Source organism: Pseudonocardia sp. Ae505_Ps2 (assembly GCF_001932425.1).
Lineage (GTDB): Bacteria > Actinomycetota > Actinomycetes > Mycobacteriales > Pseudonocardiaceae > Pseudonocardia.
Window position 1 is genome coordinate 3,744,154 of record NZ_MCIP01000001.1, and the last position, 55,899, is coordinate 3,800,052.

52 protein-coding genes are annotated in these 55,899 nt (G+C 75.4%); 27 read left to right on the top strand and 25 right to left on the bottom strand.

Features of this window, described 5'->3' with window-relative positions; genetic code table 11:
* A partial coding sequence (locus tag Ae505Ps2_RS33520; RefSeq protein ID WP_349289830.1) for a transposase family protein occupies positions 1–254 on the top strand: 254 nt, incomplete at its 5' end.
* 388 nt (positions 255–642) lie between these two features.
* On the opposite strand, the gene Ae505Ps2_RS17930 is transcribed toward Ae505Ps2_RS33520, so the two are convergent.
* The 5 genes from Ae505Ps2_RS17930 to Ae505Ps2_RS17950 all read right to left on the bottom strand — a co-directional run bounded on the left by Ae505Ps2_RS17930 (position 643) and on the right by Ae505Ps2_RS17950 (position 5,136).
* Positions 643–927 carry a muconolactone Delta-isomerase family protein gene (locus tag Ae505Ps2_RS17930; RefSeq protein ID WP_020628467.1) on the bottom strand — a complete coding sequence of 95 codons (285 nt, stop codon included), beginning with the start codon at positions 925–927 and terminating at the stop codon, positions 643–645.
* A complete protein-coding gene (gene catA, locus Ae505Ps2_RS17935; protein WP_075305603.1) occupies positions 927–1,766 on the bottom strand; it encodes a catechol 1,2-dioxygenase in 840 nt (279 codons plus the stop codon). Before catA ends, Ae505Ps2_RS17930 begins: the two co-directional genes overlap by 1 nt.
* A 50-nt stretch (positions 1,767–1,816) precedes the next feature.
* A complete protein-coding gene (locus tag Ae505Ps2_RS17940) occupies positions 1,817–2,920 on the bottom strand; it encodes an enolase C-terminal domain-like protein (protein ID WP_020628465.1) in 1,104 nt (367 codons plus the stop codon).
* Positions 2,917–3,837, bottom strand: a complete 921-nt coding sequence (locus Ae505Ps2_RS17945; protein ID WP_020628464.1) for a LysR substrate-binding domain-containing protein — start codon at positions 3,835–3,837, stop codon at positions 2,917–2,919. The genes Ae505Ps2_RS17940 and Ae505Ps2_RS17945 overlap by 4 nt, the downstream gene beginning before the upstream one ends.
* A gap of 108 nt (positions 3,838–3,945) precedes the next feature.
* On the bottom strand, positions 3,946–5,136 hold the full coding sequence (locus tag Ae505Ps2_RS17950) for an FAD-dependent monooxygenase (RefSeq protein WP_043282996.1): 1,191 nt from the start codon (positions 5,134–5,136) through the stop codon (positions 3,946–3,948).
* 167 nt (positions 5,137–5,303) lie between these two features.
* Between Ae505Ps2_RS17950 and Ae505Ps2_RS17955 the strand changes: the two genes are divergently transcribed.
* The gene (locus tag Ae505Ps2_RS17955; RefSeq protein WP_020628462.1) at positions 5,304–6,020 is read left to right on the top strand and encodes an alpha/beta hydrolase; all 717 of its coding nucleotides are present in this window, start codon (positions 5,304–5,306) and stop codon (positions 6,018–6,020) included.
* A 114-nt stretch (positions 6,021–6,134) separates the two neighbouring features.
* On the opposite strand, the gene Ae505Ps2_RS17960 is transcribed toward Ae505Ps2_RS17955, so the two are convergent.
* The gene (locus tag Ae505Ps2_RS17960; protein WP_075553799.1) at positions 6,135–8,648 is read right to left on the bottom strand and encodes a hypothetical protein; all 2,514 of its coding nucleotides are present in this window, start codon (positions 8,646–8,648) and stop codon (positions 6,135–6,137) included.
* A gap of 213 nt (positions 8,649–8,861) precedes the next feature.
* On the opposite strand from Ae505Ps2_RS17960, the gene Ae505Ps2_RS31280 reads away from it, so the two are divergent.
* The 4 genes from Ae505Ps2_RS31280 to Ae505Ps2_RS17990 all read left to right on the top strand — a co-directional run bounded on the left by Ae505Ps2_RS31280 (position 8,862) and on the right by Ae505Ps2_RS17990 (position 14,415).
* Positions 8,862–10,181 (top strand): MarR family transcriptional regulator, encoded by a 1,320-nt coding sequence (locus tag Ae505Ps2_RS31280; protein WP_139318671.1) that lies wholly within the window; start codon positions 8,862–8,864, stop codon positions 10,179–10,181.
* 174 nt (positions 10,182–10,355) lie between these two features.
* The gene (locus Ae505Ps2_RS17975; RefSeq protein WP_198932153.1) at positions 10,356–11,315 is read left to right on the top strand and encodes an MBL fold metallo-hydrolase; all 960 of its coding nucleotides are present in this window, start codon (positions 10,356–10,358) and stop codon (positions 11,313–11,315) included.
* A gap of 39 nt (positions 11,316–11,354) precedes the next feature.
* Entirely contained in the window at positions 11,355–13,241 is a 1,887-nt protein-coding gene (locus tag Ae505Ps2_RS17980) for an FAD-dependent monooxygenase (RefSeq protein WP_083696394.1), read from the top strand.
* On the top strand, positions 13,216–14,415 hold the full coding sequence (locus Ae505Ps2_RS17990) for a homogentisate 1,2-dioxygenase (RefSeq protein ID WP_075553800.1): 1,200 nt from the start codon (positions 13,216–13,218) through the stop codon (positions 14,413–14,415). Before Ae505Ps2_RS17980 ends, Ae505Ps2_RS17990 begins: the two co-directional genes overlap by 26 nt.
* 13 nt (positions 14,416–14,428) lie before the next feature.
* On the opposite strand, the gene Ae505Ps2_RS17995 is transcribed toward Ae505Ps2_RS17990, so the two are convergent.
* Both Ae505Ps2_RS17995 and Ae505Ps2_RS18000 read right to left on the bottom strand, forming a co-directional pair.
* On the bottom strand, positions 14,429–15,268 hold the full coding sequence (locus tag Ae505Ps2_RS17995; RefSeq protein ID WP_249265291.1) for an arsenic resistance protein: 840 nt from the start codon (positions 15,266–15,268) through the stop codon (positions 14,429–14,431).
* A 125-nt stretch (positions 15,269–15,393) separates the two neighbouring features.
* Entirely contained in the window at positions 15,394–16,359 is a 966-nt protein-coding gene (locus Ae505Ps2_RS18000) for a serine protease (protein WP_139319293.1), read from the bottom strand.
* 215 nt (positions 16,360–16,574) lie between these two features.
* Here Ae505Ps2_RS18000 and Ae505Ps2_RS18005 point away from each other — a divergent pair, with 215 nt between their 5' ends.
* From Ae505Ps2_RS18005 to Ae505Ps2_RS18020, 4 genes are all read left to right on the top strand, one after another.
* Entirely contained in the window at positions 16,575–18,245 is a 1,671-nt protein-coding gene (locus Ae505Ps2_RS18005) for an FAD-binding dehydrogenase (RefSeq protein ID WP_075311545.1), read from the top strand.
* Between the two features lie 87 nt (positions 18,246–18,332).
* Complete coding sequence (locus Ae505Ps2_RS18010; protein WP_020622507.1) at positions 18,333–19,280, top strand: PDR/VanB family oxidoreductase; 948 nt, start codon at positions 18,333–18,335, stop codon at positions 19,278–19,280.
* 46 nt (positions 19,281–19,326) lie between these two features.
* Entirely contained in the window at positions 19,327–20,532 is a 1,206-nt protein-coding gene (locus Ae505Ps2_RS18015) for a cytochrome P450 (protein WP_075305609.1), read from the top strand.
* A gap of 15 nt (positions 20,533–20,547) precedes the next feature.
* The gene (locus tag Ae505Ps2_RS18020) at positions 20,548–21,300 is read left to right on the top strand and encodes an IclR family transcriptional regulator (protein ID WP_075305610.1); all 753 of its coding nucleotides are present in this window, start codon (positions 20,548–20,550) and stop codon (positions 21,298–21,300) included.
* 6 nt (positions 21,301–21,306) lie between these two features.
* On the opposite strand, the gene Ae505Ps2_RS18025 is transcribed toward Ae505Ps2_RS18020, so the two are convergent.
* Both Ae505Ps2_RS18025 and Ae505Ps2_RS18030 read right to left on the bottom strand, forming a co-directional pair.
* Complete coding sequence (locus tag Ae505Ps2_RS18025; RefSeq protein ID WP_075305611.1) at positions 21,307–22,137, bottom strand: alpha/beta hydrolase; 831 nt, start codon at positions 22,135–22,137, stop codon at positions 21,307–21,309.
* Between the two features lie 72 nt (positions 22,138–22,209).
* Complete coding sequence (locus Ae505Ps2_RS18030; protein WP_075305612.1) at positions 22,210–23,436, bottom strand: helix-turn-helix domain-containing protein; 1,227 nt, start codon at positions 23,434–23,436, stop codon at positions 22,210–22,212.
* A gap of 114 nt (positions 23,437–23,550) precedes the next feature.
* On the opposite strand from Ae505Ps2_RS18030, the gene Ae505Ps2_RS18035 reads away from it, so the two are divergent.
* On the top strand, positions 23,551–24,330 hold the full coding sequence (locus Ae505Ps2_RS18035) for an SDR family NAD(P)-dependent oxidoreductase (RefSeq protein ID WP_075554264.1): 780 nt from the start codon (positions 23,551–23,553) through the stop codon (positions 24,328–24,330).
* Positions 24,331–24,339: 9 nt separating this feature from the next.
* Here the strand turns inward: Ae505Ps2_RS18035 and Ae505Ps2_RS18040 are convergent, their stop codons facing one another.
* Positions 24,340–24,972 (bottom strand): TetR/AcrR family transcriptional regulator, encoded by a 633-nt coding sequence (locus Ae505Ps2_RS18040; protein WP_084786326.1) that lies wholly within the window; start codon positions 24,970–24,972, stop codon positions 24,340–24,342.
* A gap of 154 nt (positions 24,973–25,126) precedes the next feature.
* Here Ae505Ps2_RS18040 and Ae505Ps2_RS18045 point away from each other — a divergent pair, with 154 nt between their 5' ends.
* Both Ae505Ps2_RS18045 and Ae505Ps2_RS18050 read left to right on the top strand, forming a co-directional pair.
* Complete coding sequence (locus Ae505Ps2_RS18045; RefSeq protein ID WP_020627269.1) at positions 25,127–25,921, top strand: glucose 1-dehydrogenase; 795 nt, start codon at positions 25,127–25,129, stop codon at positions 25,919–25,921.
* A 303-nt stretch (positions 25,922–26,224) separates the two neighbouring features.
* Positions 26,225–26,629 carry an STAS domain-containing protein gene (locus tag Ae505Ps2_RS18050; RefSeq protein ID WP_075553802.1) on the top strand — a complete coding sequence of 135 codons (405 nt, stop codon included), beginning with the start codon at positions 26,225–26,227 and terminating at the stop codon, positions 26,627–26,629.
* Between the two features lie 53 nt (positions 26,630–26,682).
* Here Ae505Ps2_RS18050 and Ae505Ps2_RS34285 read toward each other — a convergent pair whose 3' ends face one another.
* From Ae505Ps2_RS34285 to Ae505Ps2_RS18095, 8 genes are all read right to left on the bottom strand, one after another.
* Positions 26,683–27,321, bottom strand: a complete 639-nt coding sequence (locus tag Ae505Ps2_RS34285) for a C40 family peptidase (protein WP_075305615.1) — start codon at positions 27,319–27,321, stop codon at positions 26,683–26,685.
* Positions 27,322–27,468: 147 nt separating this feature from the next.
* Positions 27,469–28,248: a hypothetical protein gene (locus tag Ae505Ps2_RS18060; RefSeq protein ID WP_139318673.1), complete on the bottom strand. Its 780-nt coding sequence runs from the start codon at positions 28,246–28,248 to the stop codon at positions 27,469–27,471.
* A 124-nt stretch (positions 28,249–28,372) separates the two neighbouring features.
* Positions 28,373–29,875 (bottom strand): APC family permease, encoded by a 1,503-nt coding sequence (locus tag Ae505Ps2_RS18065; protein ID WP_233147490.1) that lies wholly within the window; start codon positions 29,873–29,875, stop codon positions 28,373–28,375.
* A gap of 213 nt (positions 29,876–30,088) precedes the next feature.
* The gene (locus Ae505Ps2_RS18070; protein WP_149662771.1) at positions 30,089–30,493 is read right to left on the bottom strand and encodes a hypothetical protein; all 405 of its coding nucleotides are present in this window, start codon (positions 30,491–30,493) and stop codon (positions 30,089–30,091) included.
* A 142-nt stretch (positions 30,494–30,635) separates the two neighbouring features.
* Entirely contained in the window at positions 30,636–33,524 is a 2,889-nt protein-coding gene (locus Ae505Ps2_RS18075) for an FAD-binding and (Fe-S)-binding domain-containing protein (protein WP_233147491.1), read from the bottom strand.
* 53 nt (positions 33,525–33,577) lie between these two features.
* Positions 33,578–34,384 carry an enoyl-CoA hydratase/isomerase family protein gene (locus tag Ae505Ps2_RS18080; protein ID WP_060712599.1) on the bottom strand — a complete coding sequence of 269 codons (807 nt, stop codon included), beginning with the start codon at positions 34,382–34,384 and terminating at the stop codon, positions 33,578–33,580.
* 125 nt (positions 34,385–34,509) lie between these two features.
* The gene (locus Ae505Ps2_RS18085) at positions 34,510–35,340 is read right to left on the bottom strand and encodes a tetratricopeptide repeat protein (RefSeq protein WP_075550109.1); all 831 of its coding nucleotides are present in this window, start codon (positions 35,338–35,340) and stop codon (positions 34,510–34,512) included.
* Between the two features lie 1,972 nt (positions 35,341–37,312).
* On the bottom strand, positions 37,313–37,795 hold the full coding sequence (locus tag Ae505Ps2_RS18095; RefSeq protein ID WP_075305618.1) for a DinB family protein: 483 nt from the start codon (positions 37,793–37,795) through the stop codon (positions 37,313–37,315).
* 87 nt (positions 37,796–37,882) lie between these two features.
* On the opposite strand from Ae505Ps2_RS18095, the gene Ae505Ps2_RS18100 reads away from it, so the two are divergent.
* Genes Ae505Ps2_RS18100 through Ae505Ps2_RS18110 form a run of 3 tightly spaced genes read left to right on the top strand, consistent with a single transcriptional unit; the run spans position 37,883 to position 41,315 of the window.
* Positions 37,883–39,337 carry a heparan-alpha-glucosaminide N-acetyltransferase domain-containing protein gene (locus tag Ae505Ps2_RS18100; protein WP_139320185.1) on the top strand — a complete coding sequence of 485 codons (1,455 nt, stop codon included), beginning with the start codon at positions 37,883–37,885 and terminating at the stop codon, positions 39,335–39,337.
* Complete coding sequence (locus Ae505Ps2_RS18105) at positions 39,334–40,641, top strand: sensor histidine kinase (protein ID WP_083696109.1); 1,308 nt, start codon at positions 39,334–39,336, stop codon at positions 40,639–40,641. The genes Ae505Ps2_RS18100 and Ae505Ps2_RS18105 overlap by 4 nt, the downstream gene beginning before the upstream one ends.
* On the top strand, positions 40,638–41,315 hold the full coding sequence (locus Ae505Ps2_RS18110) for a response regulator transcription factor (protein WP_233147492.1): 678 nt from the start codon (positions 40,638–40,640) through the stop codon (positions 41,313–41,315). Before Ae505Ps2_RS18105 ends, Ae505Ps2_RS18110 begins: the two co-directional genes overlap by 4 nt.
* Before the next feature lie 16 nt (positions 41,316–41,331).
* Here the strand turns inward: Ae505Ps2_RS18110 and Ae505Ps2_RS32070 are convergent, their stop codons facing one another.
* Positions 41,332–41,817 carry a cupin domain-containing protein gene (locus Ae505Ps2_RS32070; RefSeq protein ID WP_075305620.1) on the bottom strand — a complete coding sequence of 162 codons (486 nt, stop codon included), beginning with the start codon at positions 41,815–41,817 and terminating at the stop codon, positions 41,332–41,334.
* 157 nt (positions 41,818–41,974) lie between these two features.
* On the opposite strand from Ae505Ps2_RS32070, the gene Ae505Ps2_RS32075 reads away from it, so the two are divergent.
* From Ae505Ps2_RS32075 to Ae505Ps2_RS18130, 3 genes are all read left to right on the top strand, one after another.
* Positions 41,975–42,313 carry a hypothetical protein gene (locus tag Ae505Ps2_RS32075; RefSeq protein WP_158071477.1) on the top strand — a complete coding sequence of 113 codons (339 nt, stop codon included), beginning with the start codon at positions 41,975–41,977 and terminating at the stop codon, positions 42,311–42,313.
* Positions 42,314–42,395: 82 nt separating this feature from the next.
* A complete protein-coding gene (locus Ae505Ps2_RS18125) occupies positions 42,396–43,043 on the top strand; it encodes a thioredoxin domain-containing protein (RefSeq protein ID WP_020626884.1) in 648 nt (215 codons plus the stop codon).
* Positions 43,040–43,693 carry a vitamin K epoxide reductase family protein gene (locus Ae505Ps2_RS18130; protein ID WP_349289832.1) on the top strand — a complete coding sequence of 218 codons (654 nt, stop codon included), beginning with the start codon at positions 43,040–43,042 and terminating at the stop codon, positions 43,691–43,693. The genes Ae505Ps2_RS18125 and Ae505Ps2_RS18130 overlap by 4 nt, the downstream gene beginning before the upstream one ends.
* 100 nt (positions 43,694–43,793) lie before the next feature.
* Here the strand turns inward: Ae505Ps2_RS18130 and mgtA are convergent, their stop codons facing one another.
* Positions 43,794–46,532, bottom strand: coding sequence for a magnesium-translocating P-type ATPase (gene mgtA / locus Ae505Ps2_RS18135; protein WP_249265292.1), 2,739 nt, complete (start codon positions 46,530–46,532; stop codon positions 43,794–43,796).
* A gap of 86 nt (positions 46,533–46,618) precedes the next feature.
* Here mgtA and Ae505Ps2_RS18140 point away from each other — a divergent pair, with 86 nt between their 5' ends.
* The 3 genes from Ae505Ps2_RS18140 to Ae505Ps2_RS18150 all read left to right on the top strand — a co-directional run bounded on the left by Ae505Ps2_RS18140 (position 46,619) and on the right by Ae505Ps2_RS18150 (position 49,137).
* Positions 46,619–46,969, top strand: coding sequence for a metalloregulator ArsR/SmtB family transcription factor (locus Ae505Ps2_RS18140; protein ID WP_020627231.1), 351 nt, complete (start codon positions 46,619–46,621; stop codon positions 46,967–46,969).
* Between the two features lie 221 nt (positions 46,970–47,190).
* The gene (locus Ae505Ps2_RS18145) at positions 47,191–48,435 is read left to right on the top strand and encodes an LCP family protein (RefSeq protein ID WP_083702555.1); all 1,245 of its coding nucleotides are present in this window, start codon (positions 47,191–47,193) and stop codon (positions 48,433–48,435) included.
* An 81-nt stretch (positions 48,436–48,516) separates the two neighbouring features.
* Entirely contained in the window at positions 48,517–49,137 is a 621-nt protein-coding gene (locus Ae505Ps2_RS18150) for a DedA family protein (RefSeq protein ID WP_139318678.1), read from the top strand.
* An 18-nt stretch (positions 49,138–49,155) separates the two neighbouring features.
* On the opposite strand, the gene Ae505Ps2_RS18155 is transcribed toward Ae505Ps2_RS18150, so the two are convergent.
* Both Ae505Ps2_RS18155 and Ae505Ps2_RS18160 read right to left on the bottom strand, forming a co-directional pair.
* Positions 49,156–49,836, bottom strand: coding sequence for a DUF3153 domain-containing protein (locus tag Ae505Ps2_RS18155; RefSeq protein WP_043281087.1), 681 nt, complete (start codon positions 49,834–49,836; stop codon positions 49,156–49,158).
* Positions 49,837–49,873: 37 nt separating this feature from the next.
* Positions 49,874–50,485, bottom strand: a complete 612-nt coding sequence (locus Ae505Ps2_RS18160; protein WP_075311555.1) for a GNAT family N-acetyltransferase — start codon at positions 50,483–50,485, stop codon at positions 49,874–49,876.
* 326 nt (positions 50,486–50,811) lie between these two features.
* On the opposite strand from Ae505Ps2_RS18160, the gene Ae505Ps2_RS18165 reads away from it, so the two are divergent.
* Both Ae505Ps2_RS18165 and Ae505Ps2_RS33530 read left to right on the top strand, forming a co-directional pair.
* Entirely contained in the window at positions 50,812–51,132 is a 321-nt protein-coding gene (locus Ae505Ps2_RS18165; protein WP_051050348.1) for a hypothetical protein, read from the top strand.
* 444 nt (positions 51,133–51,576) lie between these two features.
* Complete coding sequence (locus Ae505Ps2_RS33530) at positions 51,577–52,056, top strand: SAV_6107 family HEPN domain-containing protein (RefSeq protein WP_233147494.1); 480 nt, start codon at positions 51,577–51,579, stop codon at positions 52,054–52,056.
* Between the two features lie 84 nt (positions 52,057–52,140).
* Here the strand turns inward: Ae505Ps2_RS33530 and Ae505Ps2_RS18175 are convergent, their stop codons facing one another.
* A complete protein-coding gene (locus Ae505Ps2_RS18175) occupies positions 52,141–52,971 on the bottom strand; it encodes a ParA family protein (RefSeq protein WP_020623749.1) in 831 nt (276 codons plus the stop codon).
* 127 nt (positions 52,972–53,098) lie between these two features.
* Between Ae505Ps2_RS18175 and Ae505Ps2_RS18180 the strand changes: the two genes are divergently transcribed.
* The 3 genes from Ae505Ps2_RS18180 to Ae505Ps2_RS18190 all read left to right on the top strand — a co-directional run bounded on the left by Ae505Ps2_RS18180 (position 53,099) and on the right by Ae505Ps2_RS18190 (position 55,151).
* Positions 53,099–53,857, top strand: coding sequence for a class I SAM-dependent methyltransferase (locus tag Ae505Ps2_RS18180; RefSeq protein ID WP_249265294.1), 759 nt, complete (start codon positions 53,099–53,101; stop codon positions 53,855–53,857).
* A gap of 312 nt (positions 53,858–54,169) precedes the next feature.
* On the top strand, positions 54,170–54,580 hold the full coding sequence (locus Ae505Ps2_RS18185) for a DUF3040 domain-containing protein (protein ID WP_020623751.1): 411 nt from the start codon (positions 54,170–54,172) through the stop codon (positions 54,578–54,580).
* A gap of 304 nt (positions 54,581–54,884) precedes the next feature.
* Positions 54,885–55,151 (top strand): hypothetical protein, encoded by a 267-nt coding sequence (locus tag Ae505Ps2_RS18190; protein WP_075305623.1) that lies wholly within the window; start codon positions 54,885–54,887, stop codon positions 55,149–55,151.
* Positions 55,152–55,261: 110 nt separating this feature from the next.
* On the opposite strand, the gene Ae505Ps2_RS18195 is transcribed toward Ae505Ps2_RS18190, so the two are convergent.
* A complete protein-coding gene (locus tag Ae505Ps2_RS18195; protein WP_075305624.1) occupies positions 55,262–55,864 on the bottom strand; it encodes a TetR/AcrR family transcriptional regulator in 603 nt (200 codons plus the stop codon).
* Positions 55,865–55,899 lie beyond the last annotated feature (35 nt).

Sequence of the window (55,899 nt, forward strand, 5' to 3'; positions counted from 1 at the left end):
ACCTCGGCTACGAAGGCGAAGCCGACCGGCTCACCGTGCCCATCAAACTCGCCCCCGGCCGCGGGCAGACGGTCAACCAGCGCACCGTCAACACCCTGCACTCAGCCCTTCGTGCTCTGGCCGAACGCGGAAACGCCCTGCTCAAGACCACCTTCGCCGCGTTGCGGCGAGTCACGCTATGTCCCTGGCGCACCGGCGCGATCACCGCAGCTGCGCTCGTACTACTCCACACCGAGTACGACCGCACGACATGATCAACCCGCTACTGAGAACACCTCACTAACCCGTGGAATGAACACCCCCGATCCGGGTGTGCCCTTTCCAGTTCGACGACGCACGGCGCGTCACGCATTCTTCGCCCGTTGTCCACCGGGCGAGAAGTCCGGTTGCTTTACGTGTTGGTTATCTGCTCTTGGAGGAGTTCCAGCCGGCCGGCGCCGTTGTCCGGCAGCAGTTCGGAGAGCCTCTCCTGCGGTTCGCCGGCCGTCGTCCGGTGAACGCGTCGTCCGGTGCGGCGGGCGTCGGACGACCGTTCGGCGCGACCGTGAAGAGCGTCTCCCGGTTCCGGTAAAGGAATGGTCAGGAATTGACCGGGAATGCGCGGGGGCGCCCGTCACCGGGCCCGGGCGCCCCCGCGGGGTCTCAGGCGTGGATGTCCGACGGGTGCGTGGCCAGCGGGGTCACCTGCATGGTCATGTAGGGGAACAGCGGCAGCCCCCAGAGGATCTCGTGGAGCTGCTCGTTGTCGCGCACCTCGAAGATCGACAGGTTGGCGTACTCGCCGACGCAGCGCCAGATGCTCACCCACTCACCCGAGCGCTGCCACTGCTGCGACCAGGCCTTCTCCCGTGCGAGCAGGTCGGCCTTCGCCTCGGCGTCCATGTCGGCGGGGAGGTCGACCTCCATCCGCACGGCGAAGCGGGCCATCAGGCGGGGTCCAGCGCGAAGTCGTAGGTGACCTCGTTGCCGGTGCCGTCGGCGGCCGGGCCGGGGCGCAGGATCAGCTCCGGCTTCACGGCCTGGGCGACGTCGTCGGCGACGTAGTCGCCGCCGTCGAAGTACAGCTGGGTGGTGACGAGCTGCTTGCCGGGCGCGGACACCTTGAGGTGCAGGTGCGCGGGGCGCCACGGGTGCCAGCCGGCCGCGGAGATGAACGCGCCGGTCGAGCCGTCGGTCGGGATCTGGTACGGCGCGGGCTGCATGGTGCGGAACGCGAAGTGCCCGTCGTCGCCGGTGTGGATGACCGCGCGCAGGTTCCACTCGGGGATGCCGGGGGCGAACTGGGAGTAGTAGCCCTCGTCGTCGGCGTGCCACAGGTCGACCGTCGCGCCGGCGATCGGGGCGCCGTCGAGGTCGGTGACGGTGCCCTGGAACAGCAGCGGGGTGCCCTTCTCGCCGGGCCGCATCGGCATCGCGGTCCCGGACTCGATGACCGGGGCACCCGGGACGTAGTAGGGGCCCTCGATGGTGCCGACGGCGCCGCGGCGGTCGGCGTTGGCGACCTCCTCCACGACGTGCTCGACGAACACGTCGAGGAACAGCGGCCACTCGCCGTCGGCGCCGACCTGGATCAGCCAGGCCTTGAGCGCGTCGTACTCGGCGTAGGTCACCTGGTGCTTGCGGATGACCTCGTGCAGGGCCTGCAGCGTGTCGGTGGCGATGGCGGACACCCGGGCCGGATCGGCGGCGGCGCCGGCGCGCTCCTTCTTCGCGAAGGTGGCGGTGGCGTTCGCGCCGGAGCCGGCGGCGGTGGCGGTCTCGGTCATGTCCTACTCCTGTGGTGGGGCGGGGTCGTTCGGTCTCGGCGTGCGGGTGGTCAGGTGTCGGTGCGGTAGTGGGCGAGCTTGTCGGGGTCGACGTCCACGCCGATCCCGGGCCCGCCGGGGACGCGCAGCTCGCCGCCGCTGATCCGCAGCGGCTCGGTGAGCAGGTCGTCGGTCATGTCGAGGAAGTTCGACAGCTCACCGGCGCGGGCGCTGGTCTGCCGGTGCGCCGCGCCGAAGACGACCGTGCAGGCCGTGCCGAGCTGCCCGTCGATCTGGTTGCCCATGACCACCTCGGTGCCGAGTCCCTCGCACAGGTGCAGCACCCGTTGCGAGCCGGTGAACCCGGTCCGCGCGGTCTTGATGCTGATCATGGTGGCGGCGCCGTCGAGCAGCTCGCGGGTCACCTCGCCGGGCCGGGTCGCGGACTCGTCGGCGACGGTCGGGACCGTGGTGCGAGCGGTGAGCCAGCGGCGTCCGAGCACCTGGTCGGCGGGCATGAGCTCCTCGGACAGGGTCAGGCCGAGGTCGGCCATCTCGTCCAGGGCCCGTGCGGCCTCGGACGCGGTCCAGCCGCGGTTGCCGTCGACGTAGAGCTCGACGTCGGGCCCCAGTGCCTCACGCAGCGCACGGCAGGCGCCGGTGTCGAGGGTGACGGGGCGGCGGCCGACCTTGACCTTGAAGGTGGTGACGCCGTGCTCGTCGCGCATCCGCAGGGCCTCGGCGACCATCACGTCGTCGGGGGCGAAGCCGACCATGTGCGAGACCCGCATCCGGTCGGTGTACCCGCCGAGCAGCTCGGAGACGCCGACACCGAGCCGGCGGCCGATGACGTCCCAGACGGCCATGTCGATCGCGGCCTTCGCGGTCGGGTTGCCGATCGTGCGGTCGAGGACGGCGTGGATCCGTTCCCGCTCGAAGACGCTCAGGCCCACGATCTCCGGGGCGAACACGGTGTCGACCACCGCGCGGATGGAGGCCTGGGTCTCTCCGTAGGTGTAGGGGCGGGGTGGGGCCTCGGCGACGCCGACGACGCCGTCCTCGGCGTGCACCCGGACCAGCACGTGGTCGGCGGTGTGCACCTCACCGGAGGCGAACCGCAGTGGTTTGCGGTAGGGCACGGCGAACGGGATCGCCTCGACGGCCACGATCTTCACTGCGGTCCTCCGGGGACGGTGGCAGGGCGGGGGTCCAGCTCGTGCGCGCGCTCGGCGAGCACGTCGAGCAGCCGGACGAGGGCGGGGGAGTCGTCGTCGGTGCGCCAGGCCAGGGCCAGGTCGACGCGCAGCTCGCGGTCCAGGTCGGCGTAGACGACGCCTTCGGTGCCCAGGGCGCGCACCGACTCGGGCAGCAGCGCGACCCCGGCACCGGCGGCGACGTGGGTGAGTAGGATCGGGGTGTCGCGGGCCTCGGTGCGGCGCCGCGGGAGGAAGCCGGAGTCCAGGCATCCCTGGGTGGCGACCGAGTCGACCACCGAGCCGGGGGCGCCGTAGGCGACGAAGTCGTCGCCCCGGAGCTCGGCCAGGGTGACCGTCCCCGCCCCGGCGAGCCGGTGGGTGGCGGGCAGCGCCGCGATCAGCCGCTCCTGGGCGATCGGGCGGACCGACATCTCCGGGCGCACCACCGGCGGACGCAGTACGGCCAGGTCGATGCGACGCTCGTCGAGCGCGTCCTCCTGGGCCGCGGTGAGCAGCCCGGGCAGGAACCGCAGCGAGACGCCCGGCATCCGGCGGGCGGCGACCCGGGCCAGCCGGGGCAGCAGCCGGTAGGCGGCGAGGTCGGTGGCACCGACCGTCACCACGCCCTCGGTGCCGGCGGCGACCTGCTCGACGCGGCGCCGCGCGTCCTCGACACCGGCCAGGATCCGCCGCGCGTCCTCCAGCAGCGACGCCCCCGCCGGCGTCAGGTCGACCCGGCGGGTGGTGCGCTCGAACAGGGTGGCGCCGACCTGGCTCTCGAGCTGGCGGATGGCCTGGGAGAGCGGGGACTGGGCCATGTGCAGCCGCTCGGCGGCGCGGCCGAAGTGCCGCGTCTCCGCGACCGCCACGAAGTAGCGGAGCTGCCGCAGATCCATGCCCGTCACCTCCCTCGGCCCGGCGCGTCGCCTCACGGTAGGCGTGCGACTCTGTAGACACAAAGACCGGACAGCGCCCGATTGAGAGCTTCGACAGCTGAATGATGGTCAGGCCGGGACGGGTCGGGTGTCGGCCCGCGCGTCGACGCCGTGGATCCAGGTGAGCCACGGGTCCAGCCCGGCCAGTCCCGCGTTGCGGGCGTCGGTCTCGGGGCCGTCGGGCAGGTGCAGCAGCCCGCTGGTGACCAGGGAGCTGCGCTGGATCGACCGGGTCCGTGCCCGGCGCAGCCGCTGGTAGCGGTCGAACGCCTCGGCGTGGTCGCCGTCGAGAGCGCCGGGGGCGGCGAGCAGGTCGGCGAGCACCGCGGCGTCCTCGATGGACTGGTTCGCGCCCTGGCCGTGGTGCGGCAGCATCGTGTGCACGGCGTCGCCGAGGAGGACGACGCGGCCGCGGGACCAGCGCGTCATCGGGGGCAGCGTGTAGAGCGGCCAGTGCGGGGACTGCGGCACCGCGGTCAGCATCTGCACCACGCCCGGCGCCCAGCCGGCGAAGGCCCGTTCCAGGGTCCCCGGGTCGGTCTCGGTCGGGCCGGCACCGCCGGTCCACGGCTCCGGTCCCTCCAGCACGGCGAAGAAGTTGATCTGCTCGGCGTGCGCGCCGATCGCGTAGTGCAGCACGTGCGCGTCCGGGCCCATCCAGAACTGGATCGCGCCGGGATCAGGCAGCAGCGGCGCGTCTGCGACGTCGACGATCCCGCGGAAGGCCGAGGTCCCGGTGTAGCGCGGTCGGGCATCGGGGTCGACGACCGACCGGACACGGGAGTGCACGCCGTCGGCGCCGACCACGACCGCGGCGCGCAGCTGCTCACCGGAGGCGAGGGTGACGGTGCCGTCCGGGTCGACCGCGGTGACCTCGCAGTCGAGGCGGACCATGCCCTCCGGGCAGGCACCGGCCAGGACACGCTGGAACTCCGCGCGGTGGATGCCCAGGTAGGGGGCGCCGAAGCGGCGCCGGTAGCTGCCGTCGATCCCGACCGGGAAGGCGGACACCCGCTCGTCGTCGCGCCAGCCGCGGTGGATGAGCTCGGTCGGTTGCGCCGCGACCTTCTCCAGCTCGCCCAGCAGACCCAGCTCGTCCAGCGGGCGCAGCCCGTTCGCCGACAGCGCCACGGCCGCACCGACCTCGCGCAGCTCGGCCGCGCGTTCGAGCACGGTGACCCGGACGCCGCGGGCGTGCAGCGAGAGGGCCAGCGACAGGCCCCCGATCCCGGCACCGACGATCACCACTGATTCGTCCATGACTGTGATCCTGACACGGATACCGGGCCCTGATTCCTCTACGGATCGTCTCAGTCGGGACCGCTTTCGGCACGACCCCCTCGGCCCCTTCACCGGGGGTCCGGGGTCGGCCACGATCACTCGCCGAGGGGACCCGACCCCGTTCCGAACTCGACGAGGAGTGATCGATGTCCGAGACGTTCGTGCTGGTGACCGGCGCGTGGCACGGCGGCTGGGCCTGGCGCCCGGTCGCCGAGCGACTGCGTGCGGCAGGACACCGCGTGCTGACCCCCACCCTCCCCGGGCTCGCCGACGGCGACGACCCCACTGCCCTGCACCTGTCCGACACCGTCGACGCCGTGGTGGACCTGATCGAGTCCGCCGACCTGTCCGACGTGACGCTGGTCGGGCACAGCTGGGGCGGCTACGTGATCACCGGTGCGGCGCACCGGGTCGCGTCGCGGCTGCGGAAGCTCGTCTACTGGAGCGCGTTCGTCCCGGCCGCGGGCCGCTCGCTCTACGACGAGGTCCCGCCGGCCTACCGGGAGCTGTTCGACGCCCAGGCCGCGGCGTCGGGCAACAACACCGTCGCGCTCCCGCTGCCGGTGTGGCAGGAGGCCTTCATGAACGACGCGGGTGAGGAGGCGCAGAAGCTGGTGCACGAGCTGCTCGTGCCGCACCCGATGCAGTACTTCACCGAGACCGTGGAACCGCTCGACCCGGCGGCCCTGGGGGTGCCGGTGTCCTACGTGCTGTCCACCGACGACGTCGCGCTTCCACCCGGCGAGTACGGCTGGGACCGCTTCGCGGCCCGGCTCGGCGTCACGCCGGTGAGCGCGCCCGGCAGCCACGAAGGCTGCTTCACCGCCGCCGAGGGGCTCGCCGAGGCACTGCTGAAGGCCTGACCCCCGCGGCGCCTCGCGCACGGCGCCCCACGCGGGCGCCCTACACGAGGCGTGCGCACGAACGGCCCCTCGTACGAGACGTTCGTACGAGGGGCCGTTCGCGTGCGGCCGGGGTCAGCCGGTCGGGGACTCCTGCGCGCCGTCACCGGGCGCGGGGTCCTGGCCGAGCTGGTTCGGCGGGAACCGCAGCGGCGGGAGCCCCTGCAGCGGGGCCTGCGGGACGTTGCCCACCTCCGGCGGGAGCGGGGTGCCCTGCAGCGGGTTGCCCACCGGCTCGAGCGGGTCGACCGGCGCGAACGTCGCGGGCTTCGCCAGCCCACCGGAGTCGTTGCCGTCGAAGGACTCGGTCCGGTCGCAGCCGTCGAGCATGACGGTCAACGGGCCGTCGGTGTGCACGTCGAGGCGGGCGTCGCAGCCCACCCCGGCGCGCTCCGGGTCGACGGTCACGGTGCCGACCCCGGCCGAGCGGATCTCCAGCACGTTCTCGGCGTCGGCGTCCACCGGCGCGTCGAGGTGGCGGAACTCCCGCAGGTACGGGTTGACCGGCGAGAAGGTCCCCTCGACCTGCCCGACCTCCTGACCGGCCGCCGGGACCGGCGCCTCAGCACGGCCCTGCCCCCGGGTGACCACGTCGATCGCGCCCAGCTCGTGCGGGTCGCGGCTCTGGATGCCCGACAGCCAGTAGGCGTGGTCCCCGACGAGGCCGGCCTCCGGGTCGTCCATGAGGGGGTTGCGCACGTAGGTGACGTGCGGCGGGTCGACCGCGCGGGGCTCGTCGCCCATCCAGCGGGCGGCCAGGTCCCACATGCCGTTCTTGCACATCACGAGGTGCTCGGCGGCGAGGCCGACGTGGCTGATGAACTCGTAGTCGTAGTCCCCGGCCTTGTAGAGGTCGGCCCGCTCGCGGGTGATGGGGTAGGGGATGAAGTCGTCGTTGACCCCGGCCCACTCCATCACCGGCTGGTTGCGCCGGCTGGGCAGCAGCTCGGAGATCTTCGACCCGGGCTCGTGCTTGGTGACGGTGTCGACGCCGGCCTCGGCCAGCTCGTCGGCCACCCCGTTGACGCCCGGCAGCGAGGGGGCCACGTTCAGCCCGTCGCAGATGAAGGCCTTGTTGAACACGTCGGGGAAGGTCAGCGACAGCTTGTTCGCGGTGTAGGCGCCGGAGGAGAAGCCGCCCATCGCGGTGCGCTCGCGGTCGAGGTCGTAGTGGCGACGGGCGTCGGCCAGCGCCTCGAAGACGATCGCGCCGCCCTCGCCGTAGCCCCAGTTGTCGGCGCCGCGGAAGTCGACGTCGATCACCATCGTGGGGTCGCCCGGCCGGTCGGCGAACTGCCGGTAGAGGTCACGGTCGCCGGCGACGTCGTCGCCGGGGCGCAGCGCGTAGCCCTGGGTCCAGAGCAGCGAGGCGTAGCCGTGCGACGGCGCGGGGGCCTCGGGGACGTAGACCGTGTAGCGCTGCATGCGGCCCGGCAGGTCGGGGACGCAGTCGTCGCGGCAGGGGTAGCCGAACGACGCGCTCGGCCGCTGGTCGCCGGAGCCCTCGCCGGAGCCGGTGGCGATGCCGCCCTGCTGCAGGCCGGTGCCCGGTGCGGGCCCACCCGGGTCCGACGGCAGCCGTCGGCCCTGTTCCTTCTCCGAGTGCGAGGCGAACACGCGGGTCACGTAGCCGGAGGTGGGGACGCCGGACTCGTCGTCGGCACCGGCGCGGAGCTTGCCGAAGTCGACGTCGGCGAAGAACTCCGACAGGTCGCCGTTCGCGATCGCGCGCTTCTGGTCGTTGTTGCGGTAGGGCGCCTCGAAGGGCTCGTGGAAGCGGAACGCCGCGTCGAAGAACGCCGACGGCGTCGGGTCGCCGAGGACCGCGCCGCCGGGGTGGGACTCGTCCGCGGTGACCTGCGGGACGAGGTAGGCGTCGGCGTCGCGGTCCCACAGCCCGGCCGCGGCGGCGAGGCGCTGCGTCCCGTCGGCGGGGTCCCACGCGGAGTGCGGCACCCGGATCTCGACCTGGCGTCGCTCGAGGTCGACGTGCACCTCGGGCGCGTCCGGCAGGGTCCGCCCGGTGGCCGCGTCGACGATGTCGCCCTCGTTGCCGTGCACCGTCACGAACAGCTGGGCCGGCATGACGGTGTTCGCGCCGTGCGGGGCCTCGCGCGGGGTGTCCGAGCCGCCGAGGGCGAGGGTCAGGCCGAGCAGCCCCGGGTCGGTCATCGTGTTCATCGTGACCCGGAACGCGGTCGCGTCGTCCTGCGGCTTCGCGCGGACCTCGAGGATGTCCGCGGCGTTGCGCCGGTAGGCGGCGTTCTCGGGGTAGGTGTAGTTGCGCAGCAGGGTGTCGTTGGGCCAGCGGTACTGGTTGCCGCCGCCCTCGTCGTCGTAGACGCAGCCCTGGTGCACGTACTCGCCGTGGCGGTAGGCGCTGGTCATGCAGATGCCGATCGGGTCGGCGGACCAGATGCCGGTGTTCTGCAGCTGGGGCGCGTCGACGGCGGGGGCGCGCAGCAGGTCGGGACCCGCCGTGTCCGCCCGCGCGTCCGGCGCCGCGAGCGCCGACCCGGCACCGACCGCCGCACCGGCGAGCAGGCCGGCGACGACGAGCGCGACGGCGGCTCGCTTCGTCTTCTTCATCGGGGAGCCTTCCACCGGTGCCGCCCGGTCGCGCCTCGCTGCGCAACGGGGTTCGAGCGGCCCCGTTGCCCACCTCAACTGATCCACTGCGACCCCGGTGACGTGCGACGACCACTTATCGTTAGCCCGAATGGACTAGGACCGTCGGGATCTGGATGCGCACCTATGTTTCTCCTCGTGTAGAAAAACGGTGAGCTACCACGAGGAGCGGCCGTGCCGAAGCGGGTGGACCACGAGCAGCGCCGGGGCGAGATCGCCGACGCCGCCTGGCGGCTGATCGCCGAGCACGGCCCGGACGCGGTCACGCTGCGGGACGTCAGCGCGGCGCTGGAGGTCGCGCACGGGGCCCCCGGGCACTACTTCGCCGGCCGCGCCGCGATCGTGGAGTACGCCTTCCGGCGGGCGCTCGACGGCCTCGACGCCCGGGTGGCGCAGCGCACGGCCGGGCTGGCCGGGCTCCCGGCACTGCGGGTGTTCTGCGACGAGGTCACCGCGCACACCGGGACGCCGTTCGCCCGGGTCGCGGCGTCCGGGGCAGGGCCGGCCGCGGTCCTCGCCGAGGTGACCGCGCGGTGGCGGGTCCGGCTGGCGGCCCGGATCGACGAGGCGCGGCGGGCGGGCGAGATCGTCGCCCCGGCGCCGGACGGGGTGCTCGTGGAGCAGCTGCTGGCGCTGCTCCACGGGGTGCAGGCGCTGGCCGCGCCGGGGCCCGGCGGACCGGGGTCGGCGCTCGGGCCGGACGGGGCGGCGGCGACGCCGGGGACCGGTGCAAGGGGGACGTCGCCGGGGTCGGGTGGCGCGGGATCGGCGGCGCGCGAGGTGGTCGCGGCGTTCCTCGCGGGGCTCGGCGACGGCCCGGCCCGGATCGGGACCGCCGGGCCGGGCGGGGGTCCGCCGGGAGCCGGGGTGCGGTCGTCGGACCGGTCGCCGGTCGCGCAGGACCGAGCCGACGGCGGCGGGAACAGCAGCGGGAACAGCAGCGGGAACGACAGCGGGAATGACAGCGGGAACGGCGGCGGGGACGGGTTCCTCGCCTTCACCGACGTCGCCCTCGCCCGCACCGGCGAGCGCCTCCCCGGCACCGACCGCGCGGCCATGGCGCTGGTGCTGAACCTGCACCGGCTCACGAGCTCCCTGGTCTACGACCTCGAGTCGACCGTCCACCGCCCCGCGGGATGGAGCTGGTCGGCGTTCCGGCTGCTGTTCACACTCTGGGTCGCGGGCGGGCAGGAGGCGGGCCGGGCGGCGGAGCTGTGCGGGATGAGCCGGGCCGCGGTGTCCAGCCTGGCCAACACCCTCGCCGCCGGGGAGCTCGTCCGGCGCACGCCCGCCGCCGGGGACCGGCGGACCGTGCACCTGTCCCTGACCGACGCCGGTGCCGAGCGGCTGGTCGCCGCGTTCGGGACCCACAACCGTCGCGAGTCGGAGTGGGCGGCGCTGCTCGGCGCCGTCGACCTCGCGACGCTCAACACCCTGCTGGTCCGCCTCTCCCGGGCCGCGCACCGGGCGGACTGGATCAACCGGCGGACCTGAACCGCTCGGCGCGCGCCGCCGGATCGGCCCTGGCGCCGGGCCCCGCGGCCCTCTACGGTTCCGGACAAGTGCTTCAACCTTTGATCGTCGGGCAGGTCCGGCCGGTCACAGGTCCCGATGAGGGGACGCCACGGTCGCCGCCGGTGTCTCCCGGCTGCCGAGAGGACACCTGCCGTGGCCAAGCCCTTCGCCTCCTCCGCCGACACCGCTGCCAAGGAGCAGACCCTCGATGTGCTCGCGGACGGCGTCTACGCCCTCACCGCCGAGGGCGACCCGAACATCGGCGCGATCGAGGGGGAGGACTTCCTCGTCTGCTTCGAGGCCCTCGCCACCCCGGTCGCCGCGCGGAGGTGGCTCGCGATGCTGCGCGAGCACACCGACAAGCCGGTCCGCCACCTCGTGCTGTCGCACTACCACGCGGTCCGGGTGCTGGGCGCGAGCGCGTTCGACGCGCAGACCGTCGTCGCGCACGAGGCGACTGCGGCCCTGATCGCCGAGCGTGGCATGGAGGACTGGGCCTCGGAGTTCGCGCGGATGCCGCGGCTCGCCGAGGCCGCCGACTCCGTGCCCGGACTGACCTGGCCGACGCTGACCTTCGCCGACCGGCTCACCATCGACCTGGGCGGGGACCGCGGCGAGCTGGTGCTGCAGTTCCACGGTCGCGGCCACACCGAGGGCGACATCACCGCCTGGCTGCCGCGGCACCGGATCCTGTTCGCCGGTGACCTCGTCGAGGCCCGGGCCGCGCTCTACACCGGGGACGCGTTCCACCGCGACTGGGCGGGCGAGACCCTCGACCGGCTCGCCGCGCTCGGCGCCGAGCAGCTCGTCGGCGGGCGCGGCGCGGTCAGCCGCGGGCGCGCCGAGGTCGACGCCGCGATCGCCCAGACCCGTGGGTTCCTGCAGGTCATGATCCGGGAGGTCGGCGCGGTGCAGGGGCGCGGCGGCACGCTGAAGGAGGCGTTCGAGGCCACCCACGCCGCACTCGTCGACGACTACGGGCACTGGCCGATCTTCGAGCACTGCCTCCCGTTCGACGTCTCCCGGCTGTGGGACGAGCTGTCCGGTGTGGAGCGTCCGGTGATCTGGACCGCGGAGCGCGACCAGGAGGTCTGGGCGAGGTTGCAGGGCTGAGGAGCCGGAGAGGGGAGAGCAGCCGTGTCGAGGTCCGTCGTGTCGAGGTCCGCCGCGCCGACCTGGCCGTCGTCGCCGGTCCTGGTGCTCGGTGCCGGGCCGGTCGGGCAGACCGCCGCGCTGCTGCTGGCCCGCCACGGCGTCCCGACGGTCGTGCTGGACCGCCGCCCGGAGCGGGACCGGGTCGGATCGAAGGCGATCTGCCAGCAGCGCGACGTCCTCGACGTGTGGGAGTCCGTCGGCGCCGGCCGCCGGATCGCCGACGAGGGCGTCACCTGGACCACCGCGCGCACCTTCCACCGCGACACCGAGCTGTTCGCCCACACCGTCGCCGAGCCGGGGCGGCCCGCCTTCCCACCCTTCGTGAACCTCTCCCAGGCCCGCACCGAGGAGATCCTCGACGAGCGGATCGCCGACGAGACACTGGTGGACCTGCGCTGGGGACACGACGTCGTCGGTGTCGAGCAGACCGCCGACGGCGTCACGGTCACCGTCGACGACGGTGGCCGGGTCGCGGGGAGCTTCCTGGTCGTCTGTGCCGGCGCCCGCGGTGATGCGCTGCGGGAGCTGCTCGGGGTCACCTTCGAGGGCACCAGCTTCGACGACCGCTTCCTGATCTGCGACGTCCGCGCCGACCTCCCGGGGTGGGCGGCCGAGCGCCGCTTCCACTTCGACCCGGCCGCGAACCCTGGCCGCCAGGTGCTGGTCCACCCCTGCCCGGACTCGACGTACCGGATCGACTGGCAGGTCCCGGCCGGGTACGACCTCGACGCCGAGACCGCGTCCGGCGCGCTGGACGCCCGGATCCGGGCGGTCATCGGGGACGTCGACCACGAGGTGGTCTGGTCCTCGGTCTACCGGTTCCACTCGCGGGTGGTGGACCGGATGCGGTGCGGCCGGGTCCTGCTGGCGGGCGACGCCGCGCACCTGGTGTCCCCGTTCGGTGCCCGCGGCCTGAACTCCGGCGTCGCCGACGCGGAGAACGCCGCCTGGAAGATCGCCTGGGTCGGTCACGGCTGGGCACCGGAGGAGCTCCTGGAGAGCTACCACGCCGAGCGTCACGCGGCGGCACGGGAGAACGTGGCCGTGACCACCGCGACGATGGACTTCCTGGTCCCGCGCAGCGCCGAGCAGGTGCGTGCCCGCTCCGAGGTCCTCGCCGCGGCGGCGACCGACCCCGGGGCCAGGGCGCGGGTCGACTCCGGCCGGCTGTCCGAGCCGTTCTGGTACGTCGACTCCCCGCTGACCACCGCCGACGCCCGTCGTCCCTTCGCCGGGCGCCCCGCCCGCGGCGAGGTCCCGCCCGCGGGGCCCGGCGTGCTCGTCCCCGATGTCCCGGTCCGCACCCCGGCCGGCCCGGGACGGCTGCGCGCGCTCGCCCGCGACGGGTTCCTGCTGCTCACCGGGCCGCTGGCCGACGCGGACGCGGTCACCGCGGCGGCGTCCGCGGCGCCCGGCCCGGTCCGCGTGCTCGCCCTCGCGGAGCTGGACGGCGACCCCGACACCGACACCGACCCCGCCGTCACCGGGGGAGCCGCCGGTGCCGGAGCGGGAGCCGGCCCTGGATCCGCTGCCGACCCGGCCGGAGCGGGAGCCGGTGCCCCCGCGGGGGACGGAGCCGGCCCGACGGTGACCGCGGCCCTGGCCGCCCGGCCCGACGAGGTGTGGCTGCTCCGCCCGGACGCCCACGTCGCCGCCGTGCTCCCCGCCCCGACCCGCGACGACGTCGCGGCCGCCCTCGCCCGCGCGACCGCCCGCGGCACGACCGCGCGACCGACCCCGCCTCCGATGCCGCCCGGGCCACCGACGGGGCCGTCGTCCCCGCGGCCGGCGCCGGGGCGGGCGCCGAGGCGGGCACCGGGGCGGAGACCGACATCGACCGGACCGGAGGAGGGCCACGATGGCGTACTACAGGCGAGCCGGTGACGTCCCGCCGAAGCGGCACACCCAGCACCGACGCCTCGACGGCGGGCTGTACCGCGAGGAGCTGATGGGGGAGGAGGGCTTCTCCTCGGACTCCTCGCTGCTCTACCACGTGGGCGTCCCGTCGGCGATCGTCGACGCCACCCCCTGGGACCCGGGCGACCAGTCGCTGACCGAGAACCGGCCGCTCGTGCCGCGGCACCTGATGCTGCACGACCTCGAATCGCCGGACTGGAAGTCGGTCGACGTCGTCACCGGGCGCCGGCTGGTGCTCGGCAACGCCGACGTGCGGATCTCCTACGTCGTCGCGGGGGAGGTCAGCCCGCTCTACCGCAACGCCGTCGGCGACGAGGTCGTCTACCTGGAGTCGGGCTCGGCGACCGTCGAGACGGTGTTCGGTGCCCTGGAGGCAGGCCAGGGCGACTACGTGGTGCTCCCGCGGGCGACGACCCACCGGTGGGTGCCGACGGGGTCCGAGCCGCTGCGCGCCTACGCGATCGAGGCGTCGTCGCACATCACCCCGCCGGCGCGGTACCTGTCGCGTCACGGCCAGCTGCTCGAGCACGCCCCGTACTGCGAGCACGACCTGCACGGTCCCACCGAGCCGCTGCTCGTCGAGGACACCGATGTCGAGGTGCTGGTGAAGCACCGCGGGGGGCCGCACGGGATCACCGGCACCCGCTACGTGGTGCCCACCCACCCGTTCGACGTCGTCGGCTGGGACGGCTGCCTGTACCCGTACACGTTCGACGTCGCCGACTTCGAGCCGATCACCGGGCGGGTGCACCAGCCGCCGCCGGTGCACCAGGTCTTCGAGGGCCAGAACTTCGTGATCTGCAACTTCGTGCCGCGCAAGGTCGACTACCACCCGCTGGCCGTGCCGGTGCCCTACTACCACGCCAATGTGGACTCCGACGAGGTCATGTTCTACTGCGGCGGCGACTACGAGGCCCGCAAGGGCTCCGGGATCGGGCAGGGCTCGATCTCGCTGCACCCGGGCGGGCACAGCCACGGCCCGCAGCCCGGCGCGGTCGAGCGGGCACTCGGGGCGGAGTCCTTCGACGAGCTCGCGGTCATGGTCGACACGTTCCGGCCGCTGGCCCTCGGCGAGGGCGGGCGGGCCTGTGAGGACCCGTCGTACGCGTGGAGCTGGGCGGGTCGCGGCCCCGGCAGCTGACGGGGCCGCCGGCTCACCGGGCGGGGACGAGCACCGGCACCAGCCGCACCAGCACCACCAGGGCGACGAGCTCGACCAGGGTCTGGGTGACGACGGCCAGCGGGGCGAGGGCGAGCGGGCCGGGCAGGGCGAGCGCGAGCGGCAGCACGACCAGGGAGTTGCGGGTCGTCGCCGAGAACACCGTCGCGCGGGTGGCGGGGACGTCCAGGCACGCCACCCGGGCGGCGAGCAGGCCGACGACGACCGCCGCGACGGCGAACGCGGTGTAGAGCGGGACCAGCCGCAGCAGGGTGAGGGCCTGCGCGCCGACGTCGGCGATCTGCGACGCGACGACCAGGGCCAGGGTCGCCACCATGAGCGGCACCATCGCCCCGGCGGCGGCGCCCTCGACCCGGGCGACCCGCCCGTCCGGCCGTCGCCGGTGCAGCACCTGCACCAGCGCCGCCGCGGCCAGCGGCAGCAGGACCAGCACCACGAACGCCTCGGCGAACGGCCCGACCTCGACCACGGCGAGCGCCTCCGGCCCGGCGGCCAGCCACAGGTAGCCGGGCAGCAGCAGGAGCTGGGCCACCATGAGCAGCGGTGTCGCCGCGAGCAGCTGCGCCCGCGCGCCACCGGCGAGCCCGGTGAACACGACGACGTAGTCGACGCACGGGGTGAGCAGGACGAGCAGGACCCCCAGGAGCAGGCCGCGGTCGTCGGCGACGAACGAGGACAGCCCGAACGCGACCGGCGGGAGCAGCACGAAGTTCGCCACGAGCACGGTGACCAGGAAACGGGCGCCGGTGAACGCCCGAGCCAGGTCGACCAGCGGGACCGCGAGGAACGTCGCGAACAGCAGCAGCGCGAGCACCGGGGTGACCGAGGCCCCGAGCGCGGGCGCGGCCCACGGGACGGCGAGACCCAGGAGCGCCCCGGCGAGGATCGCGGCCAGGTACAGCGGGACCTGCTGACGGTCCCACCACGCGACGAGCCGGCTCAGTCGGTCCCCCCGGCCGAGCGGTACGCCGCCTGCGCGGCGGGGCCGAGGTCGGCGCCGTAGGAGACGTCGGGGGAGTCCCCGCCCTGCTGGTAGCCACCGGTGACGGCCAGGATCTCCGAGTCGTCCGGGCCGGTCAGCCACGGGCCGCCGCTGGCGCCCTGGTCCAGGCCGGGCTGGTCGAGCTGCCACTGGTCCTCGTCGAGCGTCCCGGCGGTGCCCGACACCGTCGTCGCGTCGTCGTCGCCGTCGTTGTAGCCGACCGCGGTCACCGGGGTGTCGTCGCCGTCGGTGCCCGGCGCGCCGAAGGCGATCCGGTAGGCGCCGGTGACCTGCTGGATCGGCGGTCCGTCCGGCCGTGAGACGGTCAGGAACGCGACGTCGGAGTCGGGATCGCCGCTCTCCAGCCAGCCCGGGGGGACCGCGGCGGCGGTGACGGTCCAGTAGCCGAAGGGGGCGGTGCCGTCGTCGTAGCCGGGGGCGAAGCTCATGCCCGTCCTGGCCGGCGTGCCGTCGCCGTCGGCGACGCAGTGCGCGGCGGTCACGACCAGGTCACCCGTGGCGGACTCGACCACCGAGCCGGAGCAGAAGTGGTCGCCGGGGTCGTCGGCCGGGCCGTCGAACAGGGCGCCGGTCGCGGGCCGCGCCACCGGCGTGCCGTCGGCACCGGTGACGACCGGGAGGGACGGTCCGGGCACGGCGGGCCCGGCGGGCGCGACCGTCGCCGGGCCTACCGGGGCCGGGGTACCGGCCGGGGCCGGCGCGGAGGTCGGCGGAGCCGGGGTGGCGGCGGAACCGGCCGCCGTGGCCGACGCCGCGGTCGCGACCTGGGGCGGCGGCGCGGGCGTCCACGACGGAACCGTGAGCACGAGGGCGGCGGACGCCGCGAGCGCGGCGGCCAGCAGTCCCGGCAGGCGCCACCGCGGGCGGGACCGGCCGTCACGGGGCCGGGGGTCGGTCCGCACGTCCACCTCCCTCGACTCACCTCCGCTGACCCGATCAACGGTAGAGGGCACCCCTGTGCCCCGTCGGGCGGACCGCTGTGGACGTGCTGTGAATCCGGCCCGGTCGGCGGCCCGCCCGTCTCCCGTCGTCCTGCGCGGATCTGAGCGGATCTGATACGTCTGTGTCCACCGGCCGCCCCGTCGGGGTGCGGTGGGCCGGCGACGAACGGAGTGGGATGGACGCGGACGTGATCGTCGTCGGGGCCGGGCTGGCCGGACTGGTCGCCACGCACGAGCTGACCCGGCGGGGCCGCCGGGTCGCCGTCGTCGACCAGGAGGGACCCGTCGACCTCGGTGGGCAGGCGTGGTGGTCCTTCGGCGGCATCTTCCTCGTCGACAGCCCCGAGCAGCGCCGCATGCGGGTGCACGACTCGGTCGAGCTGGCCTGGAGCGACTGGCAGGGCAGCGCCGGGTTCGACCGCCTCGACGACGAGGACACCCACGCCGCGCGCTGGGCCCGCGCCTACGTCGAGTTCGCCGCCGGGGAGAAGCGCTCCTACCTCACCGAGCTGGGCATCTCCTTCCTCCCCACGGTCGGCTGGGCCGAGCGCGGCGACCTCACCGCGACCGGCCACGGGAACTCCGTGCCCCGCTTCCACGTGAGCTGGGGGACCGGCACCGGCGTCGTCGGACCGTTCGTCGACTCCGCGCTGCGCGCCGCCGAGGCCGGGCTCGTGACCTTCCACCACCGACACCGCGTCGACGAGCTGGTCCGCACCGACGGCAACGTCACCGGCGTCCGCGGTGCCCTCCTCGCCCCGGACGACTCGCCGCGCGGGGCCCCCAGCAACCGCGACGTGACGGGGGAGTTCACGCTCTCCGCGCCCGCGGTGGTGCTGGCCACCGGGGGGATCGGCGCGAACCACGAGATGGTCCGCCGGTACTGGCCGGAGCGGATGGGCACGCCGCCGTCGTCGATGATCACCGGGGTGCCGGCCTACGTGGACGGTCGGATGCTCGACATCGCCGCCGACGCGGGCGTGCGGCTGGTCAACCGCGACCGCATGTGGCACTACACCGAGGGCGTCGTGAACTGGGACCCGGTCTGGCCCGGCCACGCCATCCGGATCCTGCCCGGTCCGTCGTCGATGTGGTTCGACGCGCTGGGCAGGCGGCTGCCCGCGCCGTACCTGCCCGGCTACGACACCCTCGGCACCCTGCGCCACCTGCGCACCACCCCGGACATCGCGCCCTACGACCACTCCTGGTTCGTGCTCACCCGCAAGATCATCGAGAAGGAGTTCGCGTTGTCGGGCTCGGAGCAGAACCCCGACATCACCTCCGGGCGCCGCGCGGCCTTCCTCCGCGAACGTCTGCTCAGCAGGGGCGCGCCCGGCCCGGTCCAGGCGTTCACGACCCACGGGGAGGACTTCGTCGTCGCCGACACCCTCGACGATCTCGTCGCGGGGATGAACGCCCGCACCGACGCCCCGCCGCTCGACCCGGCCCTGATCCGCGGCCAGATCGAGGCCCGCGACCGGCAGCTGGCGAACCCCTACAGCAAGGACGCCCAGGTCCAGGGCATCCACAACGCCCGCCGCTCGCTCGGCGACCGGATCGGGCGGGTCGCCGCGCCGCACCGGATCCTCGACCCCGCCGCCGGGCCGCTGATCGGGGTGAAGCTGCACGTGCTGACCCGCAAGACCCTCGGCGGGATCCAGACCGACCTGCAGTCCCGAGCCCTCGACACCCGCGGCGAGCCGATCCCCGGGCTCTACGCGGCGGGGGAGGCCGCCGGGTTCGGCGGGGGCGGGGTGCACGGGTACAACGCGCTGGAGGGCACGTTCCTCGGCGGCTGCATCTTCTCCGGCCGCGCCGCCGGACGCAGCCTCGCCGGGGCCCTCTGAACCCCGTCTCTCACTGAGCGAGACCCGCCTTCCCGGGCGGCGGTCGCGCGACGGATGCTCGGCTCCTCGACGACGAGGGGAGCAACGGTGACCGGTGCCGAGAACCGCACGGTCCGGGTGGCGGGCCGCCGGCGCGAGTCCGACGGCGTGGTGTCGCTGGAGCTGGTCGCCGCCGACGGCGGGCGGCTGCCGGACTGGACCCCCGGCGCGCACGTCGACCTCGTCCTCCCCGGCGGGCACACCCGCCAGTACTCGCTGTGCGGGGACCGGTGGGACGCCCACCGCTACCGCGTCGCCGTCCTGCGCGAGGCCGCCGGGCGCGGCGGCTCGGCCTGGGTCCACGACCGGCTCGCCGTCGGCGACGAGATCGGGCTCGGCGGGCCGCGCAACAACTTCGGGCTGGTCCCGGCCCCGCGCTACCTGTTCGTCGCGGGCGGTATCGGGATCACCCCGATCCTCCCGATGATCGCCACGGCGGACCTGCTCGGCGCCGACTGGGCGCTGCTCTACGGCGGCCGCACCCGCGGGTCGATGGCGTTCACCGCGGAGCTCGCGGCGCACGGGGACCGGGTCCGGACCGTCCCCCAGGACGAACAGGGGCTGCTCGACCTGCCCGGCTTCCTGGGCACGCCCGCGCCGGACACCCGGGTCTACGGCTGCGGACCCGCCCCGCTGCTCGCGGCGCTGGCACGGGCCACGGCCGGATGGCCGTCGCACACCGTGCGGACCGAGCGCTTCGTCCCGCGGGCGACCGGCGCCGTCCGCGACACCGCGTTCGAGGTCCACCTCGCCCGCCGCGGGACCGACGTGACCGTGCCACCCGGGCGCAGCGTCCTCGACGCGGTCGCCGACGCCGGCGTCGACGTGTTGTCCTCCTGCCGGCAGGGCACCTGCGGGACCTGCGAGACGACCGTCCTGGCCGGTGTCCCGGACCACCGCGACTCCGTCCTCGACGACGACGAGCGCGCCGCCGCCGACTGCATGCTCGTCTGCGTCTCGCGCTCGGTCGGCCCGCGCCTGGTCCTCGACCTCTAATGGGTCGTGTCTGAGCCGTACCCGCCCCGAACGGAAGGCAGCGCCCATGACGGCCGCGCTCGACCACCTGCCCACCACCGACGTCGACCCGTTCGCCCCCGAGGTCCTCACCGACCCGCTCCCGTTCCACGAGCAGCTGCGCGCGGCCGGCCCGCTGGTCCGGCTCACCCGCTACGACGTGCTCGCCCTCGGCCGCCACGCCGACGTCCGGGCCGCGCTCGTCGACTGGCAGTCCTTCCGGTCCGGGGCCGGGGTGGGGCTGGCGAACTTCCACACCGAGGCGCCGTGGCGGCCGCCGTCGCTGCTGCTGGAGGCCGACCCGCCGCACCACGACGCGCCGCGCCGGGTGCTGGGGAAGGTCCTCGGCCCCCGGGCGCTGCGCGTGCTGCGGGACCGCTGGGCCGCCGACGCCGCGGCGCTCGTCGACGAGGTGCTGGCCGGTGGGAACGAGTTCGACGCCGTCCCGGCGATCGCCGAGGCGTTCCCGCTGCGGGTGTTCCCCGACGCCGTCGGGCTGCCCGAGGCGGGCCGGGAGAACCTGCTGCCCTACGGCGACCTGCTGTTCAACGCGTTCGGGCCGCGCAACGCGCTGCTGGAGGAGAAGCTGCCGCGGCTCGGGGAGCTCTCGGCGTGGGTGAACGCGCAGTGCGCCAGGGAGGCACTGGCCGCCGACGGCTTCGGCGCCGACATCTGGGCCGCCGCCGACCGCGGTGACCTGACCCCCGAGCAGGCCCCGCTCGTCGTGCGGTCGCTGCTGTCGGCCGGGGTCGACACCACCGTCACCGGGCTCGCGGCGGTGCTGCACGCCGTCGCCACGCACCCGGAGCAGTGGGCGCGGCTGCGTGCCGACCCCGGGCTCGCCCGCGTCGCGTTCGACGAGGCCGTGCGCTGGGAGTCGCCGGTGCAGACCTTCTTCCGGACGACGGCGACCGACACCGAGATCGCCGGCGTGGGTGTCCCGGCCGGGCGCAAGGTGCTGATGTTCCTGGGGTCGGCGAACCGGGACCCGCGGTTCTGGGGACCCGACGCGGGCACCTTCGACCTGGGCCGCGACCCGTCCGGGCACGTCGGGTTCGGGATGGGCCTGCACCAGTGCGTCGGCCAGCACGTCGCCCGGCTGGAGGCCGAGTCGGTGCTGCGGGCGCTCGCCGCGCGGGTCGCGACCATCGAGCCCGCCGGTCCACCGCGCCGACGGCCCAACAACACCATGCGGGCCTGGGCGTCGATGCCGCTGCGGGTCACCCCCGCCTAGGTGCACACTCCACCCGTGGTCGCGGGCGAACCGGTACTGGCCCGGGCGGTGCGGATCCTGTCGGTGTTCGAGCCGGGGCGGCCCGAGCTGGGCGTCGCCGAGATCGCCCGGGCATCGGGGCTGCACGTCGCCACCGCGTCGCGGCTGGTCGGGCAGCTGGTCGAGCAGGGCCTGCTCACGCGGACCGGCTCCGGTCGGCTGCGGATCGGGATGCGGCTGTGGGAGCTGGGGCAGCGGGCGTCGCCGACGCTGACCCTGCGGGCCGCCGCGCTGCCGTTCCTCGGGGACCTGCACGCCGTCGTCGGGCACCACGTGCAGCTGGGCGTCCTCGACGGCGACGAGGTCATCTTCCTCGAACGCCTCTCCGCCCCCGGGGCGGTCGTCAACCTGACCCGGATCGCAGGGCGGCTGCCGCTGCACGTCTCGTCGTCCGGTCTGGTCCTGCTCGCCCACGCGCCGCCCGACCAGCAGGAACGCGTCCTCGCGGCACCCCTGGAACGACGGACGTCCGCCACGGTGACCGATCCGGCCCGGTTGCGGGTCCTGCTCGCCCGCGTCCGGCGTGACGGCCACGTCGTCACCGAGGGCCACGTGCACCCCGACGCGACCGGCGTCGCGGTCCCGGTGCGGGGCCGGGACGGGGCCGTCGTCGCGGCGCTGTCGACGGTGCAGCCGCGCGACGGCCGGGCTCGCACCCTCGTCCCGGCCCTGCGCGCCGCGGCCCACGGCATCGCCCGGGCGCACGCCGGGGGAGACCCCGCGCCGTGAGGGCGTTCAGCCCAGGAAGTCCTCGACCACCGCGTCGAACGCGGCGGGGTTCTCCAGGAACACGAAGTGCGAGTTCGCCTCGTCGGTCCCGAACACGTGCAGCCGCGCACCCGGGACGCGCTCGGCGATCCAGCGCTGCGACTCCGGGCTCACGTGGCTGCCCTCGCAGCCGACGACCAGCGTCGGGACGTCGATCCGGGGCAGTACGTCGCGCCAGTCCTGGGCGCAGTGGTCGAACAGCAGCGGCACTCCGGCGTGGGCGGGTGTGTGGGTGATCTCCCGGGCGACCAGGGACCAGACGTCCTCGGCGGGGGTGCCGGAGAACATCGAGCGGACGAACGCCTCCCGCACCTTCGGGCCCTCCGGTCCGGCGAGGTTCGCGGCCAGGTCGAGCAGGCCGCCGACGTCGAAGATCGCCCCCGACCCGGCCTGCTCGTCCACCGACATCCACGGCACCGCCGCGACGGCCGCCGGCTGGTCGACCAGCACCAGCCTGCGGATCCGGCCGGTGCCGTGGGTGTCGATGTGGCTCCACAGCACCGAGGCGCCCATCGACCAGCCGAGCAGGTCGGCGCGGTCGAGCCCGAGGTGGTCGAGCAGCTCGACGAGGTCCTGCGCGAGCCGGGCGATGCGGTAGCCGTGGTGGGGCTTGTCGGAGACGCCGTGCCCGCGCTGGTCGTAGGTGACCACGCGGCGGCCGGAGCCGAGTCCGGTGAGCTGGTGGGTGAACATCGCCTGGGTCTGTCCCCAGCCGTGCAGCATCACCAGCGGGACGCCGTCGCCGCCGGAGTCGCGGAAGTCGAGCGTCACACCGTCGGCGGTGGTGAAGGTGGGCATCGGTGTCCTCCTCGGGTCCGCGGAGAGTCTGGGGCGCTGTGGCTCCGGTCACCACCTCCGCCGGACGAGTGATCAGGCCGTTCCGTGCTCCGACTGTCGAAGGTGAGCCCGGGCCTCGATGACGTCGAGCGCGGTGAGCCCCAGGTGCAGCGCCAGCCGGGTCGCGCCGTCGGAGACGTCGAGGCCGGTGAGCCGGGTGACCCGGTCGAGCCGGTAGTAGAGCGAGGTGCGGTGGATGTGCAGGCGGGCGGCCGCGGCCGGGCCGTTGCCCGCCTCGTCGAGGTAGGCGCGGACGGTCGCGACCAGCCGCCCGTCGGGGTCGGCGGCGCGGAGCCGGTGCACCTCGGCCGGGAGGGTCTCCTCGGTCAGGTGGTCCGGCGGGACCGCGAGCAGCGGGCCGAGCGCCCCGAGCTCCGACCACCGGGCCACCGGGGGCCGCAGGCCCAGCTCCGCGGCCGTGCAGGCGGTCCGGGCCTGCGCGACCGACCCGGCGAGCAGTTCCGGCGCGGCGACCGGCCCGCCGATCCCGGCGACACAGCGGAACCGGCCGTGGGCCAGCTCCGCGACCCGGTCGACGACCCGGTGCACCCGCCCGGGAAGGTCCCCGGCGCCCGCCGCCGGGGGGTCGGCGAGCAGCACCGCGGTGCTGCCGGTGACCGCGGTGAGCCACCCGCACGGGTCGTCGGGGCGGCGCCCGGACAGGGCCGTCCGCAGGGCGATCCGGGCGTGCTCCCTGTCCTCACCGGCCCCGGGGACCGCGACGACGGCGGCGACCGCGCCCGGCCGTGGGGCCCGGCCCGTCCCGGCGAGCGCGGCGGCGGCCCGGGACCGGGCCGCCGGGTCGTCGCCGACGAGGTCGAGCACCCGGCGGTCGTCCTCGTGGGCCGCGTCGGCGGTGCGCGCCAGGTCCAGCAGCGGCAACGCGAGCCGGTCGGCGACCTCGGTGATCCGTCCGAGCTCGCCGGTGGTGAGCGAGCCGTCGGCGTCCATCACCATGAGCAGCGCCAGCAGCCTGCCCTCCCAGCGCACCGGGACGCAGACCCGGGCGTGCATGCCCAGCTCCTCGCTGGCCGGGATGATCCCGGCGCGGGTCCAGGTCAGGACCCCCTGGGACAGCACGTAGCCGCGGATCCGCGGCTCGGCGCCGCGGTTGAGCACGGCCGCGACGCGGGTCTCGTCGGCGTCGCCGTAGTGCGCGCTGGCGTAGAGGACCTGCACGGCGGGGTCGTCGACGACGACCGACCGGGACAGCTCGTCGGCGAGCCGGTCGATCAGCGTCGTCGCCGCGTCGCCGAGCACGCCGCGATCCTACAGACGGAGCACTCGGCGGCGGGGGTGCTCGTCGGCGGTCGGTGTCCGCGCTCCCCGTCGCGGGCGCAGGGTGACGGGGGACGGCGAGGCGAGGAGGGTCCGGTGCGGGAGCTGGAGGGCCGGGTGGCCGTGGTGTTCGGCGCGGGGTCCGCGGGGCGGGGGCTGAGCAACGGGGAGGCGGCGGCGCTGGCCTACGCCGACGCCGGCGCGGTGGTCGCCGCGGTCGACCGCGACGCCGCGGAGGCGGCCCGGGTGGCCGCGGCGATCACCGGCGCGGGTGGCACGGCGCTGGCCGTGACCGCCGACGTCACCGACGACGGCGCCGTCGCCCGCGCCGTCGCCCGGATCGTCGACACCCTCGGTGTGCCGCACGTGCTGCACAACAACGTCGGTGCCGTGGTGCCCGGCGAGGTCACCGGGCTGGACCTCGCCGACTGGAACCGGGGGCTCGCGATCAACCTGACCAGCGCCTACCTGACCTGCCGGCACACGCTGCCGCACCTGCGCGCCGCCGGCCGCGGGGCGATCGTGAACGTGTCGTCGCTGGCCGCCATCCGCGACACCGGCTACGTCTACCCGGTCTACAGCGCGGCGAAGGCCGGCCTGGACCAGCTCACGGTGTCGCTGGCGCTGACGTACGCACGCGAGGGGATCCGCGCCAACGCGGTCCTTCCCGGGCTGATCGACACCCCGATGGTGCGCGAGCAGGTCGTCGACGACCCCGATGCGCTGGCCGCCCGGCACGAGGCCAGCCCGACCGGCCGCATGGGGTCGCCACACGACGTCGCGCAGGCCGCGGTGTTCCTCGCCTCCGACCGCGCCGCCTACGTCAACGGCGTCTGCCTGCCCGTGGACGGCGGGCTGTCCGCGCGGTCACGGTGAGATCCGGGATCAGGCCCCGGCGCCCGCGCCGACCGGCACCGGGCGCAGGGTCAGCGGCAGCAGGTCGCGGACCTCGGTGCGCAGGGTGTCCAGCGCGTGCGGGTCGTCGCCGGTGAGGAACCCCAGCAGGGCCTGCTGGAACACGCCGTCGACCATCCCGTAGGCGGCGTGCGGGCTGAGCGCGACCGTGGTGCCGGCGAGCTCGGCGTACCGGGTGGCGACCCGCCACACCATGTCCTCCAGGGTGCGGTCGATCTGCCCGACGGCCTCGCGCAGGTTCGGCTCGAACATGCTCTGGGCGCGCAGGTCGTACCAGAGGCGGTGCATCGGGGCCTCGTCGACGATCGTCTGGCACAAGGTGTCCGCGAACGCGGTGACCAGGCCGTCCGCGGTCGTCGCGTCGGCGTCGGCGCCGTCGTAGCGGGTCACGCACACCGCCTTGTACTGCCGCACGCAGTAGACGATCAGCTCCAGCTTGTCGGCGAAGTAGTAGTGCACGACGCCGTGGCTGTACGGGGAGTTCTGGGCGATCTCGCGCAGCGACGCCCGCGCGTAACCGAGCTCGCCGAGGGTCTGCAGGGCAGAGTCCGCCAGTGCGCGACGGCGCGCGTCGTGCTTGTCGACCGGGTTCGCCCGTGCCACGCGGCCCCCTCCCGTCGTCCGCCAGGGGGCCACTGTAACCGACCGGCGCGCCTCCGACGCCGGTGTTCTGGACGCCCGACCGACAATGTCTTGACAACTGGTCAGAGATCGCGGCAGCCTGTGGCCCACATCACCGATCGACACTGGAGTCGCCGTGACGCAGATCGACCTGACCGGACGCACCGTGCTCGTGACCGGGGGAGCACAGGGACTGGGCGAGGGGATGGCCCGCGCGCTGGCCGACTCCGGTGGCCGGGTCGTCGTCGCCGACCTGCAGGACGAGGCGGGCGGCACGCTCGCGAAGTCCCTCGGCGAGCAGCACGGGTTCGTGCACCTGGACGTCACCGACGACGCCTCCTGGACCAGCGCCGTCGCCGAGACGGTGGAGCGGTTCGGCGGACTCGACGTCGTCGTCAACAACGCGGGCGTCGAGGTCACCCAGCTGCTCGCCGACACCGAGCCCGACGACGTCCGCCGGATGCTCGAGGTCAACCTGCTCGGCACGATGCTCGGCATCAAGCACGCCTTCCGCGCCATGCGCCCGGGTGGCGCGGCCGGCCGCGGCGGGGCCGTGATCAACGTGGCCTCGGTGGCCGCGACCATCGCTTTCCCCGCCATCGGCGGCTACTCCGCGACCAAGTCCGGCGTCGACCGGCTCACCCGGGTCGCGGCGATGGAGTCGGGCAAGCTCGGCTACGGGGTGCGGGTCAACTGCGTGTACCCCGGGCTCGTCCCGACCGCGATGGGGCAGAAGCTCGCGGTCGAGACCGCCGGGCTCGGGCTGTTCGAGAGCCCGGAGGCCGCGGTCGGCGCGGTGGTCGAGCTGACCCCGTCGGGTCGGCTCGGCGAGGTCGCCGACATCGCCGACGTGGTCGCATTCCTGGCGTCGGACGCCGCCCGGTTCGTCAACGGTGCCGGCCTGCCGGTCGACGGCGGCATGGGCATGTGACCCGCCGGGGTCCTCGCCGCCCGGGAGCGCCGGGCCCGGGCGGCGAGGCCCCCGCGGAGTGCGTCGGGGCGCCGGTCCGGCGGAGGAGCGGACCGCACCCTGGACACCCGGTGTCGACGACGGCTACGGTGACGTTCCGGGCTCGTCGATCCGACGACCGGATCTGCTCGATGCCTCTCACGGGCGACACCCTCTCGGGGGCCGTCGCCGTTCGGCCGTCCGGTACAGCTCCGTGCTCCGACGGCACCACGGGTCGACCCTCCTCGTAGTGGGGGACCGACCCCACCTCCCCCTGGCGGACACATGACCGCGCCCACGCCATCCCGTCGTCTCCTCGCCGTCCCGGCGCCCGACACCGTCACCACCGACCCGCAGGTCCACGTCGGACCCGGCGGCGCCGCGACCGTCGTCATCGGCGTGTCCGGCGAGATCGACCTCGCGACCGGCCCCTCGGTCGAGGCGCGGGTGCTCGCCGCGGTGGACTCCGCGCCCGGTGGCCGGGTCGTCCTGGACCTGAACGCGGTGGGGTTCCTCGGGCTGTGTGGTGTGGCGATGCTGCGTGCGGCCGCGGACCGCGCCCGGGCCACGGGCGCCTCCCTGGTGGTGGTGCTGGACCCGGCCGCGCCGGCGGCACGCGCGCTGCGGCTGGTCCCGGGCCCCGGTCTCACCGTGGTCGCGGTCGATGTGCCGGTCGCCGACGCGTCCTGACCCCGGCGCGTGGGCGGCAGCGTTGTCGTCGCGCGGGCCGGCGGGCCGCGCGGTCATCGGGGCAGCGGTGGCGCGGCGGGCGCGTCGAACCAGGGCTCGTCCGGGATCGACGGGTCCGGGGTCTCGCGCAGCGCCGGGTCCGGGACGCCGTCGGTGGCCTGCGCCGGGCGGGTCGCGCCGAGGTAGTCGTCGCCGCGCCACCGGTACCAGGAGGTCTGCACCGGCATCCCGAACGTCGGCGCGCTCACCATCCGGTCCTGCCCGACGAACAGACCGACGTGCTGGACCTTGTCGACGGTGCCGTAGAAGACCAGGTCACCCGGGTGCAGCGCGGCCCCGGCGGGCACCTGCGGGCCGCGGCGGTACTGGGCGTGCGCGGTCCGCGGCAGGACGACACCGGCCTTGCCGTAGGCGAAGGCGGTCAGCCCGGAGCAGTCGAATCCGCGGTCGCCGTTCTCCGGCCCGTTGCCGCCCCAGACGAACGGCAGCCCCACCTGGCGCAGGGCGACCTCGACCGCGGTCGCCGCCCGCTGCTCGGGCGTCCCCGGCGGCCCGGCCGCGGCGACACCGCCGGTGACGAGCAGCAGGACCACGGCCAGGAGCGTCGTCGCGAACGGGGACCGGAGCGGCACGGTGTTCATCCCGGTCGGTTCCTCCCGGTCGCCCGCGGTCGGCGGGTGCGACGCGGTCACCGGGCGGTGACCTGCGTCGAACCTAGGGACGGGACCGGGGCGACCGGTAGCGGAAGCGATCGAGCGGGTGAACGGGGCGACCCGGTCGGTGCCGCCACGGGATGCGCCGTCTCGGGACGCGCGCTCGGGGCTGGCCGGAGGGGCGGGTCAGCCGCCGAGGCCGGGGATGCCCGGCATCTGCGGGAGCACCGGCGTCGAGGCGAACAGGTCGAGGTACATCCCGCCGGAGACCAGCAGGCCCAGGACGCCGAGCACGAGGCCGCCGAGTGCGACCGGCCGGACCCAGGCGCCCGCGGCGGGCCGGGCGGCCGGGCCGAGGACCAGGACGAGCCCGACGAGCACCGCGACCAGCGCGACGACACCGTTGACCAGGGCGGCGACGTCCCAGGGCGCGCCGTAGAAGGACTCGATGGTGTCGCCGGGGCTGCCGGTCGCGGCCTGGATCTGCCCGACGAGCGACTCGCGCTCGCGCAGCATGTCGCCGACCGAGGTGCCGGTGAGCGAGGCGAGGCCGAGCCCCGCGGCGACGACGGCGCCGGCTCCGGCGAGCCCACCACCGGAGGTCGTCCCGGAGGTCGTCGCCGAGGTCGTCCCGGTGGTCGCCTCGGAGGTGGGGGTGGCCGCCGCGGTGTCGGCCGGGGTGTCGGACCCGGTCGGCGCGGGCGTCGCCGCGGTGGACGAGTCGCCCGTGGCCGCGCCGGTGTCGGTCGTGTCGGTCGCCTCCGTGCTCCCGGCGGCGGTCGGTGCGCTCCCGGCCGGGGTCGCGGGGGCGTCGGTGGCGGGGGAGTCGGCTCCGGTGCCGCCGGTCGTGTCGGTCGTGCCGGTCGTGGTCGTCCGGTCCGTCGCGACGGAGCCGGACGCGTCGTCGGTCTCCGGGGTACCGGTCGCGGTGCCGCTGTCCGTGGACCTGCTCGTGTCGGAAGCCATGGGCCGCACCGTACGCGAGGTCATGATCGTCGTGGCGGCCCCCCACCTGGGCGGATGCGTCGTCGGTCCGTTCCGTCGGGACCGTCACCGGATGGGGGCGGTGACCGGTCGCTCCCCGTGTGGTCTAGGAACCGCCGTAGGGCGGCTCACCGGTCTCCGGGACGAGCACCGGGGTGTTCTCGTCGAGGGTCTCGCCGCGGAAGAACGGCCGCAGCCGCACCGCGCAGGCCAGCATCAGCGGCACACCGAGCGCGATCATGCCGACGCCGATCACGAACACCCCGCCGACCGGGCCGAAGGAGGTCTCGCCGTAGCCGGGGTCGAGCATGTCGATCGAGCTCTGCACGAACGCCCACACCATGACCACCCCGCCGAGCAGCGGCAGCAGGCCGCGCATCAGCAGGTCGCGTGGTGAGCGCAGCAGGGTGCGCCGGAAGTACCAGACGCAGGCGAAGGCGGTGATGCCGTAGTAGAACGCCACGGCCAGGCCGAGCGAGGCGACGGTGTCGAGCAGCGCGTCCGAGCTGACCAGGCCCAGCACGAGGTAGAAGACCACCGCGGACAGGCCCATGACGACGGTGGCGAACCCGGGCGTCGCGTAGCGGGGGTGGACGCTGCCGAAGCGAGGCGGGACCGCCCCGTAGACGGCCATCGCCAGCGCGCCGCGCGCGGTGGGCAGGATCGTGGTCTGGGTCGACGACGCCGCCGACACCGCGACGGTCAGCAGCAGCACCGCGGTGAGCGCCGTGCCGCCCATCGGCGCGCCGAGCAGGGTGAGCACGTCCTCGGAGTGCTCGGGGTTCGCCAGGCCGATCCCGGTCGCGCCGAACCCGGCGTAGGACTGCAGCGCGACGGCAACGACGACGTAGATCGCCAGCAGGATCACCGTGGCCAGCAGCGCGGCCCGGCCCGGGGTGCTCGTCGAGCCGCGGGTCTCCTCGCCGACGGCCAGACAGGCGTCCCAGCCCCAGTAGACGAAGATGCACAGGATCAGTGCCTGCGCCGCGGCCGAGCCGGAGATCCCGGTCGGGTCGAACCAGCTCCAGCTGGGCAGCACGGCCTGCGGGCCGGCGTCGCCGGAGTACACCAGCCACAGCGCACCGGCGGCCAGCACGGCGAGCACCACGATCTGGAAGACGATCAGCGCGTTCTGGAACCGCTCGGACAGCACGATCCCGCGGTGGCTGATCCAGGTCATGACCAGGATGAACAGCACCCCGACACCGACCTTGACCAGGGTGTTGTCCGCGGCGGCGTCGAACCCGAGCGCGCGCAGGGTGTAGACGGCGGCGATCTCGGCGACGTTGGCCAGCACGATGATCGCCGACACCGCGACGCCCCAGCCGCCCATCCAGCCGACCCACGGCCCGAAGGCCTTGGTGCCCCAGGTGAACGTGGTCCCGCAGTCGGGGACCGCGCGGTTCAGCTCGCGGTAGGCGACGGCGACGAACAGCATCGGCACGAACGCGACGAGGAACATCGCGGGCGCCTTCTCGCCGACGGCGAGGACGACGTAGCCGAGCGTCGCGGCCAGGCTGTAGGCGGGCGCGGTGGCGCCGAGCCCGATGACGGTGTTGCCCCACAGGCCCAGCGCTCCGGTCCGGAGCCCCTTCGGGCCGGCCTCCACGAGGGGAGGCGGTGCGGCGGCGGTCAACCGCCGATCTCGGCGGTGAGGATGGTGGGCACGGTCGTTCCCCGTCTCGTCTGCGCCCGCCCGGGTCGGCGGCGGCACACAGGATGCGGCACGGGCGCACCTGAACGGAAACGCCGGTGTCGTGTCTCACGCCCCGGACCGGCCACCGGACCGGTCACCGGGTGGGCCGGCCGATCCGCCGGGGGTTCAGCACTGCCGGTGCGGCGTGCCCCGGACGCTGAACCAGTAGGCGCCCGCCTCGGCGCCGGAGATCTCGGTGCGGACCTCGGCGGTGGCCGGGCGGCCGAAGCGGCGCCGGATCGCCTTGCGGGCCGTCTTCTCGATGCGGGCGGCGAGCCGCTCCGGCTCGGAGTGCCCGGCCATGGTCAGCACGGCGACGAAGGCGTACCGGGCCGGTCCGCGACGTGGCCAAGGCCCGGTGCCGTCGGCCAGGGACAGCTCGACGGTCATCGGACGCTTGCGGTGCGTGTGCAGGGCACGGGTCAGCTCGGCCTCCACGACGTCCGCCTCGACGCCCGCGGGCGCCTCGATGCGGACGATGGCCATGACGGCGCTCGCCGCGGACCCACCTGTCACCACGGTCACGGTCATGTGCTCCTTCCGGGTGCGCACCGCCCCCACGAAGGCGCGCATCACGGACATTCATGCCCTGTCCACCCGGTTGTAAACAAGGACTTGACCGAAAAAGGTGCGTCAGGATCACGAGAACTGCTCATGGCGCCACCCGAACGGATCAGTGCGGTGTAGTCCTGGTCACTGCTGGACGTGCGGCACGGGTCAGGCGTTCGAGGATCTCCAGGACGTGTTCGTAGTCGCGGCCGGTGGCCCGGCTCATGCCGAGCTCGCAGGTGCGGTTGCAGGAGGCGTGGGCGTCGGCGTCGACCCCGGCGAGCTCCCATGCCTGCCCGGCGGTGGCCGCCGCGGTCAGCTCCGGGTGCAGCATCCCGCGGTCCCCGGCGAAGCCGCAGCAGCTCCACGAGTCGGGGACGACGACGTCGTCGGCGACAGCCGCGGCCAGGCGTCGCAGCGGGTCGAGCAGGCCGAGCTGGGTGGCCGAGCAGGTCGGGTGCAGGACGAGCCGGGCCAGCCGGGCGGGCACGGTGAGCGCGGGCAGGATCCGTTCGGCGGTGAACGCGACGGCGTCGAGGACATGCAGGCCGCGGTAGCGTTCCGGCCCGGACGCGACCATCACCCGCAGGCCCTCGGTGCACGACGACGCGTCGGACACCACCGGGACCGCCCCGCCGCGGCTCGTCGTCCACAGCGCGGGGAGGACCCGCTCGGCCATCGCGGCGAACCCGTCGTGCAGCCCCTTGGACTTCCACGGCGTGCCGCAGCACAGCGACCCCAGGCCGGCGGGTGCGCTCGCCCGCAGCCCCGCCCGTCCGCAGAGGCGGGAGAACGCCTCGCCCGCGCCGGGGCCCGCCGAGCCGAACATGGCACCGGTGCAGGAGGAGAACAGGACGAGGTCGGCGTCGGTGGACACCAGACCGCCGGGGACCCGGCGCCCGCCGCCGCGGGGCAGGTCGGGGCTCCACTGCGGCACCTGCTCGGGGTCGGCGACCCGGCGCAGCGCCGCCGAGACGGGTGCGGCGCCGGGCACGGCCCGCGCGACCGTGAGGGCCAGCCCGGCGGCCCGGGTGGTGGCGCCCCAGTGCTTCGCGGCGAGGGTCCAGCCCGCGCCGGCGGGGCCGTGGTCGCGTTCGCCGCGCAGCCGTCGCACCAGGTCACCGGTGTTGATCAGGACGGGGCAGGCGGTGCCGCACATGCCGTCGACGGCGCAGGTGTCGACGCCGTCGTAGGCGTAGTCGGCCTCCAGCTCGGCGAGCAGGGCGTCGTCGCCCGCGGCCCGGGCGGCGGCCATCTCGCGGCGCAGCACGATCCGCTGCCGCGGGGTGGTGGTCAGGTCGCGGCTGGGACAGACCGGCTCGCAGAACCCGCACTCCACGCAGCGGTCCACCTCGGACTCGACGGCCGGGTTGGTCTTGAGACCTGCCAGGTGCGCGGTGGGGTCGTCGTCGAGGACGACGCCGGGGGAGAGGACCCGCTGCGGGTCGCACAGCCGTTTGATCTCCTGCATGACCTCGTAGAGCTCGTCGCCGTACTGGCGGCGGACGAACGGCGACATCATGCGGCCGGTGCCGTGCTCGGCCTTGAGCGTCCCGCCGTGGGCCAGCACGAGGTCGACCATGTCGTCGGTGAACCGGCCGAAGCGGTCCCGGCCGCCCGCCGTGCCGGAGTCGTCGAGGGTCTCGGTCAGCATGAAGTGGACGTTGCCGTCCTTGGCGTGCCCGAAGATCACGGCGTGGTCGTAGTCGTGCTCCGCGAACAGCGCGATCAGGCCCTCGCAGGTCGCGAGCAGGTCCGGGACGGGTACGGCGACGTCCTCCAGCAGCGCCGCGGTGCCCGGCGGGCGGGCGCCCGCGACCTTGGCGTAGAGCGCCTTGCGCAGCTTCCACAGACCGGCCTTCGCGACCGGGTCCGCCGACAGCTCCCGCGGGCCCCGCAGTGGCAGCCCGGAGATCAGGCCGGAGGCGTCCCCGGCGAGCTGGGTGACCTCGTCGGCGGTGTGCCCGCGGTACTCCACGAGGAACGCGGCGTGCTCGTCGACGGTCAGTGCGCGCAGCCGCGGGTCGGCGTCGGTGTCGCCCTGCCCGACCCGCAGCGACGTCGCGTCCAGCAGCTCGATCGTCGCGGCGCCGGAGTCCACCAGGCCGGGCAGGGCCCGGTTGGCGGCGGCGAGGTCGTCGAACACCAGCAGCCCGGTACGGGTGTGGGCGAGCACCGGCACGGTGCGCATGGTGATCGAGGCGAGGAACGCGAGCGTCCCCTCGGAGCCGACGAGCAGCCGGGCCAGGATCTGCACCGGGTCGTGGTGGTCGAGGAAGGAGTTCAGGCCGTAGCCCATGGTGTTCTTCAGCGCGAACTGGCGCTCGATCTCGGTGCGCAGCGCGGTGTCGCCGCGGAGCCGGTCGCGCAGCCGGGCCAGGCCCGCCCACAGCCGCGGCTCGCGGGCGCGCAGCTCGTCGTCGGCGCCGGGTGCGCCGGTGTCCAGGGTGGTGCCCGACGGCAGGACGAGCTCGACCGAGTCGAGCAGCGCGTAGCTGTTCGCGGCGGTGCCGCAGGCCATGCCGGAGGAGTTGTTCGCGACGACCCCGCCCAGGGTGCAGGCGACCTCGCTGGCCGGGTCCGGGCCGAGCATCCGGCCGTACCGGGCGAGCCGGGTGTTGACCGAGCGCACCGTCGCGCCGGGCCCGACGCGCACCCGCTCGCCGCCGTCCAGGATCTCGACGTCGCGGAAGTGCCGGCGGACGTCCACGAGGATCCCGTCGGTGACCCCCTGCCCGGACAGGCTCGTCCCGCCCGAGCGGAACGTCACCGGCACCCCGCCCGCCGCGCGGAACAGCGCGGCGACCTCGGCAGCGCTCGACACCGTCACCACCGCGGCCGGGGTACGGGCGAAGTGCGACGCGTCGTGCGCCATCCGGAGCCGGTCGATCGCCCGGGTGGCGACGGCGGCCGGCCGGACCGCGGCGGCGAGCCGGTCGTGCAGGGCGAGCAGGGCCGGGCGGCCTGCCGGGTCGGTGGGCGATGTCTCCGCGGGCGATCCGGTGAGGGTCACGGTGGTGCTCCTGGCGTGTGGTGGGACGCGCGTGCACCCACCCTGCACCAGGCTCAGCCCCGTGCCGAGGGGAAGTCGGGGGGACGCTTCTCGCGCAGCGCGGCGGCGCCCTCCACCACGTCGGGGCCCATGAAGGTCAGCATCTCGTAGGCGGCGGACTGCTCGAAGGCCGGTCCCGCGCTGCGCAGCCACGAGTTCAACGCCCGCTTGGTGAGCCGGATGGCCTGCTGGGAGCCGGTGCCCAGGGCGTGCGCGACCCGCAGCGCCTCGTCGAGGACCTGGTCGCGCGGCACCGCCTTCGCGACCATCCCCAGCCGCTCGGCCTCGGCGCCGGTGACCATCTCGCCGGTCAGCAGGTAGTAGCGGGCCTTCGCCATCCCGGCCAGCAGCGGCCAGATGATCGCGGCGTGGTCCCCGGCGGCGACGCCGAGCTTCACGTGGCCGTCGCCCAGCTTCGCGTCCTCGGCGGCGATCGCGATGTCGGCGAGCAGCGCGACGACCACCCCGGCGCCGACGGCGACGCCGTTGATCGCCGACACGACCGGCTTCTCGCAGTCGATGATGTTCCAGACCAGGTCGGACATCTCCCGGAGCATGTGGGAGACGCGTTCGTGGTCGCCGGCCATCCGCTCGACCATGCCGAGGTCGCCGCCCGCGGAGAACGCCTTCCCGGCCCCGGTGATCACCGCGACCCGGGTGGCGGCGTCGGCGGACACGTCCCGCCAGACCCGCGCGAGCTCGCCGTGCAGGACCTCGTCGGCGGCGTTGTACTTCGCCGGGTTGTCGATGGTGATGAGCAGGACGCCGTCGTCGCGGCGCTCGAACCGCAGCTGGGTGTAGGTGCTCGGATCGAGGGTCATGGGGGTCCTCCGGGGGCTGCGGGCAGAGCGTGTCGAGGGGTCGAGGGCGTGCGCGACCCCGGCCACGACGACGTCGCCCGCCCCGTGGCCACTCTGCACCGGCGGGCCCGAGCCCGTCGGGCCGCTCAGCGCACGACGCGCAGCGGGCCGGAGGGCCGGTCGAAGACGATCGGGAGAGTGTCCTCGCGCGGGTCCGGGGTCCGGGGGAGGACCTCGGTCGGGGGCTCGGCGTCCTCGGGCGGACGGCGCATCCGGGGGAGGACGCCGGTCGGCGGGTCGGGCTCCCCGGTCGGCTCCGCAGCGCGCTCCGCGGCGTCGGCGGCGCGGCAGTCGGCGAGCAGCTCCCGCACGTCGTCGGTCACCGCGTGCCCGTCGCCGAGCGCCCGCTCGGCGACCTCGAGCGTCGCGGCGAGCAGGCCGGCCGCGCCGCGCAGGTCGCCGGTGTCGGCACGCGCGATCGCCACCGCGGCGCGGGAGGCGATCGTGCAGGGATGGGTCTCACCGAGCACCCGTGTCCGCCGGGTGACCACGTCCTCGTGCCGGCGGACCGCCTCCTGGGCGTCGCCGGTCTCCCGGTGGGCCGCGGCCACGGCGTCGGCGGCCGCGAGTGAGGCCGGATGGTCCGGGCCGAGCAGTGCCTCGCGGGCGGCGAGGTTGCGGGTGGCGAGCTCCAGCCCGCCGGTGCGGTCGTAGCCGAGCAGCAGCGCGACGGCGAGGGTCCCCTCGGCGACGAGCGTGTCGGGGTCGTCCGGACCCAGGTCGCGACGGGCGGCGGTGAGGACCTGGTGGGCGCGACGGGTGGCGTCCAGCAGCGCGGGCATGTCGCCCCGACGTCCCGCGGTGCGCACGTCGGTCGCGGCGCTGTCGTGACGGGCGCGCAGGTCCTCGCGCAGGGGGACGGTCGTCGTCGACCGTCCGGCACCGCGGTGCCGGACGGTCACCCTCCGCTCGGTCATGAACAACCCGACCCCCCCGTACTCCGCGAACGAGCCATGATCACTCGAACGGCCCACTCGCCAGTAACGGAGCGTACTCGTTATCGGGATCAACGCGCACCCCGGAGGGGTGTTCGAGGAAAAGACTCGTTCTTTCGTCACTGTGTGTGACAGCGAGCGCGCGGACCGTCCGTGGGGTCACTCGGCCGTGCGGTCGGCGATCCCGAACGGGTGCACGGTCGTCGCGGCACCTGGAGTGCGGTGTCCGTGGGCTCGACAATCGCGTGAACGCCGTGCGGAGAGGGGACCTCGTGTCGAGGCAGGGGGACGCCGACCACACCGATGGTGAGGTCGCGGACGACGCAGGGGCGGTGCGGCGTCCAGACACCGGCGCCGACCCCGTCGCCGGTGACCGAGTGGACCGGCCGGTGCGCCGGCCCTTCCGCCCGCCGCCTCCACGGCCCCCGCTGCGGCCGACGTCGCCCTTCCTGGGGGTGGCGCCGCTCGTCGCCCCGCCCGCGGACGAGCCCGGTCCTCCGGGCATCGAGGCGTTCGGGGCCGGCGTGACGCCGCCCCGTGCGGTGCCGGAGGCCGCCGCACCGTCCTCCGACGACCCCGCGACCGCGGGTCCGGTGCTCACCGCCGAGGTGCCCACCGCGACGGGCGCTGCGCCGGATTCCGGCACGTCCGACCGTGATCGGGAGAGCACCGCAGAAGCCGGCCCGGCCTCCGCTGCGCCCGCCTCCGTCGAAGCAACCTCTGCTGCGTCGACCCCGGCTGCGTCGACCCCGGCTGCGTCGACCCCTGCTGGGGCGACGGTTGCTGGGGCGACGGTTGCTGGGGCGGCGGCCGCTGCGTCGACGGCTGCCGCGGGACCGGGATCCACGGCGCCCGCTGCCGCTGCGCCGGGCATCGCCGGGCCGAACGTGCCCGGAGCGACGCCCGTCCCACCGCCCGACGGCGCCCGCTCGCTGCCACCGCCGACCGGCCCTCACCCGACCCTGCCCGGTGTCCCCGCGGTCGGGCCGCGCGCGACGCCCCGGCTCACGGCAGCGGTACTGGTCGGATCCCTGCTGGCGGCCGCGGGCGCGGTCGCGCTGGTGTCGGAGCAGAGCGACGGCGCAGGCTGGCCCGGCGCGACCGACCCGACGGCGGTGACCCGCCCGGACGGGGTGACCGCGGGTCTCCCCGGGGGGCCGGGACCCCTGGTCCCGATGCCCGGGGTCTCCTCCGGTGACGGGGCGCCTGACCGGGCCGCCTCGCCGGAGCGGTACCGGGCCGACCCGGATCCCGACCGCGCGTCCCGCCCGGACCCGGCCGCGGGCCCGGACGAGCGGCGGGCCGGTCCCGCGACACAGCTCCCGGCATCGAGCGCGGCACAGCGCCCGGCACCGGGCGGCGGCCGCGCACCGGCGGCACCCGTCGCTCCGCCGGCTCCGGGCGGACCGGCGGCGGGCGGCCGGGTGGCACCGGCTGCCCCGGCTCCGGGCGGAGCGGCGGCTCCGGGCGGGACCGGTCCGGCCGCTCCGGGCGCGCCCGCCGGGGGGACGACCCCGGGGGCACCCGGCACCCCACCCGGCGGCACGAGCCCGGCCGGGCCCGGCACGCCCGGCGCCGGCACGACCCCGTCGGGCTCCGGCGGCACTGGCACGGGACAGCCCTCCGGTACCGGAGCCGCACCGGCCCCGGCGCCCCCGGCGGGAGCCGGGCCCGCGTCGGGCCCGGGACCGGGAGCAGGGACGGGATCCGGCACGGGGACCGGGAACGGGGTCCCGGACGCGACCGGCCCCGGATCCGGCCCTGGCACCGGCGGCCCGTCGACCGGACACCCGCCGGCGGTCGGCAGCGCGGGTGGCGGTTCTCCGAGTGGCGGCACCGCGAGCGGCGGCACCGCGGGTGGTGGGGCCGCGGGTGGTGGGGCCGCACCGACGGCCCCGGCCGGCCCCGGGGCCTGACCCGCCCGGGACCGACGGACGTGGCGGCGGCGGGCGACTCAGCCCGCCGCCAGGATCTGCTCCCGCAGGATGTCGGCGTGCCCGCAGTGGTGGGCCAGCTCCCGCAGCACCTGCAGCAGCAGCCAGCGGACCGTGATCGGGTACCCGCGTCCGGTCACGGTATCGTCGAGCGCCAGCCCGGCCACCGCGCCGCGGGAACGCTCGCACACCCGCAGGTAGTGGTCCCGGACCGAGCCGATGGTCTCGTCGTCACGGGGCAGGAACGACTCCTCCACGGTCTCGGGGATGCCGAGCTCCGCGCGCGTCGCGCCGTGGACCCCGATGCCGAACCACACCGTCTCCATGAACGCGGCGTGCCGGACCAGCCCCAGCAGCGTCGTCGCCGACGGGACCAGCCGCCGTCGCGCCTGCTCCTCGGTCAGCCCGTCGAGAAGGCCGGCGATCAGCGTCCGGTACTCCTCGACGAACGCCGTCAGCTGGGTCCGCTCGTCGCCGACCATTACCGCGAAGGGATTGCTCATGGGAGCGACCGTACGACCGTGGTCGGACGGCGCAGATCGTTCCCCGCTCCGACGCGCCCGGCCGGCCCGGGCCCGCACCGTTGCAGCATGAGCACGACAGACCGGATTCCCGGCCCACCGCAGGTGCCACCCGCCCGACCGGACAGCGGGTCGTGGCCGCGCGGCCGGCACCGGGCCGGGCGGACCCGGGTGGCCGGCCTCGACGCCGCCCGCGGTCTCGCGGTCCTCGGCATGATCGTCGCGCACGTCGCCGTCGCCGCGGGGTCGAGCTGGCTGGTGCAGGCGGTCACTGGGCGCGCCGCGGTGCTGTTCGCGGTGCTCGGCGGGGTGTCGCTGACCCTGATGGCCGCGCCCGTCCTCGCCGCGCCGACCGCGCGGAACCGGGCGTGGCTGCGCCGCCGGATCGCGGTGCGGGGACTGCTGCTGGTGGTCCTCGGGCTGCTCCTGGCCGAGATCAGCAGTGGACCGATGGTCATCCTCGTCGTCTACGGGGTGCTGTTCTGGCTGCTCCTGCCGGTGCTGTTCGCGCCGGCCCGGGCGCTCGCGGTCGCCGCCGCGGTCTGGGCCGTCGCCGGGCCACTGCTGTCCTGGGTGCTGCGTGCCCGGTTCGGGTCCACCCCCGACGCCGGCGGCCGGACGGTGCTCGGCGCGACCGTGCAGCTGTCCGACCTCATCTCGCCCGCCGGCCTGCTCCACGCGCTCGACACGGTGCTGCTCAGCGGCGCCTACCCCGTCCTGACCTGGATGCCGTTCCTGCTGCTCGGGATGGCGCTCGGCCGGCTCGACCTGCGCACCGCGGGCACCCGGCTGGTCGCCGGCGGGGCCGCCGGCGCGGTGCTCGGCTACGGCGGGTCCTGGCTGGCGCTGGACGTCCTGGGTGGGCGCGACGCGCTCCTGGCATCGGTCGCGCCCGTCGCCGACCGGCTCGGCGTCCCGGCCCAGCTCGCGTTGCAGCTGCTCGGCGGCACCGCCCTGGGCACGGTCGCCACCACCACACCCGCCTGGCTGCTCGCCGCGACCCCGCACAGCGGCAGCCCGTTCGACGTCGTCGGGGCGGCCGGGGTCGCCGTCGCGGTGCTCGGCCTGTGCCTGCTCGCCGCGCGGTACGGGGGACGGCTGCTCGACCCGCTCACCGCGACCGGCGCGCTCCCGCTGACCCTGTACGCCGGGCACATCGCGCTGCTCGCCGCACTCGGCGGGTGGCCGCAGGACGCGCCGTGGGCGGCGACGGCGCTGGTCGCGGGCCTGGCGGTGGTCACAGCGTGGACCTGGCGCCGGCTCGTCGGGCGCGGTCCGCTGGAGGCACTGGTGCACGGCGTCTCCGTCCGCGCCGCCGGGTCTCCGCCCACGGTCGGAGACCGGGGATCGGACCCCGCTCCGATGCCTCGCGCGGCCGCCCCGCGCGAGGCTGGGGACATGGACAGCGCGACGGCGGGCCGGGCGGCCGACACGATCGGGTATCGGACATCATCGACCACGGGGCTTGCGCGGCCGGCGCGACAGGTGCCACAGGCCCGTCCCGGCCGGGAGGAGACGCGATGAGCACCGCGACACGGCTGCGGGACGCCGTGCGCCGGCTGCCCGCGCTGCGCTCGTCGCCCTCGGAGGCCCCGACCCTCGTCGAACGTGCGGTGGCACTCGGCCGGCGCATCCCCGTCGTCGTCGACGCCGTGCTGGCCGCCCTGCTCATCTGGGTCGCGGTCAGCTGGACACTGGAGGGCAAGGGCGTCCGCTCGGACATGCGGATCGAGGCGCTGGTCGTCTCCGTGCTGGCGTCGCTGCCCGTCCCGCTGCGCCGGGTGTACCCGATGCCGGCCGCGATCGCGACCGCGGTCGTCGCGCTGGTCTGTACCTTCGGGCTGCCCGGCACGATGGCCGCGTTCCTGCTGCCGTCGCTGGTCATGGGGTACTCGGCCGTGGCCTACGGGCCCCGCTGGGCGGGCTGGCTGGCGCTGGTCGTGCTCATGGTGGGGGTGCTCGGACCGTTCGTGGCCCGCGGTCCGGCGTTCCTGTTCGCCTCCCCGGACATGACGCCGCTGGTGGCGCTGGCCCTGATCGGGGCGATGGCGACGGTCCCGCTGCTGGTGTGGCTGCTCGGGTCGCTGCGCCGCGCCGCCCACCGCCGGACCCTCGACCTGCGCGAACGCAACCGGCTGCTGGAGGAGAGCCGCCGCCAGGAGGTCCGCCTCGAGCTGCTGGCCGAGCGGTCGCGGATCTCCCGCGAGGTGCACGACGTCGTCGCCCACTCGCTGTCCGGGATCATCGCCCAGGCCGACGGCGGCCAGTTCGCCGCGCAGCGCGACCCGGCGAAGGCCGTCGAGGTGCTCGCCGGCATCGCGACGACCGGCCGTTCCGCGCTGTCCGACGTCCGCGGTCTGCTGTCGATGCTGCGCGACACCGGCCCGGACGACGGCACCGACACCGACCCGGCGCGTCCGCAGCCCGGCGTCGGCGACGTCCCCGCACTCGTCGAGCAGGTCCGCACCGGCGGGCTGCCGGTGGACCTGCGGACCGTCGGCACCCAGCGGGAGCTCCCGACCGGGCCCGGCCTGACCGTCTACCGGATCGTGCAGGAGTCGCTGACCAACGTCATCAAGCACGCGGGGACCGGCGTGCCCACCCACGTCGAGCTGCGGTGGACCCCCGACGAGCTGACCGTGCGCGTCCACGACGAGGGCGCCCGCGGCCCCGTCCCCACCCCGCCGCGCGGCGGGCACGGCCTGACCGGCATGCGGGAGCGCGCCGCTCTGCACGGCGGCTCGGTCGAGGCCGGACCGCGCGCCGACGGCGGCTGGACGGTCCGGCTGCGTCTGCCCCTCACACCCCCGGCCCGAGGAGAACGGTGAACCCCGTACGACTGATGCTCGTCGACGACCAGGAGCTGGTCCGCACCGGCTTCGCGATGGTGCTCGACTCCTGCGACGACCTCGCCGTCGTCGCCCAGGCCGGCGACGGCGAGGCCGCACTCGCCGAGCTGGACCGCACCGAGGTCGACGTCGTGCTGATGGACGTGCGGATGCCCCGCCTCGACGGCATCGCCGCAACCCGCCGGGTCGTCGCCGAGCACCCCGGGGTGCGGGTCCTGGTGCTGACCACCTTCGACCTCGACGAGTCCGTCACCGAGGCCATCGCCGCCGGTGCCAGCGGCTTCCTGCTCAAGGACGTGTCCCCGCAGGACCTCATCGAGGCCGTCCGCACCGTGCACCGCGGCGACTCGGTCGTCGACCCCGTCTCCACCCGGCGGCTGCTGCGCGCCACCCGGCCGCTGCTCACCGCGCCCGAGCCGGCCGCCGCGGAGCCGTCGGTGGACGCCGTCGCCGCGCTCGCCGAGCTGACCCCGCGGGAGCGGGAGGTGCTCGTCCTCGTCGGCAACGGCCGGTCGAACGCCGAGATCCGGGCCGACCTCGTCGTCTCCGAGGCGACGGTGAAGACCCACATCGGGCACCTGCTCGCCAAAACGCAGTCGCGTGACCGCGTCCAGCTCGTCGCGCTGGCGTTCCGGGCGGGTCTGGTCAGCTGAGCCCCGGCCGCCCCGCTCAGAAGCCCGGGTGGTCGCGCAGGTTGACCTGGTCGCAGGTCAGCGCGAACGCGTCGACCTCCTCCGGCGACGGCGGTGTCGCCCGTGCGGCGAACTCCGCCAGCCCCCGGAAGTAGCGTTCCCGCGGCGCGCCGGGCACGAACAGGATGAGGAACCGCGCGTCGCTGTCCGGGCCGGTGCGGAACGCGTGCACGCCCCGGTGCGGGACGTGCACCAGGTCACCCGGTCCGGCCTCGGTCCAGGTCTCGCCGGTCATGATCCGCAGCGCGCCGTCGAGGACGTAGAAGCTCTCGGTGAACCCGGTGTGCAGGTGCGGCAGCGCACCGGGGGAGTCCGCCGGGATCCACGACTCGAACAGGCCGAACCCGCCACCGACCTCCGTGCCGGGCGCGGCGAACCGGGTCCACGAGCCGGTCGGGGAGGTCACGGCGCGCTCGGTGGTCGCGGCGGGGCGCCACACCGCGCCGGGCTCGGGAAAGCTCACGCACCGAACGTAGCGGACCGATGACCGGGCGTCCCGGCGCTGTGGCCGGTCACCGCCCGCGCGGGGCCGTGGGGGAGCGCCGGGGCGGCGAGCGCCCCTCGGTATCGTCACCGACGCTGCCGGAGGCGTCCGGCCGTGGCCGGAGCGGAGAGGTGGGGTGAGGCACGTGCGCGTCCTCGCCCCGCTGACGTTGCTGGTCCTGGCCCTGGTGCTCTGCGCGGGACCCGCCGTCGCCACCGCCTCGGGCGGCCACGGCGCCGCGCCGGCGGTCGTCGTCGGCTCGGACTGCTCGCAGCACCCGCTCACGCTGCTGCACCCGGGGGACTGCGAGCAGGCCCCCCGCCGCGACGACGACGTGCCGGTCCCCACGCTGGTCCCGGTCGCCGTCGTCTCCGTCCTGCCCTCCGGGCACGCGGGCGTCGCGCCACCCACCGCACCGGAACGGACCCTGTGCGCGCCGTCGCCGGTGGAGCACCTCTGCGTGGACCGCAACTGAGGCGTGCGGTCACCCCGCCACCGTGTCCCCGCACCCGTTCCGACCCGGCCACCGTGCCGGGCCCCGTGGAGGAAGACTCCCGATGACCCGCAACGTGAAGATCTCCCTGGCCGCCCTCGGCGCGTTCGCGCTGATCGTGGCCGCCCTGCTGTTCGCGACGCGCCCCGACACCCCGGAGACCGGCGCCGCCGCCGGCACGCCCGACAGCCTCGTCACCGCCGACGCCGCCCGCCTCAACGACGCCCCGAACGCCTCGGCCACCCTGGTCGAGTTCGCCGACTTCCAGTGCCCCGCCTGCGGCCAGGTCCAGCCGATCATGGACCAGCTGGTGGCGCAGTACGGCGACCGCGTGCAGTTCGTGTTCCGCAACTTCCCGCTGCCGATGCACCAGAACGCCGAGGCGGCGGCACTCGCCGGTGAGGCCGCCCGCGCCCAGGGCGCGTTCCACCCGATGTACGAGCGGCTGTTCCAGACCCAGCGCGACTGGTCCGAGTCCCCGGACGCGGCGACGGTGTTCCGCGGCTACGCCCAGGACCTCGGCCTCGACCTGAACGCCTACGACGCCGCGATCGCCGACCCGGCGACCGCCGCGAAGATCCAGGCCGACAAGGACGCCGGGACCGCCGCGGGCGTCGAGGGCACCCCGACGATCTTCGTCAACGGCGAGAAGGTGCAGCTCCGCTCGGTGCAGGACATCACCGACGCCCTCGACGCCGCGGTGAACCGATGAGCGTCCCGGCGGCGCCCTCCGCGGCACGGACCGAGGAGTTCTCCCGCGTCACCCCCGATACCTCGGCCGTGCCGGGGCCGATGCCGCGGTTCCTACCGTGGCTGCTCGTCGTCGGCGGCGTGCTGGGGCTGGTCTCGGCGTTCACACTGACCGTCGAGCGCATCGAACTGCTGATGGACCCGAGCTACACGCCGTCGTGCAGCATCAACCCGGTGCTGTCCTGCGGGTCGGTCATGACGACCCCGCAGGCGGCGTTCTTCGGGTTCCCGAACCCGCTGCTCGGGATCGGGGCGTTCGCGGTCGTGGTGACGACGGGTGTGGCCCTGCTGGCCGGGGCCCGCTTCCCGCGCTGGTGGTGGGTGGGGCTGACCGTCGGGTCCGCGCTCGGCGTCGTGTTCGTGCACTACCTGATCGTCCAGAGCCTGTACCGGATCGGCGCGCTCTGCCCGTACTGCATGGTCGTGTGGGTCGTGACGATCCCGATCTTCTGGTACTCGCTGCTCGCGACCCTGGACGCCCTCGGCGGCGGCGCGCGTGCGCTGCACGCCCGGATCGCCGGCTACCACGCGGTGCCGGTCGTGCTGTGGTTCCTGGTGATCGCGGCGCTGATCCTGCAGCGCTTCTGGACCTACTGGTCCTCGCTGCTCTGACCGAGCCGCTCCGAGCCGCTCCTGAGCTGCTCTGGGTTGCTCTGGGTTGCTCCGAACCGGTCCGCGGGGCCGGGGACGCACGTCCCCGGCCCCGCGACGGTCAGCGCTCCCGGCGGAGGTCCGCGGCGTCGATCCCCAGCACGTGACGCAGGTACAGCGGCCGGATCGCGGCCACGCAGGCCAGGAACGGCAGCACGACGGCCGCCAGCAGCGGCCACACCGCGGGCGGCGGCGCCGCCATCCCGAACAGGGGGGCGAGCGGGGTGTAGGGCACCGCGAGCCCGGCGAGCACGACGGCGCACACCGTCGCCACCACCGGCCGCGACGCGCGTCCCGCCCTGGTCCGCAGCAGGAGCAGCACCAGGACCTGGGACAGCATGCCCTCGGAGAACCAGACGGCCTGGAACACCGCCTGCTCCTGCGGGGTGTCCAGCCCCAGGAAGCGCCACACCGCCCAGAACGTGACCAGGTCGAACGCCGAGGCCAGCGGCCCCAGGACCGCCATGAACCAGAGCATCCCGCGGGTGTCCCAGCGCCGGGGCCGCGCCGTCCACCCCGGCTCCACCCGGTCGAACGACAGCGAGAGCGCGGCCACGCCGAACAGCACGCCCTGCAGCAGCAGCTGCGCGGGCAGCAGCGGCAGGAACGGCAGCACCGCCGAGGCGACCAGCACCGACAGCGTGTTGCCGACGTTCAGCGCGGCGGTCACGGTCAGGTAGCGGGTGGCGCGGCCCAGGGTCCGCCTGCCCTCCTCGACCGCGGAGACGACGACGTCGGGGCTGCGGTCGGCCAGCACGATGTCCGCGGCCGCCCGCGCGGCGGGCACCGCCCCGTCGACGCCGATCCCGACGTCGGCGATCCGCAGCGCGCCGACGTCGTTGAGGCCGTCGCCGAGGAACCCGACGGTGTGCCCGCGGGCCTGCAGCGCGCCCACGACCCGCTCCTTCTGCAGCGGTCCGAGCCGGGTGAACAAGGTGGTGCGCTCCACCGCGCGGGCCAGCGCGACGTCGTTGAGCCCGTCCAGCGCGGCGCCGTCGAGGACTCCGGTCACGGCGATCCCGGCCCGCGCGCACACCTGCTCGGCGACCGCGGTGTCGTCGCCGGTCAGGACCTTCACCGCGACACCCTGCTCGGCGAAGCGCTCCACCGCACGGGCCGCGGACTCCCGCACCGGGTCGACCATCCCGACGAAGCCCAGCAGCAGCAGGTCGCGCTCGGGGTCGTCGTCGTCACCGGCGCCGAGCGGCCGCAGCAGGGGCGTCCGCCGGGTGGCGACGGCGACGACCCGCAGCCCGGTCGCGCGGTGCCCGGCCACCGCGTCGGCGGCCGCGGCCCGCAGCGACGCGGTCAGCTCGACGGGCCCGCCCGCGCGCGCGACCCGGGTGCAGCGGGGGAGCACCGTGTCCGGGTCACCGCGCACGATCACCAGCTCACCGGGGTCGTGCGCGTCGCGCAGCACCACCGCGGAGCGGCGACGGGAGTGGTCGAACGGCAGCTCCTCGACCCGGGTGAGCAGGCCGTGGGCCAGCAGCGCCGACCCGTCCCGGTCGGCGGCGGCCATGGCGTCGTCGAGGCCGTCGCGCGGGGTGGTCTGGAAACGCACCGCGACCGCCGCCGCGTCCGCCGGGGCGGGTTCGGGACGGCCGTCGACGTCGATGGAGTGGGTGAACACCACCCGGTCCTCGGTGAGCGTGCCGGTCTTGTCCAGGCAGGCGACGTCGATCGACCCGAGGTCGTGGATGGCCTCCGGGCGGGTCACCAGCACCCCGGACTCGCGCAGTCGGGTGGTGCCGCGCAGCAGCGTGGTCCCGACGATCAGCGGCAGCAGCTCGGGGGCCAGCCCCACCGTGACGACGACGGCGAACAGCAACGCCTGCCGCACGTCGCCGGACACCTCGACGTTCACCAGCAGCACCAGCGGCGCCGCGAGCAGCATGCAGCGCACCAGTGCCCGGCGCACCGACCGCAGGCCCCGGTCCACCTCCGACTCCGGCCGGGGACGGCGGCCGCGCCCGGCGAGCTCCTCGGTGTGGGTGTGCGCGCCGGTGGCCAGCACGACCGCCGTCGCGGTGCCGCGCACCACGGTGCTCCCGGCGAACAGCAGCGCCGGGTGCGCGGTGACCGGCCCGTCGTCGGACCCGGCCCGCGACGGCCGTCGCCGCGGCGCCGGGCGCGACCCCCGTGACGACGGCCCCCGTGACGACGGCGGGGCCTTCGCCACCGGCAGCAGCTCCCCGGACAGCGACGACTGGTCGACCAGCAGGTCCCGGGCGCGCAGCAGCCGCGCGTCGGCCGGGACGGGGTCGCCCGCGCCGAGCAGCACGACGTCGCCGGGCACCAGGTCCTCCGGCGGCACCTCGCTGTCCCGCGGTGTCGTCCCGGGGGCCGGGCGGCGGCGGACCGTCACCGTGGTCGCGGCGTGCGCCCGCAGCTCCCGCGAGAGCCGGTCGCTGCGGACGGCGTGCCACAGGCGCAGCACGACGCCGAGCGCGGCGACCACGAGCACCAGCGTCGCGCTGCCGGGGCTGCCGGCGACGGCGAGCAGCACCCCGAGCACCGTCATCAGGCCGGAGAACGGGCCGGCGAGCGCGCGGCGGGCACGGGCGGTCGCGCCCGTGCGTCGGACGGCGTCGGCGGCGTTGTCGCCGTGGACGTGCAGCCGCAGCGCGGCGGTGTCCTCACAGAGTCCGCGGCGCGAGGACTCCAGGCCCCGGAACAGCGCGAACGCGTCGGCGTCCGCCCAGTGCCGCAGCGCGGGCTCGCCGGGCGTGGCGGGCGGACCGGCGGGTGCGGGTGGTGGCCGCGCCGCGGCACCGTCGCGTCCGATCGTCCGGTCCAACGGTGCTCCTCCGGTCCCCGGCACCGCGTCCGGCACCGCCCGGTACGGTAACAGTTGCGTAAGTGACGCAACTGTCTGGAGGTCCGGTGGAGACCGCCCCCGAGGGCCCGCAGCCCCTCGACCCCGAGCTGCTGGCCGACGCGGCCGCGGCGTTCGGGATGCTCGCCGCGACCTCGCGGCTGCAGATCGTCTGGCTGCTCGCCGACGGCCCGCGTGACGTCGGCACGCTCGCCGCGGTCCTCGGCCAGCCGGTGGCGGCGGTGAGCCAGCACCTGGCGAAGCTCAAGCTCGCCGGGCTGGTCCGGGCCCGTCGCGAGGGCCGCCACCAGATCTACGTCATCGCCGACGCCGGCATGGTCGAGGTGGTCCGCACCGTGGTGGCCGCGCAGGACCGCCGTCGCGGGCCGGACGCCGTCCGCGACCGGGGGAGCGCGTGACGCCGCCGGGTCCGGTGCCCCCGGGCCGTCCGCGTCCGGACCGTGCCGGCACGCCCCGTCCGCCCGGCGCCCCGACGGCCCGGCGCGACACCCGGGCGCCGCAGGGGTGGCCCCGCTCCGGCGGACCCGCCGGACCCCGGTCGTCACCGGCGGTCCCCGGCGGTGCGTCGGCCGGTCCGCGGTCCCGGCCCACCGACCCCGGTGCCCGTCCCACCACGCCGATGCGCCCGGTCGCCCCCTGGCCCCGCGCCGAGCAGCGCACCCCCGCCCCGCGGTGGCACCGCGTCCGCGGCCTCGTCGCGGCGCTGTCGGTCGCGGTCTTCCTCGCCACCGGCGCCGGCTGGGCGATGGTCGGCGGCACCAGCGGCCTGACCACCGCCGACGTCACCGGCCCGCACGTCGCCGACGGCGCGACCGACATCCTGCTGGTCGGCAGCGACTCCCGGGTCGACGCCCGCGGCAACCCGCTCCCGCGCGAGGTCCTGGACGCCCTGGACGCCGGCGACGCCGACGGCCAGGACAACACCGACACCCTGATGCTGGTCCGGATCCCGGACGACCCCGACCTCGGCGCGTCCGCGGTGTCGATCCCGCGCGACTCCTGGGTCGACGTCCCCGGCCTCGGCATGCACAAGATCAACTCGGCGCTGGCGCGCGGCGCGGCGATGGCTCGGCCGGACCTGGTCCGCCAGGGCCTGAGCGGGCCGGACCTGGAGCGGGCGGCCAACGCCGCGGGCAGCAGGCTGCTCGTGCGCACCGTCGAGGAGCTCACCGGCGTCTCGATCGACCACTACGCCCAGGTCAACCTCGCCGGGTTCGCCGACATCACCCGCGCGCTCGGCGGCGTCCCGGTGTGCCTCAAGGCCCCGGTGCACGACAGCTACTCGGGCGCCGACTTCGCCGCGGGCCCGCAGACCGTGCAGGGCGCCCGGGCGCTCCAGTTCGTCCGCCAACGCCACGGCCTGCCCGAGGGGGACCTCGACCGGGTCCGCCGCCAGCAGGCGTTCCTCGCGGGGCTGACCCACCGGCTGCTGTCGGCGGGCACCCTCACCGACCCGACGGCCGTCGCCGACCTGATGCAGGCGATCAACGGGGCCGTCGTGCTCGACCAGGGCTGGGACCTCACCTCGATGCTCGCCCACGCCTCGCAGCTGCGCGGGGACCGGGTCACCTTCCGCACCATCCCCACCGGCCGGGCCGACTACCGGACCGGCAGCGAGGGTGTCGCGGTGAAGGTCGACCCGGCCCAGGTCACCGCGTTCTTCGCCGGGCTGACCGCGCCCGGGGCGCCGGCCGACCCCGGGGCCGGCGACGACGCGGACACCGCCGCGCCGACACCGTCGTCCCCGGCCCCGGCCACCACGGAGAGCAGGACCGGACGGGCCGCGGCGCCCCGGGGTGACCCGACCCCGGCCGCCGACACCCAGCCCGAGTTGACCGCCGACGGGGTGCCCTGCGTCGACTGACGCGGCCCCGTCACCCCGGCCGAGGAGCCTCCCATCATCACCGAGATCATCGACTTCCTGACCTCCGTCCCGTTGTGGGTGGTGGTGCTCGTCGCGGGGCTGGTCACCCTCGGCGAGACCACGATCGGCGTCGGGCTCGTCCTGCCCGGCGAGACCGTGCTCATCGGCGCCGCGATGGCCGTCCCGGACGTCCCGGCCGCGGTGCTGGTCACCGCGGTGGTCGCGGTCGCCGCGGCCTGCGGCGACTTGATCGGCTACGCGATCGGCCGCCGTTTCGGCCCGCGCCTGCGCGAGTCCCGGATCATCGGCCGGATGGGCCGCGACGCCTGGGACGACGCCGCCCGCACCCTGCTCCGCTGGGGTCCGTGGGCGGTGCTCTGCGCCCGGTTCCTGCCGGTGGTGCGGACGATGACCCCGGCCGCGGCGGGCGCGTCCGGACTGCCGCTGCGGCGCTTCCTGCCCGCCGTCGTCGTCGGGGCGACCGTCTGGTCGGCCGTGCACGTGACCGCGGGCTTCCTGCTGCGCGAGGCCGCCGAGCAGTTCGAGAAGGCCTTCGGGATCGCCGGCTGGGTGGTCCTCGCGTTCGTGGTCGTCGCCGGCGTCGTCGGGTGGCGGGTGCGGCGTCGTCGTGCGCAGGCCCGCCGGGCCGCCGCCCGCGAGACCGTCGCCGTGCTCGCCGACGACCGCCGCGACGCCGCCTGAGACCGGACGGGCGCGCCCTCAGCGCCGGATCGGCGGGTTCCGGTCGCGCCGGGCCAGCAGCACGGCGGCCCCCGCCGCGACGACGACGAGTCCGGCCAGCAGCAGCGACCAGCCCAGGATCGACGGCGCGTTCGGATCGGTCGAGATCACCGAGGCGTTGATCTGGGAGACCTCACCGGGGACGAACTCCCAGGTGACGGTGCCGCCGTCGGTCTCGCCGTCGGACTCGACGACCTCGCCAGGGAAGCTCATCGCGAGCCGCACGTCGGCCCGGTCCACCGGCATCGTGGTCAGGTCGGCCCGGCCCTGCACGGCGATCCGCTCCCCGACCCGGCGCAGCTCCAGGTTCGCCCGGCCCGACGCGTTCCCGCCGAGCAGGTTCAGCTGCGAGACCTGCGCGAAGGTGAGGTTCTCGAAGGCCGCGCGGGTGCCGACGAAGCCGTCCTGGTCGTACGGCGACAGCTCGACCTCGTCCGTGAGGTCGGCCGGGACCGCCAGCTGCGGGCCGCGACCGTCCGGCGCGCCCGCGGGCGTCGCGACGACGATCGTGCCGTCGACGGTGTCGTCCGGCTGGACGGCGAGGGCCACCTGGACCCGGGCACAGCCGGTCAGCGCGAGCAGGGCCAGCACCGCGAGCAGCACGAGCGCACGCGTCCGGGATCGACGGCGTGCGGGTGGCGCGGTGTGGTGCGACGGCATGGCGTCATCGTGCCACCCGGGTACGACGGTCCCGGTGTCACTCGGGGGCGTGTGTCGGGTGATCCGTGGGGAGCAGGGGAAGCTCGCGCCCGAGGACGGCGAAGGGGCGCGGGTCGCCGGTGAACAGGTGCTCGCGCAGCACGTCGACGAACCCGGCGCGACGGTAGAGCCGCCAGGCCCGGCCGGGCCTGGCGCGGCCGTACTCGGGGGTGGACAGCAGCATCCGGCTCCGGGCGGCGTCGCGGGCCAGCGCCCGCAGCAGCGCCTCACCGATGCCCGAGCCCTGGGCCTGCGGGTGGACGTGCAGCTCGGTCAGCTCGAAGTAGTCGGTCAGCCAGTCGGCGCTCACGGCGTCCGGCTCCCCGCGCCGGGCCCGCAGTCCGCGGCGGACCTCCTCGAACCACCACTGCCCGGGGCCGCCCCAGTAGCCGTAGCCGATGCCGGTGAGCCGGTCCTGCTCGTCGAGCCAGCCGACCGAGCGCCAGCCCGGCCGGTAGGAGTGCTCGAGCCACAGCGAGCGGCGCTGGCGTGCGGTCGACCGCGGGTAGCCCATCGCGGTGACGTAGACGTCGATCGCCTCGCCCAGCCGGTCGGCGAACTCGCTGCGGCCGAGACCGACCAGACGCGCCCGCGACGGCGCGGCGGTCACCGCGACCACCGGCCCCGGTGGTGACCGCACGCCCGCGCGGGGGCGGGGTCGGTGTCCGGGTGCATGTCCCCATCACACCACGCCCGGCCGGTTGCGGCGGGTCCGGACCGGGTGCCCCGCCACGGAGCCGGTGGGTGAGTGGCGCCACCCGGGCACCCGACTTGACGCGACGATCGAACACGCGTTCTACTGTCGTATGTCGAACGCGCGTTCGATGCCGGGGCGTCCGGTGGGCGGAGTGGGGGAAGCACCCCGTCGCCGGGCGTCCCGGAGACCGATTCCGGTGGTGGGAACCGAGGCCCGGCCACCGGGTGGAGGGCGTGGTGATGCCAGTGGGCGGCTTCTCGCGTTTGTTCCGGTCCCGCCAGCCGGCGGCGATCGACGTGCGCTGGCAGAACGGTGAGCCGGTCGAGTTCTCCCGGCGTCCGTCGCGCCGCGGGGAACATTTTCTGGTCACCGGGGTTCGAGACCAGTGGATCGAGGAGTCCCCGTGGCCGTTCCCGTCGCCGATGCCGGTGGGCGGGGACCGGCTGAGCTGTTGGCGGGTGCTCGCCCGGTCGGTGCAGGACCCGCAGGAGCCGCCGCGTGAGGTGGTGCTGCGGATGCGGTCCGGTCCGGGCGTGTGGGACCTGGTGAAGGTCGACTGAGTGGTGCGGGAGGTGCGGGAGGTGCACGTGCGGAGCAGGACGATGGAACTGGACCTGGCGCTGCCGGCGCCGCGGTCCGCCGGGACACGACGGCCGGGCGACGCCCCGGTGTCCGCCGCCCCACCGGCGCGGCGGTCCGCCCGGGTGCGGCCGGTCGCCGACGGGCTGTGGCCGCTGGACTGCGGCGCGGCACGGGGCTCGGGGCGGGGCTCGGCACGGGCCGCTGCCGACCGTACGGAGTCCGCGTCCGGGGCGGCGCCGTCCCGGCGGGGGAGCGGCCGGACCGGTACGGACCCGGCGGGGGCCGGGTGCACCGGACGGCCGGGTCGGCCCGGATCGACCGGAGCCGCCGGCCGGTCCGGGCAGGTGATCCCCCTGCCGGGCACGTCCGCGCCGGCGGGCGGCGGCGCCGCCCGACCGACCGGAGGTCCGGGACGACCGACCGTGGGCAGCACCGTCGTGCCCGGAGGCCCCGCACGACCGGACGGGGGCCCTGCACGACCGGCCGGCGAGACCGCGCGGCCGGCGGCGCCGCTCGGGTCGCCCGCGCCCGCTCCGCCGTCGCGGGACGCGCTCGGGCTGCTGCGCCAGGCTGCCGAGCAGCTCGCCGAGGCGCACCGGGAGACCGAGCCGCTGCGTCGCTACCCGGCGGCCTACCTCGCCGCGCTCCGTGCCGGGGCGGCGGTGCTGGCCATGCGGGCCCGGCCCAGGACCCGCCGGGGAGCCCCGCGCGACGTCTGGCGGCTCCTCGCCGAGGTCGCCCCGGAGCTGGAGGAGTGGGCGGCGTTCTTCGCCGGCTGCTCGCGGCTGCGGATCGAGGCCGAGGCCGGGATCGGGCGGCACGTCGACCGGCGCGCCGCCGACGACCTGCTGCGCCAGGCCGAGCAGTTCGTGACCCGGGTACAGCTGCTGCTGCCCCGGTGAGGCCCCCGCCGGAGCGGCGGACGGCGCCGGGGCAGGTCGGGCCGCCGGGATCGGGCGCGGCGAGCAGATCCGGGAGGAGGTCGGTCAGGCCGAGGCGGCGGGGCGCGAGGCACTGCGCAGCACCCGGCCCAGCAGCGCGGTGAACACCGCGGAGATCTCCCGGGCGCCCGGGGTGTCCCAGGCCTGGATCGGCAGGCAGGCGCCCTGGGCCTGCTGGACCGCCGAGCGGTCGGGCAGGACGCTGTTGAACACCAGGGGGCCGAACAGCTCGCGCAGCTCGGAGATCCGGAACTCGTGCTCGGTGTTGCGCGGCCGCACCCGGTTGACCAGCACGCCCAACGGCTGCAGGCGGTCGTTGGACCGCTCGCGCTCGGTCTGGACCGCGTCGAACGCGCGCTGCACGCCGGACACCGAGAACATCGTCGGGTCGGTCACCAGGATCGCCCGGTCCGCGGCCGACAGCGCGCTGCGGGTCAGCTGCCCCAGCGACGGCGGGCAGTCCACGATCACCAGCCGGTAGCGCTCCTCGGCGGGCTCGGAGCCGCCGGAGTCGTCGGTGATCAGCTCGCCCGCCAGCCGCTGCAGGGCGCGGTCGAGCCGGTACAGCTGCGCCGCCCCCGGGTCGGGGTGGTTGTGCCGCTCGGTCTGCTCCGCACCGACCAGCACGTCGAGGCCCTCGCCCCACGCCGACGGCGCGATGGCCCGCTCGACGACCGCGCGGCGCGGCTCGTCCAGCACGTCGGCGACGGTGGCCGTGGTCGGCTCCGGGTCGAGCGCGGTGGTGGCATTGGCCTGCGGGTCGAGATCCACCACGAGGGTGGAGACGCCGTGACGCTGCGCCGCGCCGGCCAGACCCAGTGCGACCGTGGTCTTGCCGACGCCACCCTTGAGACTGAGCGTGGCGACGACCTGCACTCACCCAACCTACCGTGCGGTCCGGCACGGTCGCCGGGCGGAGTCCACATGATCGTCGGCGCCCCGCCGTGGGTGTCGTGGCGGGCGGGCGGGCCGGGCACCGGCAGGGGCCACTAGTCTCGGCGCCGTGGGATCGCCGACACGCGAGCAGGCCGGAGCAGCGCGCGGGGCTGCCGTGTTCCGGGTGCTGGACAGGGAGATCGACCGTGTCCGCCGGGACACCGGGGCCGCGCCCCGGGTGCTCGACGTCGGCGGGGGCAGCGGCACCTGGGCGGTGCCGCTGGCGATCGCCGGCTGTGCGGTGACCGTCGTCGACACCAGCCCCAACGCGCTGGCGACGCTGGCCCGCCGCGCCGGGGAGGCCGGGGTCACCGACCGGGTCACCCCGGTGAACGGCGACGTCGACACCCTCGCCGAGGTCGCCCCGGCCGACGGCGCCGACCTCGTGCTGGGTCACGGGCTGCTCGAGGTCGTCGACGGCCCGGACCGGGTGCTCGCCGCGCTCGCCGCGGCCGCCGCCCCGGGCGGAGCGGTGTCGGTGCTGACGGTGGGGCGCTACGGCGCGTTCATCGGGCGCCTGGCCAGCGGTCGGCTGGCCGAGGCCCGTGCCCTGCTCACCGACCCCGAGGGGCGCACCGGTTCCGACGACCGGCTGCTGCGCCGGTTCGACGCGCACCGGCTGCAGGAGCTCGCCGCCGGGACCGGACGCCTGCAGACCGAGATCCTCCAGGGCGACGGCACCCTCGATGCGTGGCTGCCCGGCCCCGGTCAGGAGGGCGAGGCGGCGGGCCGCGAGGAACGTGACGAACTGGACGCGCTCGCGTCGCAGGTCGGCGCCCTCGCCGAGGTCGCCCCGCGGTTGCATCTGCTCGCCCGGCGGTACTGACGCCCGTCCCGCCGCCGGTGTCCGACGGTCGTCGTCCGGCTGCCGTCGGTGATCGGTCGACCGGCGTTCACTCGTCCGCCCACCCCCGTCCGGGTGGGTCCGCGACGGTCCGGGTGACCGACGACACGCCGCGCAACACCGTCCGCTCGACGATCAGCCGAGCGGGTTGGACGGTCCGGGTGGTCGCGGCACGATTCGCCTCGTACTCTTGTCCTCAGACGCCCAGGTTGGGGCGCCCGTCGTACCGGTCAGGGCAGGAAGCCCGGGCCGAATGCGGCCTACCGTCCGATTACGTGTGCCGGAGGTGAAGGCATGCCGCTCTCCGAGCACGAGCAGCGCCTGCTCGAACAGATCGAACGCGCCCTCTACCAGGAGGACCCCAAGTTCGCGTCCTCGGTCAGCGGTAGCCGGCGGAGCAAGCCCGCCCGGCGCCGCCGGATCCAGGGCGCCGTCCTGTTCGTGGTGGGCCTCGTGCTGCTCGTCGCCGGGATCCCCTTCCGGGCGCTCTGGCTCGGCGACCTGCCGATCCTCAGCATCGTCGGCTTCCTCGCCATGCTCGGTGGCGCGCTGCTGGCGGTCACCTCGATCGGCGCCCGTCGTGGCGGCGAGGAGACGACCGGCCAGGGCGGATCCGCCCCCAAGGACAAGCAGTCCGGCGAGAGCGGCGGTGGCTTCACCGGCCGGATGGAGGAGCGCTTCCGGCGTCGCTTCGAGCAGGAGTGACGCCCGGGCGCCCCAGGCGACTGTCCGCGTGACGCCCGGCGGGGCGGGACACCGACTCGGTGACCCGCCCCGCCGTCGTGTGTCCGGCACCGTCGCCGGGTGCCTGACGGTCGGGTAGGGGGGCGCGCTGCCCACGGCTGCCCACGGGGCATCGGCTCGGCGACCGGGATCCGGCGGTCGCGTCGTCAGGGGCCCGCTGCGCTGCGCCGGTGTCGCCGGAGAGTGGGCTCCGGACTTGACTTCACAGATCTGTGTACCTAGCGTCGACCCTCCACGAGTTCACTGATCTGTGAAGGGGTCTCGGATGCGTCAGGTTCTGCACGTGGTCATGGAGTTCCTGCGGGACGTCGCGTGGGGCGTCAACGCCGGCAGCGCGATCCGACACGGCGCCCCACCGCCTGCTCCACGGCGTGCCCGGCCCGTCCGGGAGTACGGCGGCGACGCGATCGGAGGTCGGGAGGCCGACCGGGACCAGGTGCACCCTCTGCGCTGGACGGTCGATGCCGGTGGGGGACTTCGCCTGGCCGGCGGCACGCTCCCCGGGGCGGGCCCGGACCCCGTCACACGCTGACGCGGAGGCCGGCCCACGTCGCCGTCGGAGCTGCGAGACGATGCGGTCGCCCCCGGTCCTCGGGGCCGGGTGCGAGCGGGCACGGCGCGTGGCCGGAGTGGCCTGCCTGCTCAGTGCAGCGCCGCTCGTTCGTCCCGCAGCAGGCGCTCGGCCGCCTCTCGCGCCCTGCGCAGGAGGTCGGGGTCGTCGCCGATGCCGTGGTGGGTGATCGCGCCTTCGAGGAGCAGGAACACCAGGTTGGCCGCCGCTTCGGGACCGGCGATCCCGGGGTGGTCGGCCCGGACGAGTGCTTCGAGATGCCGGCGCACCGCACGCTTGTGGGCGCGGACGACGCGATGGGCGGGATGGTCCGCGGGAAGCTCTCCCGCGGCGTTGATGAAGGCGCAGCCACGCCCGGAGAACTCGACGTCCTGGGTGTAGGAGTCCCAGAGCGCCAGCACTCCCGAGCCCGGGCTCGCAGCCACCCTCTGTTCCATCAGCTCCCACCACGCGTGGTGCCGAGCCTGCAGGTAGGCCTCGACCAGGCGGTCCTTCGAGCCGAACCGGTTGTAGAGCGTGCGCTTGGTGATGCCGGACTCGGCCGCGATGGTGTCGACCCCGACGGCGTGGATCCCGCACCGGTAGAAGAGCTCCGACGCCACGTCCAGGATCCGGCGCGCGCCCGGGGTCAGCGCCGGCGCACGCAGCGCCTCGTGATCCTCCGCGCTCGACATCGCCGACCCTCCTCCCCGTGTCGCCGTGCTCCCGA

Bases quoted from the DNA above. Each gene is read 5' to 3' on its own strand.
- Ae505Ps2_RS18050 (WP_075553802.1), top strand. From the start codon at position 26,225: ATGACCGCGCCCACGCCATCCCGTCGTCTCCTCGCCGTCCCGGCGCCC.
- catA (WP_075305603.1), bottom strand. From the start codon at position 1,766: ATGACCGAGACCGCCACCGCCGCCGGCTCCGGCGCGAACGCCACCGCC.
- Ae505Ps2_RS18060 (WP_139318673.1), bottom strand. From the start codon at position 28,248: ATGGCTTCCGACACGAGCAGGTCCACGGACAGCGGCACCGCGACCGGT.
- Ae505Ps2_RS18100 (WP_139320185.1), top strand. From the start codon at position 37,883: ATGAGCACGACAGACCGGATTCCCGGCCCACCGCAGGTGCCACCCGCC.
- Ae505Ps2_RS18165 (WP_051050348.1), top strand. From the start codon at position 50,812: ATGCCAGTGGGCGGCTTCTCGCGTTTGTTCCGGTCCCGCCAGCCGGCG.
- Ae505Ps2_RS18025 (WP_075305611.1), bottom strand. From the start codon at position 22,137: ATGCCCACCTTCACCACCGCCGACGGTGTGACGCTCGACTTCCGCGAC.
- Ae505Ps2_RS18195 (WP_075305624.1), bottom strand. From the start codon at position 55,864: ATGTCGAGCGCGGAGGATCACGAGGCGCTGCGTGCGCCGGCGCTGACC.
- Ae505Ps2_RS17950 (WP_043282996.1), bottom strand. From the start codon at position 5,136: ATGGACGAATCAGTGGTGATCGTCGGTGCCGGGATCGGGGGCCTGTCG.
- Ae505Ps2_RS17990 (WP_075553800.1), top strand. From the start codon at position 13,216: ATGGCGTACTACAGGCGAGCCGGTGACGTCCCGCCGAAGCGGCACACC.
- Ae505Ps2_RS17955 (WP_020628462.1), top strand. From the start codon at position 5,304: ATGTCCGAGACGTTCGTGCTGGTGACCGGCGCGTGGCACGGCGGCTGG.
- Ae505Ps2_RS18105 (WP_083696109.1), top strand. From the start codon at position 39,334: ATGAGCACCGCGACACGGCTGCGGGACGCCGTGCGCCGGCTGCCCGCG.
- Ae505Ps2_RS18095 (WP_075305618.1), bottom strand. From the start codon at position 37,795: ATGAGCAATCCCTTCGCGGTAATGGTCGGCGACGAGCGGACCCAGCTG.
- Ae505Ps2_RS18070 (WP_149662771.1), bottom strand. From the start codon at position 30,493: ATGACCGTGACCGTGGTGACAGGTGGGTCCGCGGCGAGCGCCGTCATG.
- Ae505Ps2_RS18145 (WP_083702555.1), top strand. From the start codon at position 47,191: ATGCGCCCGGTCGCCCCCTGGCCCCGCGCCGAGCAGCGCACCCCCGCC.
- Ae505Ps2_RS18130 (WP_349289832.1), top strand. From the start codon at position 43,040: ATGAGCGTCCCGGCGGCGCCCTCCGCGGCACGGACCGAGGAGTTCTCC.
- Ae505Ps2_RS17945 (WP_020628464.1), bottom strand. From the start codon at position 3,837: ATGGATCTGCGGCAGCTCCGCTACTTCGTGGCGGTCGCGGAGACGCGG.
- Ae505Ps2_RS18155 (WP_043281087.1), bottom strand. From the start codon at position 49,836: ATGCCGTCGCACCACACCGCGCCACCCGCACGCCGTCGATCCCGGACG.
- Ae505Ps2_RS17960 (WP_075553799.1), bottom strand. From the start codon at position 8,648: ATGAAGAAGACGAAGCGAGCCGCCGTCGCGCTCGTCGTCGCCGGCCTG.
- Ae505Ps2_RS18125 (WP_020626884.1), top strand. From the start codon at position 42,396: ATGACCCGCAACGTGAAGATCTCCCTGGCCGCCCTCGGCGCGTTCGCG.
- Ae505Ps2_RS18005 (WP_075311545.1), top strand. From the start codon at position 16,575: ATGGACGCGGACGTGATCGTCGTCGGGGCCGGGCTGGCCGGACTGGTC.
- Ae505Ps2_RS18190 (WP_075305623.1), top strand. From the start codon at position 54,885: ATGCGTCAGGTTCTGCACGTGGTCATGGAGTTCCTGCGGGACGTCGCG.
- Ae505Ps2_RS18015 (WP_075305609.1), top strand. From the start codon at position 19,327: ATGACGGCCGCGCTCGACCACCTGCCCACCACCGACGTCGACCCGTTC.
- Ae505Ps2_RS18085 (WP_075550109.1), bottom strand. From the start codon at position 35,340: ATGACCGAGCGGAGGGTGACCGTCCGGCACCGCGGTGCCGGACGGTCG.
- Ae505Ps2_RS17930 (WP_020628467.1), bottom strand. From the start codon at position 927: ATGGCCCGCTTCGCCGTGCGGATGGAGGTCGACCTCCCCGCCGACATG.
- Ae505Ps2_RS18185 (WP_020623751.1), top strand. From the start codon at position 54,170: ATGCCGCTCTCCGAGCACGAGCAGCGCCTGCTCGAACAGATCGAACGC.
- Ae505Ps2_RS18080 (WP_060712599.1), bottom strand. From the start codon at position 34,384: ATGACCCTCGATCCGAGCACCTACACCCAGCTGCGGTTCGAGCGCCGC.